Here is a 57,671-nt window from a genome sequence, read left to right on the forward strand (position 1 = left end):
GAACTTCAATGGTAAAGTACGGGAGGCAGAACTATGGCTTAAAATGAAATATACCGCCAAAAGTGCAAAGGCCGTTCTCGAAGATTTTGACCACAGTTATATCAACGCAGATTTATTGGCAGACGACGGGGCGGGAATATTTAAGATAAAGCTGGACTTTCTACGGGGCTCGGTTCATGTGCTAAGCTCGTCCTTTCTGGATAAGAGCGGGAATGTCCTAGTAACCGACACGGACGCCTTCTATCAGTATGTCGATGTACAGAGTTTTTATCGCCCTGTATTTACTTATGTGGAGAATCATTTGGCAGGGACTAACAGCTACTCCATATATAAAGACAAGAAAGCTAGACCGTGCGTTAATGCCAAAAACGTTGACGGCAATAAGGAATATACCGTTGTTAATCTTTGGCGGGCACATTATCTGAATAATGACGAAAGCAAAGCCGTAGTCCCTGTTTCGGTGTACACCTATGACGCCAACATGGAAAATGTGAGAACGTATTGCACGGATTGGTGCTATGACTTCAAAAACAATACTTATAATATTACAGCCGTAATACAAAGGAATAGCAATGATGAATGGGCTTATTACGATTTGGCAGATAACGGAGAAGTGTCCAAACCAACAGCCATTGTCCCGGATACGATAGGTGAGGCGATAAAGAAACAGCTAATGAGCTTTGCCACGGGCCATAAGAAATTATTGCACCGATTGGACGGTGACGGATTAACGGTTGAGAGGTGATTTGTTGTGAGGAAAGTTATTCATATGGGGCTTATTCTAGGGATTATACTGTCTGGATTGGCTTTTATGAATGGTATTATCGAGGCGGGAGGAACCCGATGGCACGTTATTCTGACGAGAGGGCAGGATACGGTAGCCGTTGATACGGAAACCATTGAATACGACAAGGGCGCTAATACTTTATCGTACTGGACGCAAACAAGGAGTCTGACAAGAGCAGGCACGTATATGGAAACACGGGATTTCTATGTATTGAACTTTAAGGATAGGACAACTACGCTAAAAAGGGTACTTACCTATATAGGGGATAAAGTAGAGGATACCGATGGTAAAGGGCAGGACGTAGTAAGCCCTGTATTACCGGACTCGATTGAAAATTTCGTTGTTGAGTATGCCCATAGAATCATGAATACCCCAAAAGTATTCCCAACGCCTGTCGGTCAGTGGAACTGGGTGTTATCTACGGATAAGTACACGTGTACGATAAGCCCTGACGCTTTTGTAGATGACTCTGGCTACTACAATGTGTATATTCGAAAATCCTATTTAAGCGGCTTACAGAATTATGCCTTATACCGCTTTGATTTTTCAAACGACAGGATTATAGAAAAAGATTTCCTTGGTAACGTAAGCTATAAGGATATTATTCCAGAGTCCATTGACGAAAAGATTTATAAAGCAGCGTATGAACTTTATGTGAAAAAGCAATAAAAAGAGGGTAACGCCGTTATTGAAGTTGGCTTCTTTTGATATGGGAAAGACTCCCAGAGCGTCGGTCTTGAGCCGAATTTCTGATGTCTTTTTTGTTCGCCCGCCTTAACTTAACGGCATTCAGTCAAGGGCGGTGTGCGATTTTGGTCGCTTAGTTCTTAACTTAATGACAGTGGGCTGTAAGGCTGCCTTTTTTATTGTCCGTTATTACCTAAAAAATAACGTTTTATTACTTCTAAAACGCCGTTATGGTCATTGTCGCTTACGACCACATCGCAGATTTCTTTGATGGAGTCAGCAGCATTTCCCATAGCGGCAGCCAGCCCGGCTGTTTGCAGGATTTCCAAATCATTCGGCGCATCGCCAACGGCAACGGTCGCGGCAAGGGGGATATTCAGCAGTTGACATAGTTCTTTCAGCCCGCTGGCTTTGGTGATGCCTTCGGGGGAAGCTTCCAGTCCCGTTCGTTCTGCCAGTACAAGGTTCATACCAAGACCGGCAAGGCGTTTGCGGCTGCGTTCACGCGAGGCCGTAGTGCGATGATAAAGGTTAATTTTGAGAATTTCACCAGCGTGTTCCTGTATGTAATGTGCTAAATCTTTCGGCCTGTCGCAGATACGTTCGTACATATCCTGATAGACGGCCATGGAAAAATCGTCCATGTGCAAAATATCTTGTTCGCGGGCTGCGGAAGCATTTATGGTAAGTATGTGTACCATAGCATCTTCTTCGCAGGCTGTTGCGAGTAACTTTTGACACTGTTCTACGGATAGCGCATGCGTGGTCAAGGGCTGTTCTTTGTAAAAATCATAAATCAAGCCGCCGCTTACCAATAGTCCATAGTGCATACCCTTAAAGGCATCACGGTAGTCGGCAAGTTCCGCCAGACCGCGGCCTGTACCAACGACAACCTCAATCCCTTGTTCCATCAGCTGCTGAATAGCCGCAGTTGTTTCAGGGGGAATCTGTTTGGCCGAAGTAAGCAGAGTTCCGTCCATATCGAGGGACAGCAGGCGGTAGTTATTTTCTTTAGACATAATCGTTCATCTCCGTAAAGTCACATAATGGCTAAATTATAATCCATTTATGTACGTTTTACCATAGGTGAAAAATTCTCATTAAGCGCCAAGTGCGCTTTTTTTTATACATGTTTGGACACTTACGGCAGTCCTGTCTAAGCAAAGTCATTTCGTCTATGCTATCATGTGAGGCATAGAGAAGTGAACGAGCGAAAGGGGATTGGCGTTATGCAAAATGTTCAGCCTGAAATCCGTATCCATGTATTCCATACCGGCTGTGTATGTGTGTCGCCCGGCCTGCCGTTTAAGGATGCAGAAAAAAATCCCAATCCGGTGCAGCTTACGTTATTGTCGTCTTATGGGCGTAAACAGCGCTTATGGCTGCCGGTTTCCGCCTATTTGATTGAACATCCACAAGGGAAAATCCTCGTGGATACGGGCTGGCATCGGGAAATCAGTCCTAAAGGGGAATACAGCCGCTGGGCGCAGATTCGTCATTTGGGGCTGGCGCATTATCTGCTGAATCAGGGTGTTTTGCCCTTGGGCGAATCGCTGGTCGAACAGTTAGCACGCAGAAATATCCAGCCCAAGGATATTGACTATGTACTGCTTACGCATTTGCATTCCGACCATGCCAGCGGCTTGCGGCAGTTGAAAGAGGCCAAACACATTCTCGTGAGTGAGGAGGAATGGCAGGATACGAAAGCACATGCGGAACGCTATGTGACCAGCATGTGGAAAGGCGTCAACATGGAAACGTTTGCATTTAAAGAAACAGGCCAGGGGCCAGTGGGCCGCAGTTTTGACCTGTTTGGCGATGGCAGTGTGGAAATGATTCAGATTCCCGGCCATACCAGCGGTTTGGCGGCGGTGAAAATCTCGCATGGCGGCAAATTTGTCCTGCTATTTGCCGATGGCGGCTATGCAGAAAAATCCTGGAAGGAAATGATTCCGCGGGGAACCGCTCTTGATGCCCCGCAGGCTTATCGTTCGCTGCAATGGATTCATGATATGAGTCAAAAAGAGGAATGTCTGGAATCTTTGGCGAATCATAATATGGATGTAATTCCTCACGAAATTGTTTTGTAAGGGACGGTAAAGGCCTGGCGAGTCCCAATGAAGCGCTGATTTTGGAAATGGTCGCCGCCGAAGCCATTGCAGGATATACGTTTTGGCTGTCACATCCTTACGAAACCAATGAGGACGAACCGTTAAGTAGTCGAAAATATCGATAAATATGTATATAAGTGGACAAATATCTTATATAATATGCTTAACGGGCTGTTTCAAGCTCTAGTGACCGTGTTCGGCGAAAGCTGTTTGCGGGATGAACTAAGTTATCGGGATAAGTTAAAGACTCACCTGCGGATGTAAACCATCAGTCCGCTGCTCTGAGAGTGCCAACCAAGAAACACCGCTAATGTCCTGCGGGGATAACAGGGAAACACATGAGCTTCCTGACGACATGGGCAAGAAGGAAAATTCTCCTGTAAAGGAAGGTGGCAGAGATGCCCATAATTAAGAAATATGCGTTCGTTCTGGACGCAGAAGGGAAACGACTTGACCCCACTATCGAGCAGAATGCCTGGCGGCTTGTCCGTCAGCATAAAGCTCGGCTGGTATCGAAGTTCCCGATGGTAATTCAACTAAATAAAGTCGTGGACAACCCAAATAACGATGAAATACGCTGTGGCATTGACGATGGTGCGAATCATGTTGGGCTTGCGTTGGTTCAAAAGTGTTTGACCAAAAACAAGGTTGTATTCAAGGGAACTATCGAGCAACGCAAGGTCGTCAAGCATTTGCTGACCGTTCGCCGTGGCTACCGCAGGTATCATAGATACCATAAGCAGTACCGCCCTGCAAGGTTCTTCAATCGTGCGTCTTCACGAAGAAGCGGCAGATTGATGCCGTCGATAATTCAGCGAAAACAAGCGACGCTTCGCGTAATCGACAGGCTCCGGCAATGGATTCGCATTGACGGCTACTGGTTGGAAGAGGTGAAAATTGACATTCGGGCTTTGACGGACGGATACAAGCCTTACCGTTGGCAGTATCAGAGGTCAAACCGTCTGGACAACAATCTGCGTCTTGCAGCCATCTATCGTGACGGCTGCAAGTGCATGGAATGCGGCAAAGTCAAAACTCGTTTTGAGGTACATCACATTACTCCGCGAGAGGCTGGCGGTGCAGATACCATTAGCAATCTGATAACACTTTGCCCCAACTGTCATGCTAGAACATTTAGCAGGGAATCACAGTTTGCAGATAGGTACTACGCTTTGATTGGATCCGCAGGTCATGTCGAAGGGCTTGATGATGCCCAGCGTGTTATGCAGGGCAAGCATTGGTTCAAGAAACAGTTGCAGTTACGAGGTTCGTTGGTTTTGACAACTGGTGGTGATACCGCCAATAAACGTGAAGATTGGAATATTTCCAAGACGCATACCAATGACGCGGTTTGTATAACCGATTTGAAGCCTGAAAATATAGGCGTTGGGGAATGGAGCATTAAGCCTATGCGTCGAAAAAGCAAAGCTGGCGTTGATGAGGTTTGCGGTTTCCGTCATCGGGATTATGTGACCTACACTTATCGCAATGGCGAAACTCATACGGGTTATGTTACAGCGATGTATCCTGACAAAAATCAGTTAAACTTCCAATCACCCACAAAGCATTGCAAACGGGTTAATGCTCTGAAAACAAGGCTTTTGTGGAGATTTAATAAGATTTACTGGCTCAAATGTGCTTAGAGATGCATATTTGAGTATATTTGACCATATTTGACCGTATTTTTAAAAGGGAGGCAAAGGCATGAAATTTTGTATCTTTGGTGCCGGGGGCACCGGCGGCGTGCTGGCAGCGTATTTGGCTATGGCCGGAAATGAGGTAACGGTGATTGCCCGCGGAGCGCATTTGGCAGCTATACAGGAAAAGGGGCTTACCCTGCGAACCAATCATCGGGGTACGGAGCAGATAAAGAAGGTAAAGGCCTGCACAGCGGAAGAGTATGCGGATATGCCCGATGTATTGCTGGTCTGTGTAAAATACTATAATATTGACGATGCCATTGCCTTTGCTCAGGAAAAGATGAATGCAGAGGTACTCATCGTACCGGTGCTTAACGTGTTCGGCACGGGCGGCGTGATGCAGGAGAAACTGCCGGAACTCACCTGTCTGGATGGCTGTATCTATGTGATGGGCGAAATTGCCTCGCCGGGTGTTATCTATCAGTCGGATAAGATGCTGCGGGTAATTTTTGGCTATCGTCCGCAGCAGGAGGTTCGCTTGCGGGAGAAAGCGCAGGAACTGGAAACGGTCATGCAAAAGGCGGAAATCCGCGCGCATTTCAGTGATAACATCATCCGTGATGCCCTGCAAAAATTTGCCTTTGTTTCGCCTGCGGCAGCGGCGGGAGCATATTTTAACGCCACGAGCGAAAAGTTTCAGGTGGACGGCCAGGAGCGTGAACTGTTCATTGGTTTGATTAAGGAAGTGGAAGCCTTGGGCCAAGCCATGGGCATTACGTTTACCGTAAATCTGGTGGAAACGGGGCTGAACATCATGGACGCGCTCAAGGCTGGCTCTACGATGTCCATGCAGCGGGATATTCAGCGGGGCGGCAATTCGGAATTTGCCGGACTGGTGAATCGTGTAGTGGAGTTGGGAACGGAATATCATGTAGCTGTGCCTTTGTATCAGCAGGTTGCGGACTGGGGTGCGAAAAATTTGTAAAAGGGTCAAAATTCGTCACGAAAAAGCGTGGCGAATTTTTTTAGGGATTATATTGACATTGCGTCATTTTATAGCTATAATGCAATTAACATAAGTTACACGATGTCATTTTTGAAAAATAAATTGCAGGAGGCTGTTTATGCCAAAGGTTTCAGAAGAAGTGCTGCTCGCGCGGCGGGAAGAGATTATTGATGCTTGTGCCAAGCTCTATGAGACGATGAATTTTAAGGATATCACGCTCAAAGAGATTGGCAAGGTGACGACCTTTAACCGCACGGCCATTTACAACTATTTCAATACGAAGGAAGAAATTTTTCTCGCCCTGATGCAGCGGGAGTATGATTTGTGGGTAGCTGATCTGGAAGAGCTGCTGTCTGCACATGAGTCGTTAAGCCATGATGAATTGGCAGATGCCCTGTCCCGTTCCTTGGAAAAGCGGTCAAGGCTGTTGAAGCTTCTCTCCATGAATCATTTTGATATGGAAGGGAACAGCCGCTATGAGAATCTGGTGGAGTTCAAGCGTTCGTATGGCAAGTCCATGCAGGCGGTGCGTCATTGTCTGGACAAGTTTTGCCCGGAAATGAATGAAGTGGCCAAGCAGAGCTTTATCTATGCGTATTTCCCGTTTATCTATGGGATTTATCCCTATGCCGTGGTGACGGAGGAGCAGAAAAAAGCGATGGCCGAAGCGGGTGTTGATTATAAGTATCTGTCCATCTATGAGATTTCCTATAATTGTCTGCGGAAGCTGTTAGGCGTGAATTAAGGAGGGATACCTTGAAACGGCGTGATTTTCTCAAAGCAGGTATTGGCGGGGCGTTTGCCCTTTGGGGGCTGGGGGCTATGCAGGAAAAGACGGCAATGGCAGCCGGCAGGGAAGCGCTCCCTGCCGGGCGCAAGATTGATGTGCATGCCCATGCAATTCTGCCGAGCTTTGTGCAGGGGCTTACAAAGCTCGGCATTGATGCGGCGGCTGAGGAGGGTTATCCTTTGCCCGCCTGGTCGGAAGAAGCGCATTTGGCGTTTATGCAGCAGGCCCGGATTGATTATACGGTGCTGTCGCCGGCAACACCGCATATCTATAACGGAGATGAAAAGCTGTCCTGTGAGGTAGCGCGGGAAATCAATGAGGAAACAGCCGCCCTTTGCCGCAAGTATCCGGATAAATTTGGCTTTGTGGCAGCCCTTCCCTTTCCGAGCAGCGAGGGCAGTATTGCAGAGATAAGGTATGCGATGGATAAGCTGGGGGCTTTGGGCGTGAAAGTTCCGAGCAATGCCGGAGGTATTTATCTGGGCGATGCACGCTGGGAAGCGGTCTTTGCAGAACTAAACCGCCGTCAGGCGCTGATTATCCTGCACCCCAGTCCGGCAAGGGAACTTCCGCATAAAGGGACGGTGACGGGGCAGGTCATGGCGTTGTTTGAATATCCTGCCGATACCACGCGAGCCGTTGTCAACCTGCTCGCCAGTGGCATGCTGGAGCGTTATCCTAAGGTTCGTCTGGTCGTGCCGCACTGCGGTTCCTTCCTGCCTTATATGAAACAGCGGGCCAAGGCGATGTTTGCCATGCTGGCAGGCATGCAGATGATGAAGCCGGTGGATATGGAAGCGGGCATGAAGCAGCTTTATTATGATTTGGCTGGTGACCCCATGCCGGAGGCGATGGATATGCTGCTGAAGATTACCGATGAAGGTCATTTGCTCTATGGCAGTGACTTCCCCTATGTTCCGGCGAAAGCCTTGCTGGGCAAGAAGGCCGCTTTGGATAATGAATTGGCAAACAGGCAATGGCTGGCGAAAATATATTGCCAAAATTCGCAAGAGTTAATCTTTTCGTGATAATGCGTATGTGTAAGGAGAGAAGACGATGAAGGTTTTAGTTATTCATGGCAGCATGAGAAAAAATGGCAACACGGGAATCCTGGCGGACGAATTTATCCGCGGCGCGCAGGAAGCCGGGCATGAGACGGAGAAAGTAGAACTGCGGGATAAAACCTTTGGTGACTGCTATGGCTGCCGTGCCTGCCATAATAATGGCGGCACTTGTGTGCAGAAGGACGATATGGCTGAAGTGCTCGAAAAGCTAAAGGCTGCGGATGTTATCGTATTGGCATCCCCGCTCTATTACTTTACCTGGACGGGGCTCATGAAGCGGTTTCTGGACCGTACCTATCCCTTGCTGCCAATTCTGAAAGACAAGGATTTTTATCTGCTTACCTTGGGCGGCGTGCCGGATAAGAAATTTATGGCCAATATTCTTTCGGATTTTAATATGTATGTGGGCTGTTTCAAGGAATTCAATCAGGTGGGCGTACGCAATGCAGGTGCCATTATCGGTACTTCGGCTTTGGCACCCGGTGCCATTCGTGAATCGGCAGCGATGCAGGAAGCCTATGAGACGGGCAAGAATTTGTAAGGGGGAAGAAAAATGTTCATCATCAATCAGGTGTTAAAGGCAGACAAGATTCCGGCAGGTAAGGGCGAGGAGCTCTTTAAGCAACATATTGCCTGGTTTACCAAACATTTTGAGCAGGGCGATTTCCTGCTGGTGGGGCCGTATACCGACAAAGAGATGGCCGGGATTATGATTAGCGGCGCCGAAACGCGTGAAGCCGTGGACGAAATCCTGCGGGAAGATGTGTATTACGCAGGCGGCATGGCCGATTATGAAGTGCGTTCCTTTAAGGCCGCGATGATTTCGCCGTCCCTGGCTGACTGTGCAGGCAAATAAGCAGCGGCATTGAGGAAAGGAAATCCTTATGAACAGACGGGAATTTATACAGCTTGCCGGCACAGGTGCTATGACCTTGTTTCTTTCCGGCTGTGGTCTGGGCGCGCTGACTGGCGAAAAGAGCAGTAAGGAAGCAAAGGAATTTGTACCGGGAAGTGTTTCGGGAGGAAAGAACATGAAGATTGTGGTGATTACCAGCAGCCCCCATCCGCAAAATGAGTCCACCTCGATTTATTTGGCAGACCGGTTCACCGAAGGGGCGAAAAGCGCCGGGCATGAAGTCTTTACCTTTGATGCGGCGCATGAGGAAACGCATCCTTGTCAGGGCTGTGACAAATGCGGCATGGATGGCCCATGCGTGTTCAAGGATGCCATCGAAAATACCCTGATGCCCAAGATGCTGGCGGCTGACCTTATCGTGCTTACCACGCCGCTGTATTACTTTGGTATGTCGGCCCAGTTAAAGATAATCGTGGATAGGTTTTATTCGCGGACGGAAAAACTGCATGGCAAGAAATCCATTATAATGGCTACGGCCTATAACAGTGCGGATTGGACGATGGAAGCACTGGCCAATCATTATGAAACGTTGGTGCGCTATATGGAATGGCAGGATGTCGGGCAGGTTTGGGCGACAGGCTGCGGCGCCCGCAGTCTGGTCGAAAAGTCATCCTTTGCCGATATGGCGTATAAAATAGGCGCCAATTTGTAAGAGAAAATACTTGACTTGAAGTTTACTACAAGTGTTAGAGTGAACATAGATGAAATTGGTGATGAAAGGGGATAACATTATGCGAAAACTATGGATTGCCTGTTTGGGCGTGTTGATGATTTTAGGTCTGGTGGGCTGTGGTACAGAGTCGGGCAAGACGGCAGAAAAGGCCGCACCGGCACCTGTGCAGACTACGGCACAGGCAGACAGCAAGGCACCTGCGGCTAAAGGCAAGATTCTCGTGGCGTATTTCTCGGCCACGGGCAATACCCGCACGCTTGCAGAGAATGCGGCTAAGGCTTTGAATGCGGACCTCTACGAAATTCGTCCGGAAGTTCCTTATAGCAAAGAGGACTTGAACTATAATGACGAAAGCACTCGCGCTACAGTGGAACAGAAGAACGACAGCGCCCGCCCGAAACTGGCGGATAAGAATGCACCGATTGCGGACTATGATACCATCGTACTGGCATATCCCATCTGGTGGGGACAGGCGCCGCGCATCATGGATACCTTCGTGGAAAGCTATGATTTCACGGGCAAGAAAATGACTGCCATCTGCACCTCCGGCGGCAGCGATATCGGCACGAGTGCTGACTATCTGCAGAAGCTGACCAAGGGCAAGGCTGAATGGAAGGCCGGCAAGCTGTTCTCTCCGCAGGCCAAAGCCGAAGACATCAAAAGTTGGTTTAATGGTCTGGGCTTATGAATAAGTTCAAAATAAATTTTCGCATGACAGTGACGGCACTTTTGCCGTTGCTGTTTTTGCCCATTATGTGCTTCCATTATGTGCCCAAGGTACTGCATGAGGTGCTGGGGATTTTATGGTGGCTGTTGGTGCTCATACATATCGGTCAGAATCGGCAATGGTTCGCTTCACTTAAACGCGGGCGCTGGTCAATTTTTCGCCTTATCGGTACCGTAATTGATATTTTACTGTTGGTGGTGCTGCTGGTAATGGTGGGCGCAGGTTCCGGCATTTCCAATCATCTGTTCAAGGAAATCATGCCGCTGGATATTCAGCGCAGTATTCTGATTCATCAGCTGCATGTGTCCCTGCCTTATGCGCTGCTAATCCTGATGGGCTTGCATTGGGGGCTGCACGTTAAGGGATGGCGGGAAAGATGGCATCTGCCCTGGCCAGCGTTCCTGCCGTTAAAAGTGGTGCTGGCAGTTTTGGTGGCCGCGGGCGGGATTTATGGTTCCTTTTTGGACCGCGTGGGGGACCGCCTGCTGATGAAACATATTTTCGCCACGCCGGCCACAGGTGAACCGGCAGTCGTATATGTCGGCTTGCTGTTAGCGATAATGGGATTGTATATCATAATCGGTGCTTTGCTGGCTAAATTTTTACATTTCCGGATTGACAGATTGTGACAATTATGCGATATTGTTGTATAAAATAAAAATAAGAGCAGAAATGAGGAAAATAGATGTCAACAAAGATTTATTTAAGTGAAGTGATGATGCCCAGCCAGACGAATCCCAACGGGAATGTTCATGGCGGCGAATTGATGAAGATGATGGATTCCACAGCCTATGCAGCAGCCCGCAAATACAGCCGCTCCAATGTGGTAACGGCGCGCGTGGATGAATTGGAATTTCATACGCCGATACTGATTGGCGATTTGGTCACTTGTACGGCAGAGGTCATTTATGTTGGCCACACGTCCATGGAAGTGGCGGTAAATGTCGAGGTAGAAGTATTAGAAGCAGAGCAGGGCCCGCAGCATGCTCTGTCCGCCTATTTCACGATGGTTGCCTTAGACCGCAACGGCCGTCCGATGGCTGTGCCGCCGTTGAAACTGGAGACAGAGGAAGCTAAAGCTGCCTTTGAAGCTGCAAGAAAGCGTCATGAGCTTTATCATGAACGCAAAAAACAGCGGGAACTGGCTAAACAAAAATTGACCGAGACGAAAAATGAATAATAGCAAAAAGAGCAGAATATAAAAAACGGCGGTTGCACAGGTGCGAAAACCTGATGTAACTGCCGTTTTTTATTGGTTTGTGTTCAGAAGGCTTAGGCGCCTTTCACATCAGCCAAAGCTTCGCTCAATGCTTTGGACAGTTGGTCGGCACAGGAAGTACCGCGTCCGCGGCAATCGTTGCCCTTCAACATAGCGGCGATATTTGCCGCATCTGCGCCTTCGACCAGTTTGCTGATGGCTGCCAGATTGCCCGGGCAGCCGCCGGTGAATTGAACGTCATGCAGCTTGCCGGCCTCATCAATACTGAAGTCGATTTGCTTGCTGCATACACCCTGGGGCTGATAGGAATAATTTTTCATCATTTGCTCTCCTTAAACATTAAACATCGACAAACCTAAGAGTATTATACAAGATATAAAAAAGTTAGCAAGTATGCAAAAAGTTATCTATTTGGTGCGTATAGAACAGGGATTTTTAAGCAAAATGTCGAATAGTTCTAATAGGGTTAGTGTATACAGGTGCCTGCATACGGGATAGGCTGCAAAGGTATCTGCAGTTAAGGCTCTGAACAGGAAAAAGGGAAAATGTCAGAGGCGGGGGCTTTTTGAGGAGGATTAGGGAATAGATGGAATTCATTATGCAAATCAACGAAGTGGCTAATCACTTTGTTTGGGGTCCTCCGGGCATGACTTTGCTTGTGGGGACAGGTATTTATTTGACTTTATTGCTGGGCTTCCCTCAACTTCGCTATTTTTTCCCGGCAATAGCCGAAGTTTTCAGCTTCCGGGAAAAGAACGAAGAGGATAAGTCCATTTCTTCGTTTGCGGCAATGGTTACGGCGATGGCCGCGACGGTGGGAACCGGCAATGTGGCGGGTGTAGCAACAGCCTTGCACCTGGGTGGACCTGGGGCGTTGGTCTGGATGCTCATATCGGCGTTCTTTGGTATGTGTACCAAGTTTGCTGAGATTACACTGGCTGTTCATTACCGGAAAAAGGATGCGCATGGTGACTGGCGCGGCGGTTCTATGTATGTTTTGGAACATGGCCTGGGTGAATGGGGAGGCATCTGGAAAACGATAGGGAAGGCATTGGCGGTTTTGTTCGCGCTGTTTGCACTGTTTGCATCTCTGGGGATGGGGGGCGCCGTGCAGGCAAATTCTGCTGCGGAAGTGCTGTTTATGGGCTGGAACGTGGACCATCTGAACAGCGGTGTTATAATGGCTGTGGCTGTAGGAGTGGTCATTGTCGGCGGCCTTACCAGTCTTTCGCGTGTGACCTTGTTTGTTGTTCCGTTCATGGTGGTTTTTTATATGGTGAGCACGGGATTCCTGGTGCTAACCTACTGGGCGCAAATTCCTGCGGCGATTACCAATGCGATTCATATGGCGTTTTTCGCTGACCCTGCGGTTGTTACCGGTGGGGTGGCCGGTTGGTGTGTGATGGAAGCCATTCAGCGGGGAGTCGCCCGTGGCGTATTCTCCAATGAGGCGGGGATGGGCTCTGCCCCTATGGCATATGCCACGGCGGATAATGCGCATCCGGTTCAGATGGGGTTCTATGGTATCTTTGAGGTGTTTGTGGATACATTTGTCATCTGTGTTCTTACGGGGCTGGCCATTCTCGTTACCGGCACGATGACGTACTACCCGGAACTGACGGGGGCACAGCTAGCTCTGCAGTCCTTTGAGGTGGCGTTGGGAACGCCAGGCAAATATATCCTGGCGACGGGGCTGCTGCTCTTTGCAACTACAACGATACTGGGATGGTACTGGTATGCGGAGACGGCGGTGACGTATCTGTTTGGTGTGCGTTTCAAGCCGGTTATGAAGCTGCTGCTGATTGCTATGATTATCGTTGGTGCCTCTGGTGCGCAGTTGCTTGGCGCGGCAGGTAATGACTATCTGGACAATCTATGGGATATTTCGGATACCCTTAATGGTCTTATGGCATTTCCCAACCTGATTGGCCTGTTGCTGCTTTCGCTGACGCTTAGGCGTCTGGTGAAGGATTACGATGCGCACAAAGATGTGCAGAAGGTGTGTGACGTGCCGGATAAAAAGCCCATGTCCAAGGAATGGCGGGCTTTTCTGATTGTGTCTGTTTGTGCTGTATTGCTGCCGCTGGGGATAATCTATTTTTGCCGTGATTCACAGGAGTCTGTCCGTTCTCAGGATGTTTCCCTGCAAATGGTCGTAGATAACGGACATTTTGTAATTGGCGTTGATGATAATTTCCCACCCATGAGCTTTACCGATGAACATGGGGACCTGGTCGGCTTTGATGTTGACCTGGCGCGTGAGGTCGGCTCCCGTTTGGGGGTCACGTGTGAGGTACGGCCCATCGCTTGGAAAGACAAGGAAGACGAACTGAATGGCAGAACAATTGATTGTATCGGCAGTATGTCGGTAACGCCTCAAGCCGCGGAGAATATGCTCCTGTCGGAAGCGTATATAAAAGACAATTTGGTTTTCGTTGTTCGCGGAGACAGCAGCATTATGTGGATACATGACCTCAAAGGAAAAACGCTGGGGATACAGATTGGTTCCACAACCTTTGATAGCTTTATGGAATCGGGCCTTTCCAAGGAGGTTAAGGTTGTTCCGCTTATGGACAATGTGGAGGTTCTTCATCAGGTAAAAGATGGAAAAGTGGATGCGGGATTTGTGGATTCGCTGGCCGCATTTTATTTCATCCATTCGAGCAGTGATCGATATTTTATCCTTCCCGACAGCCTGAGTGAGGAAGATTTGGCTTGGGGATTTAGAAAGGAGGACAAAGAACTGCAAAACAGAGTGCAAAAAATTCTCAGCGAAATGAAGGTAGATGGCACTTTGGGGAGAATCTCCCAAAAGTGGTTTAAGAGTGATATTATCATTGTTCGGTAACTCTGTCAGGAGGACAAAAATGGATGCAAAAAAAGGAAGAAAATCTGAGTCTGTCCTGAAAAGAGTGGATATGACGACGATAATCATTCTGTTTTTTCTGGCTGTAGTCATGACCTATTACACCATGCTGCAGTCCGAGATGAAGCAGAAGATCATCGTGACGCGGGAACTTGTTGCCACAAAGTCAGCGAATCAGATAAACGAGTACCTCTCTACAGGTGTGGATATCATAAGAGGGGTGTCCTATACGCTGGATGATATGATTCGCAAGGGGAAGTCCCCTGAGGAAATGGAGGCTTTCCTGGAGAATCAGTACGCGGCATCTGAGCATATCACTGCAGGTAATTCGACAGGATTATATGCTGTTGTGTCGGATGTGTTCATCGATGGAACCGGCTGGGTTCCCCCTGAGGATTATGTCCCGCAGGAACGCCCCTGGTATGGAGGGGCGATGGCCAACATTGGTCAGGTCGCTGTCGTGGACCCGTATCTCGATGCGAAAACCCATACCATGATGATTACGTTATCCAAGTCGCTCTGTGATGTAAAAAGCGTCGCCTCAATGGATTTCTCATTGAGTCATTTGCAAAAAATGACAGAAGAATTAGCAGCCAAAGGCGATTCGGACATTGAAATCGTTATAGACCGGAATTATCAAGTTATAGCGCATTCGGACCGGGCAGAAGTAGGGAAAAATTACCTTACTGAAGAAGGAACGTTTGGCAAAATGCTTGTGGATGAGCTGCGTTCTACCAACGAAAAGTATTTTTCGTTCCGGTTTGGTGATGAGGAGTACATCGTGTACAAGGTGCCGGTAGCAAACAGTTGGCTCTGCCTGTCGGTGTTTGATGCGACGTCTACCCTTACACAGCTTAGAAGGACGTTGCTGCTGACTATAGTTGTCCTGCTGTCGGTCATTTCCATAATCATGGCTATCATGACACGTTACGAAAATAAGGCGCGTCTGGCGCAGGAATTGAACCAGAAAGCGGAAACAGCGGCTGCAGCTAATGAAGCGAAATCTACATTTTTGTCGAATATGTCTCATGAGATACGAACCCCCATCAATGCGGTGCTGGGGATGAATGAGATGATTCTGCGTGAAAGCCGTGAGCCAAACGTAATTGAGTATGCCGAAAATATTCATACAGCGGGTAATACTCTGTTAGGGCTGATTAACGATATTCTCGATTTCTCAAAAATCGAGGCGGGCAAGATGGAAATCATCCCTGTGGATTACGACCTTTCCTCCGTTTTTAATGATTTGGTGAATATGATTCACACGCGGGCAGATGCCAAGGGGTTGGAGCTTTTGCTGGATTTTGACCAGGAGACGCCGAAACTGCTCTATGGTGATGAAATCCGTATCAAGCAGGTCATTACGAATATCCTGACGAATGCGGTGAAATATACGGAAAAAGGTAGTGTGACCTTTTCCGTAAAATTCGAGCGTGTCCCGGATGACCCGGACAGTGTGCTGCTCTGTGTGGCGGTCAAGGATACCGGTATCGGGATAAAGCCGGAGGATATGGAGAAGCTGTTTTCCAAGTTTGAGCGCATTGAGGAAAAGCGTAACCGCAACGTGGAAGGCACTGGCCTGGGTATGACCATCACGTTGAACCTGCTGGAAAAGATGGGCTCATCCCTGCAGGTGGAAAGCACTTACGGTGTTGGTTCAACGTTCTCGTTCAAGCTGCGGCAGCGTGTGGTCAAGTGGGAGCCGTTGGGCGATTACAAGGCGTCCTATCAGGAATTGTTAAAAGGACATAAAAAATATCGCGAGAAATTTACGGCACCTGAGGCGCTGGTTCTGATGGTGGATGACAATCCGATGAATCTGACGGTGTTCAAGAGCTTGATTAAGCAGACGAAGGTTCAGGTGGATACGGCAAACGATGGTGATGAAGGGCTTTTGCTGGCCCAGGAAAAGAAATACGATATCATTTTCCTCGACCATATGATGCCCGGCAAAGATGGAATTGAGACGCTGCATGAGTTGAAGAAACAGGAAAGTGGACCGAATAGGAATACGCCGGTAATCTGTTTGACCGCCAACGCCATTTCCGGTGCGCGGGAGCAGTATATCGAAGCTGGTTTTAATGACTATCTGACCAAGCCAATTGATACCGACAAGCTGGAGGAAATGCTTTTAACCTATCTGCCGCAGGAAAAAATGCAGGAGGCAGGCGAAGAAGTCATGGTGCAGGAAAATGAGGAAATTCCGGAAAGTCTTGCGCCGCTGCAGGGCGCAGAGTGGCTGGACATGCGGATAGGGATAAAAAATAGTGGTTCAGTCGAGGCCTATCTGCCCCTGTTGAAGATTTTCTATGAATCCATAGATGAAACAGAGCAGGCAATTGAAGGTTTTTATGCAGAGCGCAATATAAAAGACTATACCATCAAAGTGCATGCGCTCAAAAGTTCGGCCAGGATAATCGGTGCCCAAGAATTCGGTGAAGAAGCGCAGCTGCTGGAAAATGCCGGCAAGGCGGAGAATAGGGAATATATTCGGGCACATCATGAAGGCTTCATCGAGACTTATCGCGGATTTAAGGTGCAGCTTGCGGCGGTCTTTGCAAATGAACAGACAGCGGCGGAAGATGAGAAGCCGGAGGCGGACGCTGTACTGATGGAAAGCGTCTATGAAGAAATGCGGGAGGCTGCAGAAGAAATGGATTGTGACCGTTTGGAGGAGATTTTCACCGAGATGGAAGATTATCGAATTCCGGATGGGGAGGTCGAGCTTTACAAAAAGCTCAAACAGGCGGTGGACCATTTTGACTACGAAGGCATTTTGACCTTGCTGGACAAGTGAAGGGATTCGTACGAGAATGAAACGGATAACGGATAGAAGATAGGAGAAAACTATGGGCATTTGGATTGTTGTTGTTGATGATGACCCCCTGGCGCTGACTCATACAAAGCGCATCCTGCGGGAACAGGACATGCGTGTCAGCTGCCTGCGTTCCGGGCGTGACCTGTTGAAATTTATGGGTAAAAACGCCCCCGATTTGATTCTGCTGGATATACAGATGCCGGAAATGGACGGGTTTACAACCCAGCAGGAATTACGGCGTATGGAAGAGGAGGCGGGACGGGAACCCACACCCATCATATTCCTGAGTGGTCTAGAGACCAGCGAGGCAGAGAGCCGCAGCTTTGAACAAGGTGCCGCGGATTTTATTCGTAAACCTGTGCATAAGGATATTCTGACAAAACGCATCTTAAATACGGTCAAACATACGAAGGAAATCGTGAGCCTGAAAGAGGAAGCGGCTGTGGATAAGCTGACCGGTCTGTTGAATAAAGCAGCAGGAACCGTCAGAGTGACAAAGCTCTGTGCGGAGCGGGCTGGTATGCTGATGATTTTAGATTTAGACAATTTTAAGCTGGTCAACGATATTTATGGTCATAGCATGGGCGATAAGGTTTTGCGGACTTTTGCGGATGTTGTGCGGCGCAATATCCGGTCACAGGATGTTATGGTCAGAATTGGCGGAGACGAGTTCATGGGGTTTTTTACCAATATGGAGAGTGAAACGGCCCTGGAAAGCCTGCACCGCAGGTTGAACAGCGAGCTTATCAAAGAGACGGTCAAATTGGCTGGCGAGAGCTTTAATATCCCCTTGAGCATTTCGATTGGCGCAGTTTTGGTGCCGGAATACGGACAGGACTATGATATGCTGTTTCCGCTCGCTGACAGTGCCCTTTACAAGGTTAAGCAAAGCGGTAAAAACGGGGTGAGGATATATGGGCAGGATGGTGAAAATAATTTATTCGATGAGAATGATATCCAAAAGGAGTTTACCCGCATTACGCAAATCGTTGAAAGCTGGCATAGGCGCGATGGGGTGATTTCTATGGACCTCAAGCAGTTTTCCCTGCTCTATCATTTTCTTCGCCAGTTCTATAAGCGCTATGGTGGAACGGTGGTCAAATTGCTGTTTATCCTGTCCGAAGAGAAAACGGCTGAGGTGTGCCCAGACAGCTTGAAGGAGGCTGCAGAAAAATTTGAGCTTTGCTTGCAGGATACCTTGCGGAAAAGTGATATGATTCTGCGATATAAGCCAAATCAGTTCTATGTGCTGCTGCAGAATCTTTCGGAGGAAGACTTCCAAACTGTTTTTCAGCGCATTATGGATACCTGGAAGGCGGGAGAAAATCGTACCGGTATTCATATCGAATATCTCATGGAGTATGTCACCTATGAGAAGGAAAATTATAATCGGTGAAGTTTTACCAAAAAATAGGGGCTGCTGCATGTGAGAAATTTACATGCAGCAGCCCTTTTTGGCTGGGGGCTCACGATTTGAGATGGGGACATTTTTTGACCATAAGTTCCTCGTAATGGGCAATCTTGTAATCCAATCGTTCCATGGTGGCTTTTAGCTGTTCATACTGTTCCTGAAGGCGGGCACGCTGCTCTACGAGGATTTCCTTGCGGGCTTCTTCGGTGCCTTCTTTGAAGAACAGGTCAACATATTCAATCAGGGCTTCTACCTGTACGCCGGCGCTGCGCATACATTTGGAGAACTCTACCCAGCCGCAGGCGGCTTCATCGAAATCGCGTATGCCATTTTCCTTGCGGGGGACATGGGGGATAAGGCCGATGCGTTCGTAGTAGCGGATGGTATCGGCAGATATGTCGTATTTTTCGCTGACTTCCTTGATGGTCATAAAATCACCTCATTGTCATAACTTCATCTTATATGGTAAGTTTAGCACTTGGAGTGTACTCGAAGTCAAGGAAAAAATTTTTCCTAAATACAGTAAAAAAGCTCTTGACTTGAAGTTTGCTCAAAGGTATAGACTGAGCCATATCTGTTGAACTTAAATCATTTGTATGATAGCGAAAGGAAGTAACACATGTATTTAGAAAAAATTAATGGCCCGCAGGATATAAAAGGTTTTTCCGCAGAGCAGCGCAAGGTATTGGCGCAGGAAATGCGGGATGCCATGTTGAAAAGAGCAAGTATCCACGGCGGGCACTTTGGCCCGGATTTCGGTATCGTGGAGGCGGTGATTGCCCTGCATACGGTGTTTGATTCGCCGCAGGATAAATTTGTCTTTGATATTTCCCATCAGGCTTATCCGCATAAGATGCTCACAGGGCGCAGGGCTGCATACCTTTATGAAGAGCATTATGATGATGTGTCCGGCTACACCAACCCGGAGGAAAGCGAGCACGATATGTTCAATGTCGGGCATACTTCCACATCCATCAGCCTGGCAACGGGTTTGGCCAAGGCGCGTGACCTCAAGGGCGATAAGGAGAACATCATTGCCGTTATTGGTGATGGTTCCATGAGCGGCGGTGAAGCTTTGGAAGGGCTGGATACTGCCGGTGAAATGGATTCCAATCTGATTATTGTCTTCAACGATAATGACCAGAGCATTGCCGAAGTGCATGGCGGTATGTATAAGGGCTTCCGGGAACTCAGGGAAACCAAGGGAAAGTCAGAGCGCAATCTGTTCAAGGCCATGGGGCTGGAATATCGTTTTGTAGAAGATGGTAACGATGCCGAAGCCCTGATTGCGGCGTTTCGTGAGGTCAAGGATATCGACCATCCGGTGGTTATCCATATCGTCACGCAAAAGGGCAAGGGTTACAGGCTGGCCGAGGAAAATAAGGAAGATTGGCACTGGCATATGCCATTTGATATCGAAACCGGCGAAACTAGGCAGGAAATGGTAGACCCCTATGCTGAGCAGACTGCAGCAACCTTTTTGCGGCTGGCTAAGGAAGATGAGAAATTCATCGCCATTTCCGCAGCCACGCCGTCCAGCATGGGACTCACGCAGGAACGCCGTAAGGCTTTAGGCAGACAGTATATTGATGTGGGTATTGCCGAAGAACAAGCTGTGGCGATGGCTTCCGGTCTGGCCCGCAATGGTGCCCATCCCGTCTTTGGCGATTTTTCTTCCTTCTTCCAGCGTACCTATGACCAGCTTTCCCAGGATGTATGTGTCAATAATAACCCGGCAACCTTTTTGGTGTTCTGGGCTTCCATGTATGGCATGAATGATGTGACCCATTTAGGTTTCTACGATATCCCCATGATGAGCAATATCCCGAATCTCGTTTATTTGGCGCCGACTTCCTCGGAAGAATATCAGGCCATGCTGGATTGGTCGGTCAAGCAGGAAAAATATCCGGTCGCTATTCGTGTGCCGCATATGATGGTGGGCAGTTCCAATCGCCCCGTGCGCCAGTCTTATGATGAGCTCAATAAATATGAAGTGGTGCAGGAAGGCAGCCATGTGGCCATTATCGGTTTGGGCAATTTCTACAATCTGGCCGAAGAAACTGCGGCAAAACTCAAAGAACAGGGCATTGAGGCTACGCTTATCAATCCGCTCTTTATCACCGGACAGGATAAAGAACTGCTGGAAAAACTGAAAGCAAATCATGAACTGGTGGTGACTTTGGAAGATGGTGTTTTGGATGGCGGTTTTGGCGAAAAGATTGCCCGCTTCTATGGCGCAGATAAGATGAAGGTATTGAATTTTGGTTTGGCAAAGAAATTCTATGACCGCTATGATTATGCGACGCTGGCCAAAGAAAATCACCTGACGGCTGTGCAGGTCGCAGAGGATATTCTGGCTAATCTGTAAATAAAACATCATTTAACCGGTTGACTTGGAGTAAACTTCAAGTGGTAAAGTAAAAGCAGGATAATGTTTGTCATCGTGAACAGCAGCAGAGTTTAGCAGGGAGGTTGGCGTGATGAAGAAAAATATGACGCGCAGGAATTTCGTGAAGCTCGCGGGCATGGCTATGGCTATGACGGCTTTGCCGGGCTGTGCAGGTCTTGCGGCGGACACGGCAGAAAAAAAGCCGGAGGCAAAGGAAAAAGTTGCCGGTACCGGCGGGGAACATTATGTTCCGTATAGTGAACGGCAAGGGGCGGAGTCGGTGGTTTACTTTACCCGCGACTTGTCGGCGGCAGGGCTTTTGAAAATCTATGATCGTGTCAAAAAAGATTTGGGTGGCAAGGTGGCCATCAAGTTGCATACCGGTGAGCCGCATGGCCCGAACATCATTCCCCGTCCCTGGGTGAAAGAACTGTTGCAGAAACGTCTGCCGGAGGGCACCATCATTGAGACCAATACCTATTATGGCGGTGGCCGCGACACGACGGAAAGACATCGCCAAACCTTGCAGATCAATGGCTGGGCGGATTTCACCACAGTGGATATCACAGATGCCGAGGGAACCGCAATGCTGCCGGTACCCAATGGCAAGTGGTTTACGGAGATGTCCGTGGGCAAGAATATGCTGCAGTATGATTCCCTGCTGACGCTTACGCATTTCAAAGGCCATGCGATGGGCGGTTTTGGCGGCTCCAATAAAAATCTGGGCATTGGCTGCGCCGATGGCAAAATCGGCAAGAAGATGATTCATGCTGGTGAAGGTGGTTCCCAATGGGGGATAAACAACGAGGAATTCATGGAGCGCATGACTGAATCCACGCAGGCAACGGTCAGCCATTTTAAGGATAAAATTGCCTTTATCAATGTGATGCGCAATATGAGCGTGGACTGCGACTGCGCCGGTACGTCGGCAAAACCTGTGGTTACACCGGATATTGGCATTGTGGCTTCCTTGGATATTCTGGCCGCTGACCAGGCATGTGTCGATTGCGTTTATGCTCTGCCCGAGGAAAGTAAACATGATTTGGTTGAGCGTATGGAATCCCGCCATAGTATGCGTCAGCTGACCTATATGAAGGAAATGGGCATGGGCAATGACCGTTATCAGCTGATTGATATGGATAACGATGATAAGGTAATCACGGCTGCTGAGGCCGTCAAGGGCATCAAAGGCACCTGGGTGCCGGAGGTGGTATGACCTTTTTAGGGAACGGAAGAGCAGCACTTTGACTTGAGGGGAATAATTGCTGTCCATGTGCGGCGCCGGCTTAAAATCAGACCATGCATAATGATGAGGTGTGAAGGATATGACAGAAACGAAGACCATAAGATTATACGATGAACAGGTTATGCTGCGCAGCTGCAAGACCATCGTTACGGCCTGTGTGGAACGCAAAAAAGGGTTTGGTGTGGAGCTTGCAGAAACCGTATTTTATCCTGAGGGCGGCGGCCAGTTAAGCGATACGGGAAAACTGATTTTGGCGGATAAGACCATTAAGGTTACCCAGGTGCGGGAAAAGGACGGGCATATCTATCATGAAACGGCAGAACCCATAGCCGTGGGAACGGAAGTTACCGCCGAAATCGACTGGCAGATGCGCTTGGATCATATGCAGCAGCACTGCGGGGAACATCTCTTATCCTATGGTTTCTGGAAACTTTGCCAGGCCGATAATGTGGGCTTTCATATGACGGAAGAAATGGTGACCATTGACCTGAACCGTGAGGTCAGCGCTGCTGAGGTTCAGCAGGTGGAAACGTTGGCGAATGCACAGATTCAGGAAAACCTGCCGATAAAAACGACCTGGATGGATGCCGAGCAGGCTGCGGTCTGTGCAACCCGTAAATTCAATGACAAGCTGACCGGCCCTGTGCGGGTGGTCAGCATCGAAGGCAGTGATGCCTGCACCTGCTGCGGCACGCACCCGCCGATGACCGGCATGGTGGGACTGGTTAAAATCTTCAAGGCGGAAAAGCATAAGGAAGGCACGCGGATTTATTTCCTTTGTGGTCGTTTGGCTATGGCGAAGATTCAAAAATGCTGGCAGGAATTAACTGGCGCTGTGCAGCTGCTTTCCCTTAAAGATGAAGAAATTAGGCAGGGGGTAGAACGTCTGCAGACGGAGAACAAAGAACTGCGGGATAAGCTGGCTTTAGCTGAAGAACGATGGGTAAACGAAATAGCCCCGCAGCTTTTGGCCAAGGCGGAGCTTAAAGATGATATTAAGATTGTTGAAGCCCATTTCGAGGATATTTCGGCTGATGCAGCCAAAAAGCTGACGCAGAAGCTGGTCGAAGAACCACAGGCACAGGTGACGGTATTCTATAAACAGAAAAACAGGCTTAACTATATACTGGCAAAGGGGGCGGCTGTATCGGTTAGCTGCCGGGAGCGCATAGCCGTGCTCAATAAGGAATTAAACGGTCATGGCGGCGGTAATGATAACATGGCGCAGGGCAGCAGCGCAGTAAGTGATTGATGGCTTATTTGGCTAATCTGTAAAATATTGAACGGTTTGTGGAGGGCTGCAAAGCCCTCCTTATTGTATGGCAAATTTTTCCTGCAAGGTCTGCAGAAACAGCTGAGAGGCTTTGGAAAAGACCTGATTCTTTTTCCAGGCTAAAGAAGGTTCGGTGTAGATGGGCGGTTCCAACGGACGGGTGCAGAGGTTGGTGCCCGTGGTATTTATGAGCTTATCAAAGGAGATGGCATAGCCTAAGCCTTCTTTGACCATCAGGGTGGCATTATAAAGCAGGGTGTAGGAACCGGCTATATGAAGTTCGTTTACTGGTTTTTGTAGCCAGTTGAGCAGTTCGTCCCCATGAGTACTGGGCGAGAGTGTTTGGCGGGAAAAGAGCAGGGGGCGGTTCCAGAGGTCAGCGGCTGTTATGGTTTCCTGCTTAACCAGTTCGTCATCTTTGCGCAGGAACAGCACCCATTGGTCACGGACAGGCAGGGGAAGTTCCTGATATTTGGCCGGGTCAAGCCGGCCATAGACAAAGGCAAAGTCGATAAGGCCGCGCTCCAAACGGGTGAGGGTGGTGCTGCCGTCGCCGGTGGCGATATGAAAGCGGATGCGGGGATGCTGCTTTTGCAGTTGGCGGGCGGCTGCCATAATCAGGCCAAAGTGCACGGATTCGCCTGCACCAATGCGGATATCGCCGCTGATATCTTCGTTGCTGCTCAAAAGTTCGCCTTCAGTCTTTTCCACCAGCGACAGGATTTCTTCTGCGCGGCGGCGTAAAAGCTCCCCGTCATCGGTCAGGAGAATGCGGCGCGGTTCACGAATCAGCAGCTGTTTGCCGAATTCTTCTTCCAAATCCTTTAACTGCCGGGAAAGGGTCGGCTGGGAGAGGTGCAGTTTTTCTGCCGCCCGCGAAAAACTTTCCTCGCGGGCAACGGTTAGAAAGTAGTTGAGAACACGCAATTCCATCACAATCAGCTCCTTGTTTTTCCTTTATTATAGATTGTAAATCTATTACTGTAAAGCATAGATAGGCATTTTCTATAAGTATTGGTATTTACATGAAGATAAATTTATAATGGAAGAAAAGGAAGGTGTGGAAATGGAACAGAATGGAAATAAAAGCGTAATGCTGCTTATCCTGACCACGGGTGTATTTGGCATTCTCAATACCGAAATGGGCTTTATCGGGATTTTACCCTATATTGCGGAATACTATCAGGTCAGCGTGGTGAAGGCCGGTTGGCTTATCAGCTTGTTTGCCTTGGGGGTAGCGGTGGCAGGGCCGACCATGCCGCTCTTTATGTCCCGCTTTAATCGCAAGTGGGTGATGGTCTTTATCTTGGGGCTGTTTACCATTTGCAGCACGATTGCTGTTTTTGCCGAAAATTTCTATGTGCTTTTGGCGGTGCGGGTGCTGCCAGCGTTTTTCCATCCGGTCTATTGCGCGATGGCCTTTACCGTGGCGGCAGGATTAGCGCGGACAGGCGAGGAACCGAAGATGGTGGCGAAAATCAATATGGGCGTGGCCGCCGGTATGGTTGCAGGCGTGCCCATCAGCAACTTTTTGGCCGAGCAGTTCAGCCTTTCTGCATCTATGGCGTTCTTTGCCTTAGCTACTTTGCTGGTTATGCTGGCGACATTATGGTTTATTCCCTCAATGCCGGTAAAGGCACGACTGAGCTACGGCAAACAGCTTTCTGTACTCAAAAAGCCGATGGTCTGGGCATCTATCGTGGCGGTGATTTTCCTCAATGGTTCGATTTTCGGCGTATTTAATTATTTGGCAGAGTATCTGGGTGTTGTTTCCGGCGTAGCACCAGCCTTAGTCAGTATCTTGCTGTTTGTGTATGGTCTTTGTAATATTGGGGGCAGTATGCTGGCGGGAAATCTGCTGACCGTGCGTCCATTGACTGTGGTCAAAATCTTTCCGCTGGCGGTCGCCGTAATCTATATTGCCCTGTTGGGCGGCGGCAGCGTTTGGCCGTTGATGGGGCTTATTGTGGTCATTTGGGGCATCTTGGGCGGTATCAATGCCAATATCAATCAGTACTGGATGGCAAGTGCCGCTCCGGAAGCACCGGACTTTGCCAATGGCCTGTTCCTGACGGCGGCCAATATGGGCTGTGTACTCGGAACTACGGTCAGCGGTCATTTTATTGATGTTTGGGGCACGCAATATGTCGTGCTGGGTGGCCTGCTGTTCTGCCTGCTGGCGGCGCTGATGTTTTGGGTACAATGTTATCGCATGCAGGTGCATACGCCCTTGATGATTCAATCTGAACATTGAAGATGTTGATTTTTATGCTTAGTAAGCATAAAAATATATTTTTTATAAGTATTGGTAATTACAAAACAGAATCGCTATAATGAGATCAAGCAAGAGGATAAACGGTGTAAGTGAAGTGAGGAGAATAGAAATGTTGAAGAAAATAATCAAAAACAAAAAGATGGTTTTGGCCGCTTTAGTGGCAGGCGTGATGTCTTTTGGTCTTATGGGAAATGGTGTACAGGCAGCAGATAAAGGAGTGGCAGGGATGAAGTCTGCAGAAGTTAAAAGCGACAGAATGATTAAGGCTGAAAAATTGCAGCTGACGCAGGAGTGGGACAAGGTGTTCCAAAAGAGTGACAAGGTTGACCATCGCAAGGTGACTTTTGTCAACCGCTATGGCATCACCTTGGCTGCAGATATGTATGTGCCGAAAAATGCTCAGGGAAAACTCCCGGCCATTGCGGTAAGCGGTCCCTTTGGCGCCGTCAAGGAGCAGTCCTCCGGCCTCTATGCGCAGGAAATGGCTGAACGCGGTTTCTTGACTATTGCCTTTGACCCGTCCTTTACCGGGGAAAGCGGTGGTCAGCCTCGTTATGTGGCTTCGCCGGATATCAACACGGAAGATTTTTCAGCAGCCGTGGATTTCCTGTCCACGCAGGATAATGTAGACGCGAATCGGATTGGCATTATTGGCATTTGCGGTTGGGGCGGCATGGCACTCAATGCAGCGGCCAGCGATACGCGTATCAAAGCCACGGTGGCTTCCACGATGTACGATATGACCAGAGTTATGGCCAACGGCTATTTTGATTACGAAAAAGACAAGGAAACATTGAAAAAAGAGCGCTATGCCAACCGCGAAGCCATAAATGCTCAGCGCACGGTGGACTATAAAGCCGGTTATTACAAGAACTCCGGCGGTGTGGTTGACCCGCTGCCAGCTGATGCGCCGCAGTTCGTGAAGGATTATTATGCTTACTATAAGACGGAGCGCGGCTATCATTCCCGTTCACTGAATTCTAACGGCGGCTGGAATCAGACTTCGGCCCTTTCATTTATGAATATGCCGATTCTGTCCTATGCCGATGAAATCAAGAATGCCGTTATGGTTTTGCATGGTGAGAAAGCCCATTCCCGTTACTTTGGCGAAGATGCCTTCAAAAAGCTCAAGGGCGATAACAAGGAACTGGTGATTGTTCCCGGTGCGTCTCATGTTGACCTCTACGATAACAAAGCCAAGATTCCTTTTGCGAGAATTGAGGCATTCTTTCAGCAGAACTTAAAATAAAATGCTTGAGTTGGAGTCTGTTTCAAGTGATAAGGTAAAGTCACGATAACATGACATAGAGATGTAAGTGAAGTAAAGGAGAATAGAAATGTTGAAGAAAATTGGCAAAAACAAGAAGATGGTTTTGGCTGCTTTGGTGGCAGGCGTGATGTCCTTTGGCATTATGGGGAGTGATGTGACGATGGCAGCAACGCCGGCTAAAACTTTAGCAACAGCTTCGCAGATGCAGCGTTCATCCATCAGCGAGCTTGACAATGACACCCGTGTATTCAAGATTGACAACTCCATTGAAGCCAAGAATGTGAAATTTGAAAACCGTTTTGGCTTTGAAGTGGCCGGTCATCTGTATCTGCCGAAAGACTTTGATGCCAGCAAGCAGTACAAGGCCGTAGTGATTACCGGGCCTTTTGGTGCGGTGAAGGAGCAGTCCTCCGGCCTGTATGCGCAGGAGTTTGCCAAGCATGGTTATGTGGCCGTAGCCTTTGATCCCTCCACCACCGGTGAGAGCAGTGGCAGCCGCCGCAATATGGGCTCCCCGGAAATCTTCACGGAAGACTACCATGCCGCTGTGGATTTCGTTTCCAATCTGAAATTCGTGAACCCGGATCAGGTCGGTGCCATGGGCATCTGTGGCTTGTCCGGCATGGCCATCACTGCCGCTGGCAGCGACAGCCGCATCAAGGCCGTAGCAACCTCAGCTATGTATGATATGAGTGAAAGCATCAGCGACCATTATAATGGTGCTTACTACACGCCGGAACAGCGGGAGATCGTGAAACAGCATCTGGCTAAGATGCGTAATGAAGAGGCCAGAACGGGCAAGGCCATCCGTGGTGCACATGAATTGGGCGTAGATTCTAAGGGCAATGTGGAAACCTTTGATACCATGTTCCCGGATAAACTGCCTGCTGATGCTAATCCCGTTATTCAGGATTTCTTTGGCTACTATGTAGGCCGTGCCTTTCATCCGCGGGCAATCAACTCCAACAAGCTGGCTTGGGATTCGGTGACGCCGTATGGCTTCTTCGATTTCAAACTCATGAGCAACATTGATGAACTGGGCAATACACCGGTCATGCTGATTACCGGCGATAAGGCACATTCCAAATATTTCTCCGATAATGTCTATGCCGCCATCAAAGGGGAGAAAGAAGAAATCGTTGTTCCTGGTGCTACCCATGTAGACCTCTATGACCAGATGGACAAGATTCCCTTTGATAAACTGTTTGCCTTCTTTGATAAAAATCTGAAGTAATACGAAGATGCAGCCCTGCGAATGGTAAGACCTTTGCAGGGCTGCATCTTAGTACTTGACTTGGAGTACACTTCAAGTGTTAGAGTAAAGGAAGAACATGTGTATGGAGGAGAGAATGATGAGCAAAAACGTAATAATCATATCCACAAGTCTCAGAAAGAACAGCAATTCCGAGGCTTTGGCCACGGCTTTTGCCGCAGGGGCCAGGGAGGCCGGACATGTGGTGGAGCAGATTACCCTGCGGGATAAGACTATAAATTTCTGCAAAGGCTGTCTGGCCTGCCAAAAGACCATGCAGTGTGTGATAAACGACGATGCCAATGCAATCACGGCTAAAATCGGTCAGGCGGATGTGGTCGTTCTGGCAACGCCGGTCTATTATTATGGTATGTGTGGCCAGTTAAAGACCTTGCTGGACCGGGCAAATCCGTTGTTCCCCTCGGATTATCGTTTCCGTGAAGTTTATCTGCTGGCTACGGCGGCAGAGGATGAAGCAGATACCGTAGCCGGAACCCGCGTCGGCGTGCAGGGCTGGGTAGACTGCTTTGACAAGGCAGAACTAAAAGAGACGCTTTTTTGTGGCGGTGTGACGGACACAGGTGATATTGCTGGCAATGCCGCACTGGAAAAAGCCCGACAGGCTGGCAAGAATATTTGAAGTTTGCAAAATAATGCCTTGCAGCTGTATGGGCATAAGGAGAGATGGCAATGCCAAACCGAAAAATCATAAGTGTGGTCATGCTGTCGGTGATGCTGCTGCTATCCGGCTGTACAGGTGCGCAGGAGACTACTGCGGATACCGACAGTAAGGTGCAGAAGGCTGTCCCACAGGAAAATAAATCCGTGGCAGAACCCAAGAAGGAGCAAGCGATGAAACTCATTATTGATGATAAAGTTGTTCCCGTTACCTGGGAACAGAATGCTTCCACGGCGGCGTTGCAGAAACTTTTGCCGTTGACCATCAAAATGTCACCTTATGGCGGCTTTGAGCAGGTGGGCGCTATCGGTCAAAATATTACCAGCGCGGATAAGCAGATAACTACTCAATATGGTGATATTGTCCTCTATGCGGGGAATAAGCTGGTTATTTTCTATGGTTCCAATTCGTGGGCTTATACGCGGCTGGGACATATTGACATGTCAAAACAGGAATTGACTGCTTTATTAAACCGCGATGGCGTAACGGTGCAGCTCGCGCCCCAGTGAAAAAGGATAGGATTTTTAACAGAAAGGTAAGGAAAATGGAGGAATATAGAGAACAAACATTTGATGAAGAACGGGCACTGTATGGCAAGACCGGGGTGAAGCTCATTGATTGCCGTTTTGACGGCCCTGCAGATGGGGAAAGTGCGCTCAAGGAAAGCCGCGATATTGAGGTGCAGGATTGTTTTTTCAATCTGCGCTATCCCTTCTGGCATGATGAGTCTGTGCAGATAAAAAAATCCGAACTCACGGAGCTTTGTCGCGCGGCTTTATGGTATTCAACGGACATTCACATTGCCGATACGAAGCTGCATGGCATTAAGGCCCTGCGGGAATGCGCCGATGTGACCATAGAAAACGCGGATGTGATTTCGCCGGAATTTGGCTGGTCGGTCAAAAATATCCGCATGAAAAATACCAGCGTGCAAAGCGAATACTTTATGCTGCGCAGTGAACAGTTGCATTTTGACCATGTCACATTGCAGGGGAAATATTCATTCCAGTATATTGAGAATGCGGATTTTACCGATTGTGAGCTGAACACTAAAGATGCCTTTTGGCATGCCAAAAATGTGACGGTTCGCAACAGCTTGATTCGGGGCGAATATCTGGCGTGGTATTCGGAGAATCTGACGCTGGAGAACTGTACGATTATCGGTACACAGCCTTTCTGTTACTGCAAAGGGCTGAAACTCGTCAACTGCCGTATGATTGATACGGATTTGGCCTTTGAAAAATCCGCGGTTGAAGCGGAAGTTACTACGGTGGTGGACAGCATCAAAAATCCGCGGACGGGTACAATCAAAGTGGCTGGCGTAAAAGAAATCATTATGGATGATGCGCAGGCCAAGGGGCAGATTATCGTGAATAACGCTGCTGACTGTGCTTAATATTGACACGCTGTCATTTTAGCGATATAATACAAGTAAAGAAAGATTACACGATGTCATTTTAGGAGGCGCAGGTTATGAAATACACGAAACTGGGGAATTCGGATTTGGAAGTATCCCGCATCTGCCTTGGATGCATGGGCTTTGGCAATGCTGCAACGGGTCAGCACAGCTGGACGGTGGATGAGGATGCTACCCGGGAAATCATTAAGCACGCTTTGGATTCGGGCATTAATTTTTTCGATACGGCGATTGCCTATCAGAATGGCACCAGTGAAGAATATCTGGGCCGGGCGCTCAAGGATTTTGCTAAACGTGAAAATGTGGTGATTGCCACAAAATTTCTGCCCCGCAGCCAGCAGGAAATTGCCGATGGCGTGACCGGTCAGGAACATATTGAAAAACAGCTTGATTTGAGCCTGCAGCATTTGGGTATGGATTATGTGGATTTGTATATCTATCATATGTGGGATTATCAGACGCCGCTTTATGATATTTTGGACGGCATGAACCGGATGGTGAAGGCGGGGAAAGTCCGTTATATCGGCATTGCCAACTGTTACGCCTATCAGCTGGCCAAGGCCAATGCACTGGCAGCAAAAGAAGGTTTTGCTCCCTTTGTGTCGGTGCAGAATCATTATAATCTCTTGTTCCGTGAGGAAGAACGGGAAATGGCGAAACTCTGTGCAGAGGATAATATTGCCATGACCCCTTATAGTGCACTGGCCAGCGGGCGGCTTTCCCGCAAGCCCGGCGAAACTTCCAAGCGTTTAGCCGAGGACAGTTATGCTAAATTAAAGTACGATGGCACAGCCGAAGCCGATGAAAAAGTCATTCTGCGTGTGGCGGAGCTGGCGGATAAATACGGCGTGACCATGACGGAAATATCCCTTGCCTGGCTGTTGAACAGAGTAACGGCGCCGGTAGCCGGAGCGACCAAACTGCATCATATTGACGGAGCCGTCAAAGCAACGGAACTCACGTTAGCGGATGAAGACATCGCTTATTTGGAAGAACTCTACATTCCGCATAATCTGGTCGGCGTGATGGCGCAGAATACCCGCGGCGGCAATAAAAAAGAGCAGGTCTGGATGAAAAACGCGCCCAAGGGAATGCAGTAAGATTTTCCTTGACTTGAAGTAAACTCTAAGTGCTAGAGTAGATTTATCAACGATAAAGGAAGCGATAATATGGATTTGGAAACCGTTAAAGAAGTGCGCTCCAAGTGTTAAAATTAAGAATAAAGATAATTGCTTGCAGGCAAAGAGCATGAATAGACGTATGTTTATTGGAGGGGTATTATGTATTTAGGAGAGCAAATCAAAAAACTGGGTTTCGGTCTGATGCGTCTGCCGAAAAAAGGCGAGGAAATTGACGTTGAGCAGGTCAAGGTGATGGTGGATAAGTTTTTGGCGGCAGGCTTTACCTATTTTGATACGGCCTGGGCTTATGCCGGCAGTGAAGATGCTATCCGGCAGGCGTTGGTGGAACGGTACCCCAGAGAAAAATTCCAGCTGGCCACGAAAAATGCTGCCTGGATTAACTGCAAGACCCGTGAGGAAGCCATTGAGCAGTTCAATCTTTCCTTAAAGCGCACGGGAGCAGGCTATTTTGATTTTTACCTGCTGCATAATCTGGGCGAGAGCCGCACGAAGTTCTTTGATGATTTCGATATGTGGTCCTTTGTGCAGGAGAAAAAGGCCGAAGGGCTGATTAAACATGTCGGTTTTTCCTTCCATTCCACACCGGAGGAATTGGAAGAAATCCTGACCAAACATCCCGAAATGGAATTTGTCCAGCTGCAGATTAACTACGGAGACTGGGAAAATCCGGCCATTCAGTCCCGTGCCTGCTATGAAGTCGCCAGAAAGCACGGCAAGCCGGTCATCATCATGGAACCGGTCAAGGGCGGCATGCTGGCAAATCCCCCGGAAAGCGTCAAACAAATCCTGCAGGCAGCCGAGCCGGAAAGCTCCTGCGCTTCCTGGGCTATCCGTTTTGCCGCTGATTTAGAGGGGCTGATTGTGGTACTCTCCGGTATGAGCAATGTGGAGCAGATGGAAGACAATCTTTCCTATATGAAGGATTTTACCGGTCTGAATGACAGTCAGAAGAATACCATTAACAAGGCAAGGGAAGCTCTGGCCAAAATCCCGGTTATTCCCTGCACCACCTGTAACTATTGCGCCAAGGTCTGCCCCAAGGAAATCGGCATTTCCGGCACCTTTACGGCGATGAATTATCTGACGCTCTACGGCGATAAAGCCGCTGCCCAGCATCAGGAAAACTGGCTGGTGGGCGGTCATGGCCGCAAAAAAGCCGCCGAATGTATCAAATGCGGCAAATGCGAACAGGTCTGCCCACAGCATATCAGCATCCGTGAGGAACTGGTCAAGGCAGGCAGGGCCTTGCAATAATGGAGATAGAGCGTCAATTTTTAGTCGAAAACCTGCCATCCCTGCCGACAGAGTATGAAACTTTACGTCAGGGCTATGTGGCCTTGGAGCCGGAAATCCGCATCCGTCAGCTTGGTGACAGTCATTTTGTGCTGACCGTCAAGCGCGGAGCAGGGCTTGTCCGTGAAGAATGGATAGGTTGGATATATTTTGATTATGGTGAATAACGCAAAGGAGGTAATAGCCACCAATGGTGCGTGCCTATGACCGGAAAATTGGTCAATGAATCGTAGGTGAAACGAAAGGTGCTGTGATGAAATGCGAAAGCATTTTATTACAGCACCTTTTTGTGCGGCTAAATACAGGGCGTGTTTCGCTATCGGTGTCAGGAGAGATTATCAAAAGTTTCTGCCTTTTCCGAGAAAAATTTTACACTAAGCACCGGCAAGGCAGGAAATCCACGTAAGTAAGGAGAATTTTTTGTAAATAAGTTAAATGTGGATAGAAATGTGAAGGGGAGAATATCGAGCGTGAAGGGGATAAAAAACTGGTTGCGACGGATGGCAGCCCACGGCCGGGGCGGCATTCGTCGGCAAGTGCTGTTTTTGGTGCTGGCTTGTGGTCTTAGCACCTTTTTGGCGACGCTTATGCTGTTTGGCTATTTTCTGTATGGCCTGCAGGACGCATTGGAAGCGGAAAGCCGAGGCATAGAGGAAGTGGTGGCAGAGTCCGTGAGTGACTTGGCCGGGAAACACACCCGGGCATGGCTGCGGTCCACGGCAGAAAATGAGGCTGCTCATATGGGCAGGGTACTGGCAGTCAATAGTGATGATGTGGAGTTTTTGGCTGGCAGTATGACCATGCTGATGCAGTCCCGGGACAAATACGGAATGCGGCAGATTGTCAATGCGAGAGACATGGAAGATATTGCCGCTGGTACGCCTTATCTCCATTACAGTCCTCAGTTGGCTGCTGAGGGAGTTGATGGAGAATTGGCGGCAGAGATTGGTCAGGCAGCTAATTTCGTGGATGTGCTGATACCCCTGAGTAAAACCTATTGGGGCTATCGCAGTGTTTTGGTTGTCGCATCCCGGAAGGGGTATTCCATTTGTGTGGACAACATTCCGGGCGAACCCGGGCAGAGCATCTATCCTTCACCGGAGGCCAGGACGGCGTTTCTGGAGCGATACGACGCCAGGCAGCGTCCGTGGTACCGGATGGCTCAAGCCAAGGGGGCGTGTACGTATACGGATGTCTTCCTGGCGGAAGAGGGCTATCTGGGAATGGGGTGTGCTGCTCCTTACTATGATGAAGATGGGTTTGCCGGGGTGGTAAGCATCAACGGCAGTATCGAGGATCTGCAGCATCAGGTCAGGCAGGTTTCCATTGGCAGGACGGGCATCAGCTTCTGCCTGGATGGCAATGGACGAGTGGTGCTGTCCTCCACTGGCGAAGGGGTGCTGGCTCCCGGGCTTCAGGGGGCAGATCTGAGGGAGAACCCTGAACCTACTCTGGCAGAGGCCGCCCGTCGCATGACTGCCGGAGAGAATGATGTGGTGAAGGTGTTGGTGGATGGGCAGGAATACTATCTGGCCTTTGCGCCCCTGCAAAATGCAGGCTGGAGCTTCGGAACGCTCATTGGTCAGGACGAGGTCCTGGCGCCGGCCCAGGAGGTGGCCTCCCTAGTTCAGGAGGAGATGAAGGAGTTCTATGAGATTTTGGGACAGACCTTTGCTGGGGGGGCGGGAAAGGCCCTGTTGCTGCTTCTTCTCTTGGCAATGATTGCCTTTTTTACCAGCGGCGTCCTGGCTGACCGTCTGGTTCGTCCCCTCCGTACGCTGACGGAAGGGGTACAGGAGATAGCGGCAGGCAATTTGGATAAGAAGTTGGAAATCCACACCGGCAATGAAGTGGAGAAACTGGCCTCTTGTTTCAATGAGATGACGGAAGAATTGAAGGAGCATGTCCAAAGGCTCTCCCAGGCGGCGGCCAAGGAGGAGCGAGTCAGGACGGAGCTGGAGGTGGCGGCCAGGATTCAGGCGGGATTGCTGCCTGCGCCTTTGACGCCAGCTGTCCAAGCTGGGAAATTCAGCCTCAGCGCCTTCATGCAGCCGGCCAAAGAAGTAGGAGGAGACCTTTATGATTTCTACTTCCTGGATAAGAATCTTTTGGTTGTCACCGTGGCTGATGTATCGGACAAGGGCGTGCCTGCGGCGCTCTTTATGGTCATGGCCAAGACGTTGTTGAAGGATCAGGTGTTGCGGCGGCGTAACGAAAAGGATTTGGCTCAGGCAGTGGCAGAGGCCAATGATGCTTTGGTACAGAGCAACACCACGTTCATGTTTGTGACGGCCTTTATCGGCATACTGAACCTGTCCACGGGGAAGTTTATTTATGTCAATGCAGGGCATAATCCTCCCCTGCTTTGCAGGCGGGACAGAACGGAGTACCTGCCCAAGGCACAAAACCCGATACTGGGGGTGCGGAGGGGAATGGCCTTTGCGGCCGAAACGCTGGTCTTGCAGCCGGGGAATTCTCTCTTCCTGTACACCGACGGGGTGACGGAGGCCAGGGATGAAGCGAAGGAATTTTTCGGTGAGCAACGGTTGCAGGAGATTCTATCGGCAACGGCCGGACAGGGAGCCGGGAGACAGATGGAGATGGTTTTGGAAAAGTTGTCCGCCTTTGTAGGGGAGGCCAACCAATCAGATGATATCACGATGCTGGCGCTGGCCTATGGCAAAAAGGAGAATTAGGAGGAAATATGTCTGATTTACCAATCCGCTACAATAGCGAAGAAATGAACGGCTGGCAGGTTTGGCAGTTGCGGGGGCGACTGGATCGTACCACTGCGGAGGAAGCGGCAGAAGAAGGTGAAAAGCAACTCGCTGCTTGCCGGAAACTGGCCCTTGATCTGTCAGGCCTGTCCTATGTTTCCAGCGCCGGCCTTAGGACTATCCTGAAGCTGGCCGGCGGGGCAGAACAGACGGGAAAATCCATTGTAGTTATATCTTCTGAGGGGATGGTGAGGGAGATTTTGGAACTGGCCAGGCTGGATCTGTTTGTCACCATCCATGATTCGGTGGATGACTTGAAAAAAGTATAAATGGGGGAATCATCATGAATTTTACAATCAGACAGGAGCGTCAGGGAGATACACTGACCATGTTTTTGACAGGGGAGTTTAACAAGCTGGCTATGGACGCCTTCGACAAGGAATTTTTGCTGGCGGCAGAGGGTGTGAAGGAACTCTTATTGGACTTTTCCGGGGTCACCTATCTTTCTTCGGCAGGGCTGCGCTCCTTGTTGCAGGCAGCTAAGATTATGGAAAGCCAGGGGGGCAGTTTTACCGTGCTCTATCCGCAGGAGGTGGTGATGGATGTCTTTGAGATGACGCATTTTGACCGCTTCATTCATATCGTCCGTGAGGGGGAGGAGCAAGCTCCAATCAATAGCGCTTACTACCCTTTGCGTCCCATCCAGCGGTGGCTGACAGACACGCATTTTCGGCGGGCCAAGTCCACCATGATGAATACAGGCGCCCTGGTACGCCTGGAAACTGCCGTGGATTTGGAGCGGCTGGCGGCAGCGGTGAATGGTCTCTTGGAGTCTTATGATATCTTCCGCTGCCGTTTGGTGTTCCGTCCCGATACCGGGGAATTTTGCCAGCGCTTTGACGGGAAGCTGGAAAAGGTCTATGTGGAAAGCCTGTCGGAGGAGGGGCTGGAGGAGCGCAAGCAGGAGCTGAAGCAGCCCTATGACCTCATTGACCGTCCGCTGTATCGGGTCAATATCATAAAGACCCCGGAGTCCAAGTATATCTATATGGACTTTTACCATGCCATCATGGACGGGGCGGCCATCGTCCTGCTTTTCTGGCGGGAACTGGAGAAACGTTATGTCCACGGCAATGAGGCCGTTGCAGCCAAGCGCCAGCCTGCCAGCTATGCGGACTATGTCAGGGAAGAGGCAGCCTTGCCTGAGGATGAGCTGGCCAAGGGCAGGGCTTACTGGGAGACCATGCTGGCAGGTTTTGCTAAAGATAAGCATCTGCCTCCTATGGACGGAGGAAATGTGGACGAGGGACCGGAGCATGAGATGGAAACACCCCTGGAGGGCATAGAGAAGGGCTTCTTCAAGGGGAAGGATTTCGGTGAAAACGCCTTCTTCATGGCGGCCGCCATGCTGGCTATCGCTAAGGCGGCCGGGCGCAGGGAGGCCATTATCAGCTGGGTTCACAATGGACGGGTCACTTCGGCTGAGCGTCGTCTCATGGGCCTGATGCTGGATCAGTTCCCCCTGCGCTGGGACTTTGAGGGGGATATGACGGTGGAGCAGTTCCTGCCTAAACTGGAGGCTCGGATAACCGAGGGCATCCAGTACCGGAAGGGTATGGACAAAATCTATGAGGAAGGCTTGGAGGCAGGTTGTGCCTGCTTCATCCTGCAGAAGGGCACCCTGGGACGCCGGGGAAGTGTGAAGCTGGGAGACACCCAGGCCGTCATTGAGGAAATGCCAGCCAACGAAATATCGGCGGCAGAAAATACGCTGGATATCGAGCTGAATGCTCATGATGATGGCACCTATTCTCTGGTATTGGACTATGACCCTCACTGCTACTCGCGTAAGGCCATGGAGGCGTTCACCGAGCAGGTGGAAAAGATGGCTGTCGCCCTGCAGGATGGTGGACGGAAGCTGGCAGAACTGTTGTGAAGAAGGGATGGGAACATGAATAAAGAAACATGGTGTGTCCGGTATCTGTCCGAGGAAAGTCCCGAGTGCCTGCCCCTGCCTGATGGCAGGGAATCGGGCAGTTGGGGGCGGCAAGCTCTGAGGCAGACTGTAAAGGTGGATGCTGCGGAATTGTCGGCAAGCTTGCTGCTCCTGCTGGGACTTTACGGTGGTTTGCAGGAAGGCGCCTTCCTGCTGCAGCAGGGAGAATGCCTAAAGCCGGTGCGGCTCAGCTGGCAGGGAGAGGAGTCTCCTGAGGATTTCATTGCACGGGTGCAGGGCTGGCTGGAAGAAACAGGGAATTTTACCTGGCAGGAGGAGGAAATAGCGGAACTTTTGGGCTGGGAGCCGGGCCGGGGGCTGATTCTTTGCTTTGAGGCGGAGCGCGGCTGGGTACCGGGGGACAGATATGCCCTGGGATTCTGCACTGGCGGAGGCGAGGCCTCCATCTGCTATGATGAGGGCAGGTACAGTCCGGCCTTCATCAGGGAACTGCTGCTGGCCTGGGGGCAAATCCTCCAAAGCCTGCGTACAGCTCCATCGCTGGGCAAGGTGCGGGTGACTTCGGCAGAAACCGAGCAGCGGCTGAATTCCTTCAACGACAATGCCCATGACTACGACCGCCAGACTACGGTGGTGGAGCTTTTCCGCCAGCGGGCGGCAGAGTTTCCGGAGAATACGGCGGTCATTTACGAGGAGCGGGCCTATACCTATGCCCAGGTGGAGGATATGTCTGATAGGCTGGCCGTTTTCCTTGCCCGGCAGGGGCTGGGCAGGGGGGACCGGGTGGCAGTGTTCATCCCCCGCTCCGAGTACATGGTTATCGCTTCCCTGGGCGTGTTGAAGGCAGGTTGTGCCTATGAGCCGTTAGACCCTAACTATCCGGATGAGCGCCTGTCCTTCATGGTCAAGGATGCAGAGGTGAAGGTCATCATCGTGGCTGATGAACTGAAGCCAAGGCTGGCGAATTTCCCTGACTACAAGGGACTGGTGCTGACTATTTCCGATGTGGCAGGCCTGCCCTCGGCCACATCGGAAGAAATCAAGGGGCTGGAGGGGCCTGAGCCTGAGGATCTCTTCATCCTCATCTACACTTCTGGCACCACCGGAGTGCCTAAAGGGGTGCGCCTCCTGCACAGTAATCTCATGTGCTATACTGCCTGGTACCGCAGGTACTTTGCGCCTACGCCGGAGACTAAGGTCAGTTGCTACAACAGCTATGGCTTTGATGGCTCTTTGGGAGATATGTATCCCATTCTGACGGTGGGGGGGACCGTGGTGGTGGTTCCCGAGGAAAAGAAGCTGGATTTGCCTGCCTTGGCAGAACTTATCCGGCGTCATGGCATTTCTATCTCCGATATGCCCAGCCAGGTGGGGCGGCAGTTTGCCTTGACCATGGACTGCCCCAGTCTCCGCTATATCGTGGGGGGCGGGGAGAAGCTGGTGTCCTTTGAGCCGGTCTATCCCTATATCATGGCCAATGAATACGGCCCCACGGAGGCCACTGTGTCCGTCACCTGCTATGATGTGACGAAATATGAAGCCGATATACCCATCGGCACACCAAATGACAATACGGACATCTACATCGTGGATGCCTATGGCCGCCGGGTGCCGCCAGGGGCTTTGGGCGAGCTTTGGATTGCCGGGCCTCAGGTGGCGGGCGGCTACCTGAACCGCCCGGAAAAGACCAAAGAGGTCTTTGTCGCAAATCCGTTTTCCACTGACCCTGATTATGCCACCGCCTATCGCACTGGAGACATCGTGCGCTACCTGCTCGATGGCAATATCCAGTTTGTGGGGCGTCGGGATGGCCTGGTGAAGATAAGGGGCTTTCGGGTGGAACTATCGGAGGTGGAAGGGGTCATCCATGACTTTCCGCAGGTGGAAAATGCCGCTGTGGCAGCCTGGGATAATCCTGCCGGTGGCAAGTTCATCGCCGCTTATGTGGTGTCCAAGGAGCCCATCAATCAGGAGGCTTTGGCCAACTTCATTCGGGAGCGCAAGCCCCCCTATATGGTACCGGCAGCCATCGTGCAGCTGGAAGCCATCCCTAGGAATCAGAACGGCAAGCTGAACAAAAAAGCCCTGCCGGTGCCGGAGCTGCGGGGGAGCTTAGAGGAGTATGTGGCGCCTAAGAATGACATCGAGAAAGAGCTTTGCAGAGGCTTTGCCGCTGCGTTGGGAATGGAGCGGGCCAGTGCAGAGGAAGATTTCTTCCAGGCCGGTGGAGACAGCCTGAGCATCGTGCGTCTGCTGTCTGAGTGCCGTGACCTGAAGCTGAATTTTAACCTGATTTACGAGGGCAAGACCCCCGCAGGTATTGCCGCTCTGCTGGCAGAGCGCAGCCAGCAGGCAGCGGGGGAGAAGAAGGAAAGCCATTTCTTCGGTCCCTTGCAGGAACTGCACTACAACTGGGGAAACTCTTTGGAGGAAGGCTACGGCCTTCACTGCGATGCCTATATCACGTTGGACGCTGCTACTGATTTGGAACGGCTGGCAGTGGCGATTGAAACGGTGCTTTTGGCACATCCGGCGATGGATGCCAGGCTTACGATGGTGGAAGGAGAACTGCGCTGGAAGCAGGGGGATTTGCAGGGGCTGCGCCCTCATGTGGAGAAAATGACCCGGGAAGAATATGAGGCATTGAAGCCAAAACTGCGGCAGAGCCTGAACAAGCCTGACACCCGCATGTTTGTCATGCGTCTCTTTGCCATTCGGGAGCAAGAGGGAAGCCTTAGCAAAGTGTTCTATTTTGATATTCTCCACCCCATTATCGACGGGGATTCTATTGACATTTTCCTGCAGGATTTGGATGCTGCCTATCGGGGCGAGGAAGTTCAGCCTGAGGAGTACAGCATCTTTGACTATTACGACGAGATAGAGGCGAAGCTGGGTACTGAGGCCTATCGGCAGGAACAGCAGTGGAATCGGGATTTTGTTCGTTCCTTTACCAACCTCCTCAGTGAGATGCCCGGAGATCTTGATTCCAAGGGGGAAAATGATACCAAGGATATCTTTGTGCCCATCCATGTGGATTTGGCGGCGGTGGATGCTTTCACCAAGGCACAGGGCATCACGGACGGCACTTTGACTGCAGCTGCCTTTGGCCTCTTGCAGGGCCGCAACAACGGGGAACAGGCTGGAGTGGTGCTCACCATCTACAATGGCCGTGATGACATCCGCTTTGAGCGCACCATGGGAGCCATTTACCGTCACTATCCGCTTTGTGTGAGCTGGGATGAAAACATGGGTGCAGGGGACTTTGTCCGGCAGACGCAGGAAAATGTCCTGCTTTGCCGCCGTCACGCGCTCTATGAAGGGGACCCGGTGCCGCTTATCGTGGCATTTTCCTATCAGGGGGAAGATATGGACATGGGCTTTGACTTCTGCGGGGGACGAGCGGAATATGAGGAAATCGAGGACTTTGAGGAGGAGAATTTCGACTTCTTCGTCCATCGCCGCAGCGACGATTTCTATGTGAACCTGACTTACAATACCAAGGAGTACAGCGAGAAATTTGTAGAGACCTTCCTGCAGAATTATGCCCGGGTCATTCAGGCTTTGGTGGCAGGGATGAAGCCGGCAGATATCATAAGGGAACTGGCTGACAAGGAGGTTGTCCCTTGAGTTTGCAAGAAAAAGTAGATCATGCTTATTTTACCCGCAAGATGTTTATGGGGGCAGTACTGCCTGCCCCTTTGGCAGGGATTGGCCTGGCTTTGGCGGAAATGGGACACACGATTCTGGTGGGGCATGCGATCGGCACGGAGGGGCTGGCTGCCGTGGGCTTTGTCTCGCCAATCTTCCTGCTGGCGGCTTTCTTTGTTTTTGGCCTCTCTATGGGGGGAGCAGTGATTTATGCCAACCTCATGAATGAGGGGAAAAAGGAGGAGGCGCTCGCCATCTTCCGCTTCTTCCTGCGCCTGTCTGCCGTTATCGGCTTTGGCATGGCAATCGGGGGGCTGCTGCTGGAGGATGGGGTGCTGACGCTATTGGGTACATCCCCGGAGGATGGTGAAGTCTACCAGCTGACCAAAAGCTATATCACGTTTATCCTGCTCGGGATTCCATTTGAGATTCTTATGGAACTGGTGACCGCCTACTTGCGGAATGACAATGCCGATACGTTGGCCATCACCCTGCAGACTATCAGCGGTTTGGCCAATCTGGTGGTCAGTGCCATGCTGCTCTTATTCTTTGACTGGGGCATTACCGGTTGCAGTTTTGGCTTCTTCATATCTAATGCGGGAACCTTTGCCATTGCCATGGGCTACCTTTGTCTGGGCAGAGGGCAGTTGCGGGTGTTGGGCAGGGCAGCTTCCTTCCGGGAGGCCTTCAAGGCCCTTCGCTTGGGCTTTGCTACATCATCGGAGTACATCTTTGATGCCATCTTTACCTTGGCAGCTATCCACCTCATGATGGATTTGGCGGGCACTGAAGGGGTGGCGGTGTTCAATATCATTGAAAACCTTTCTCTGCTGTTCATCTTCATCTATGAGTTTATCGGCAAAACGGCCCAGCCGCTTTTTTCCACATTCTTTGCCGAGTGCAATTTCACTGAACTGCACCGTGTTTTCCGCTACTGTCTGTTATATTCTTTGCTTTTAGGACTCCTGGCTACGGCAGGGGTTATGGTCTGGCCTCAGGTACTGGATTTGCTCTTTGGCATGGAGGATATCGGTGAAGTAGGCAAGGCCTACTATGCGGCCAGGGTATTTTGCATCGGCACCATCTTCATGGGGGTGTGCCTGCTGCTGCAGAATTATCTACAGTCTGAGGAAGATGAAAAAGGGGCTTTCCTGGTGGTCTTTATGCGGCGCGTTGGCGCCGGCCTGCCGTTGCTGTTCCTGCTGGCAGAGGGGGGCTTTTACGTCTTCTGGTTTGTTTATCCCTTGGGGGAACTGGTGACTTTGGCGGTAATCTGGTTTTACCAGCGGCGCCGGGGAGAGCGCAAATCCATCCCTGCCGAGCGGGTCTACAGCGTTTCCTTCCTGGGCTATGGGGAGGCACTAACCCGGCAATTGGAGGCCATAGAGGAATTCGCTGTCCGCTGGGGGGCCGATGAGAGGAAACGCTACCTCCTGCGGCTGGCTTTGGAGGAAATCTGCGAGGAGGAAAGCGTCCGCTTCAAGGGAGAGTCTGTGCTGGTGCAGCTTACCCTGATTGCCCGGGACGATGGGATTTTTGAACTTCATTTCCGGGATGATGGAGAAGAGTTTGACCCCTTCCAGCTGGCTAAAGAAGCGCTGGCTCATCAGCCGAAAGGAATGGCAGAAGCTGCCCGGAATACCCGTGGCATTGGTCTGCATATGGTCAAAAGCCATGCGGTCAATTTTTTTTATCGCAGCTATCATGGATTCAATACATTGACGCTGTCTATCTGAATAGAATAAGCGCAGGGGTGTTGACAAGGTTATGTTTTTGCTCTATGCTAGGAAGCAGAATATAGGTTGACACCTGTTGCCACCGGGTAATGGGAAAAGCGTCATTTTCTTATCGTTAGGTCTTGGCAGATAAGAAAATGACGCTGTTTTTGTAGGAGGTAAAAATATGTTTCGGAAGATGAGGAGATTCAAGCAGCAACTGGCAGAGGAAGAATGCAAAGAAGTGCTAAGAGAAGCGAAACGGGGCGTGCTGTCCATGCTGGGCGATGACGGCTATCCCTATGGTATTCCTATGAATCATTGGTATTGCGAGGAGGACGGTATCCTTTATTTCCATAGTGCCAAGGAAGGACACCGGATGGATGCCATAAGGGCCTATGACAAAGTGAGCTATTGTGCGCATGATGAAGGCTGGCAAAAGCCCGGTGAATGGGCGCTCAATATCCGTAGTGTAGTTGTCTTTGGCCGGATGCAGCTGGTGACGGATGAGGAAAAAATTCGCCAAATCTGTAGCTCGCTGGTGCGCAAATTTACGGATGACGAAGCGTACTTGGAACAGGAATTGAAACACGCCCTGCCCCGAGTACAATGTCTGGCGCTGATTCCGGAGCATATGACCGGCAAATTAGTCAATGAATCGTAGGTGAAACGAAAATTCCCCATCCCACATGAAACATTGCAGGATGGGGGATTGTTTACTTTTGGTACTTTTCAATAGCCTTCTGTGCCATTTTCCGGAATACATCTTCATACTCGCGGTACTTTTTCTGACCAATAACAAAGGGGTGAGGCTGACCGGGAAGGCGGTGTTTGAGTTTTTCCAGACGAGCAAAGGTATCGTCTACCCAGCCATGGGCGCTCATTTCTACATCAACCTGGAAATCAGCGGTGTATTTTGCGAAGTAGTTTACTGCGCTTAGATAGAGGTAATTCATTTCCAGATTGGCTGGTGTGCCGGTGCCGCCCCAAATGGCCATATGATGTTTTTCGCCATGGTCGGTGACGGGGACAATCATGGACAAGCAGCCGGGTGTATGACCGGGGGTAAGCACGAGGAAAATGCTGGTGTCACCTAGCGTAATGGTCTGACGGTCATTGAGTTCGATGTCAATCTGTGGACGTACGCCGGAAAAAGCATTTTGAGCGGGAATCACCGAATACCAATTGCAGTCAATGATATTAATGCCGATTTTTGCATGCGGCGCATATTTATCCTTGAAGAACTGGGCACCACCATAGTGGTCGCTGTGACCGTGGGTAAGGAGAATATAGCGGGTGTCTGCAGGGGATAAGCCTAGCTTTTTCATGCTGGCAGCGGCATAGTCTGCATCCTGTTCATCCCAGCCGGAGTCAATCATGATAAGACCTTCACTGGTGCGCACAACAAATTGAGCTACGGAGATGGAGCCAATGTAGAAAAGGTTGTCAAAGACTTGCGCGGGTTCGATGGGCGTGCGGTCAAATAAATAGTGCATGGCTGTTTCACCGGTAGCTTCCTCCGGCGAATGGGGATATTCTGTGGATGCAGCGAATGCCTGTGGGTCACCCAATAACAAGCCGGCGGTTAGAGCCAGACTGCCTTTGAGAAAGTTTTTTCTGGAAATAGGTGAATAGAAATTCATCATTAAATGCCTCCTAATAATAGTATGTTAACATACTAATACAATAGTACGTTGACATACTATTGTCAAGAAAAAAATCACAGCTTAGCCGTGATTTTTTCTTCCAGTCTAGTGAGGGTTTTTGTAAAGCTGGTTAATTCCTCGTCTGTAAGCCCGGATTCGGTTTCCCGCATAAAGTCATAGTCAAGTTTTGCCAGTTCCTTGGTGAGAAAGATACCAGCGGGGGTGGCTTGCAGCTTATAGAACCGTTTATCGCTGTCATCTTTTTGACGGGTCAATAATTCTTTTTTTATCAGTCTGTCCACCAAAGCTTTGGTGCTGTTTTTGTCTTTTTCCAAGCGTGCAGCTAATTCTTGTTGAGAAAGGTTTTTCTCCCTGCTGACAATTTGCAGCACCACCCATTGTTCTGGGGTGATGTCATAATCGGCTAATACTTTTGTCATGAACTGATGAATCTTGCGAGCTGTACGGCAAATGATATAGCCTGTGGTTTCTTGTAGCATAACATTCTCCTCATTACATAACTGAAATCATTATAGCATATTTTGACCAGTCATTTTAGGTGTTTTATGATTAGGATGGCTTTTCGCTTAATAGAATTTTTCCTCTGCTGATTCACACTATTGTTATGCCCGTTTCAATTGTCATAAGGCAGACCTCCTCATATTATGCGATAATTTATGGTGTACCGTTCATATGTTCAGGAGCGTCGGCAAATTTACGCCGGACGAAGTCGATAAGACAGCGTTCGTCCGCGTAGATTTGCCGGCCTTTTTTGGTGACGATAAATCCTTTTTGAGCAAGTCCCTCAATGGGAATGGCGATAAGATTACTATCCTGCAAAATGCCATTGCCCGTCAGAATCGACAGGGCAATGCCTTGTTGGACGATGTTCCAGACGCTCGAAAGGTTGGGGGAATAATGGAGAATCTGTGGCTGGAGCTTTTGCCGGTCAAATTCAGCCAGCACGCGTTTGGTCAGGATAAATTTACGACTGAGCAGCACCAGGGGATAGGCGGCCGCTTCGGCTAAAGTGACGCTGGGCTTATCGGCCAACGGATGGCTGCGTGGGACACAAAGGCAGATGGGCCAGGACGATAATTTGCGCAAGGTGAGATTGGGCCGTCCTTCGGCATCGTGGACAAAGGCCAGGTCAACTTCTTCACGCTCTACCATATTCAGCGCTGCGCCGCCGGCAGGTTCTGTGATTTCCAGCTGGATTTCCGGGTGCAGCTGGAAAAATTCGCCCAAAAGCAGCGGCAGGATAATGGTGGCAATCTGCGAAGGCACGGCCAGCTGCAGGCGGTTATGTCGTTTGGCAATCTCTTTGACACTGGCTTCAAAGCGTTTGACCTGCTTTAGCATCTTTTCCACTTCCTGAAACAAGGCCTGCCCATCAGCGGTGAGCTGAATATTGCGCCCTACATGACGGAACAGGTTCAGGCCGGTTTCCGTTTCGAGGTTCTTCATGGACAGGCTCAGGGTGGATTGGGACATATGCAGGCTGGCGGCTGCTTTGGTAACATTTTCGTGACGGCAAACTTCGGCGAAGTATTGCATTTGCTGGATATTCATGGCAGTACCTTCCTTTCTGATAGTTCCATCATAGTGAAATCAATCGGTTTTTTCAATAGATAAATCGATTATAAGTGTTTTTTATTTCGGTTTGAATACGCTATGATGAAGACAGAAAAAAACAGTGTGAAGCGGGAGGTAATGACGATGAAAAAGGCAATGAAAATTCTGGCGGAAAAGATGATGGCAAGAACGCATAAGGCTGTAAAAATTTATCAACTGGAATTGCGGAAAAAGCAGGACATGACTCCGGCGCGGTGGAATATGCTCTATGGGAAATATCTGCCAGATATGGACGAGGCTATTTGACGAAAGGAGAGCGCTATGGAAAAGAAAGCGATTCTGCTGGACGAGAAGGACAATGTGGCCACTTGCACCAGCGAAGCACAGCCGGAGGACATGGTTATTTGTCATGGTGGCGGCAGTGCCCAGGTTAAAGCTGTCGAAACGATTCCCATTTGGCACAAGATTGCCTTAAAACCTATCGCCAAGGGTGAAATGGTCTATAAGTACGGGGAAATCATCGGCGAAACTTTGCAGGATATTCCGCAGGGCGGCTGGGTATCGCATGAGAATATCCGCAGCATTCCTAGGGATTATGCCAGTGAGTATGTAATGGGCAAGGAGGGCAAATAACATGGAATTTTACGGTTACAGACGCAAAGAAGGCCGCCCTGGCATCCGCAATCATATTTTGATTCTGCCCGCTTGTGCCTGCGGCAGTGAATCCTGCCGAATTGTGGCAAGTCAGGTGCGGGGCGCGGTGAATATCGTCTTTAACACCGGCTGCAGTGATGTGGCGGCCAATACGGAAATGAGTCAGAAGGTGCTTACGGGCTTTGCCCTGAATCCTAATGTCTACGGCGTAGTTATCATCGGCCTGGGCTGTGAAACCGTACCCCATGCCAAGCTGCGGGAAAAGATACAGGCAAGATGTTCCAAGCCGGTAGTTTCCTTTGGCATACAGGAAGAAGGCGGCACCTTAAAGACCATTGCAAAAGCTGTGCGGGCTGCCCGGGAAATGGCGGCTGAAGCCGGGCTGCAGCAAAAAGAAAAATTCCCCATCAGCGAGTTGCTGTTGGGGATAGAATGTGGCGGCAGCGATGCTACTTCCGGCATTGCCTCTAATCCTGCGGTGGGCAATCTTAGCGATAGGCTCGTAGATTTGGGTGCGTCCGCCATGATGAGTGAGTCCATTGAGTGGATTGGCGGCGAACATGTGCTGGCCCGTCGGGGCGCCACACCGGAAATCCACGACCAGATTATCCGGGTGTGCGAGGACTATGAAAAACATTTGCTGGCTGCAGGGCAGGATTGCCGGGCCGGTCAGCCGACACCGGGCAACAAAGCGGGCGGCTTGTCCACGATTGACGAAAAAAGCCTGGGCTGTATCCGCAAAGGCGGCACCCGTCCCATCGTGGAGGTGCTGGAACAGGCGCAGCCGCCTACGAAGCACGGGGCCATCGTCATGGATACGGCAGGATATGATATTTCGTCTGTAACATCCATGGCGGCCGCCGGCTGTCAGGTCATTATCTTCACCACGGGCAGAGGTACTCCCACGGGCAACGCCATTGTGCCGGTGCTGAAAGTGACCGCCAATGAACATACGTATAGTTGGATGGAAGATAATATGGACGTGGATTTATCAGGCATTATCCGAGGTGAGCAGACCATTGAGGAAAGCGGCGGTATGCTGCTGGAAAAGCTTCACGAGATTGCAAATGGCAAGCTCACCAAGGCAGAAGCTTATGGTTTTTCGGATATTGCGGTTGACCATGTGTGCAGATTCGTGTAATTGGCGTAAGGGCGATGGCGCTTCGGCAGAAAGGCTTTGGCTATTCTGTTGAAGCGCCATTTTGCAATACGAATAGGCAATCATGGCCCGGCGTCTGATAGCACATATTACAGGAAACGCATTTTGCAGGTGCGCAATCTCCGTTTTGCCAGCGTTTGGGCAAAGAAGGTTCGCGCACGAATGGCCGGGAGAGGGACAGAAAGGCAATGTGGCCTGCGTTCAGTACCTGCTCCATTCCCTCGATGCTTCTATGACCACCGACCAGAATGACCGGGACGGACACCATGTCGGCCAAAGCAAGTGCAAATTCCTTAAAGTATGCTTCATCGCACTCTGTGCCTCCCATTATAAATTTCCCGTACGGGAAAACCGGTTGATGTTAACGCTGTCCGCATGTTCAATGGCATAGGCGAGAGTCTTTAGCATCTTTTCCTTATCGTTCTGTAAAATGCCATCAATACGCACAGAATCCAGCGGATGCAATGACCAAAAATAAGTGTCCGGTAAATCCAGGGCGGCGATGAAGTCTCGTTCTTCCTCCAGGTGTTCCTTCTCCGTGGCAGGAATGAATTTCCCATCCTTGATGTCATGGTCAAGTTCAATACTCTTTACATTGGATGACCTGATGAATTAATACATTACCGACTGTCCGTCGTTGGGCATATCATAATTTGTCACGCCGCGTTCGGCCAGTTTGCCTTTCAGCGTATGACGAGTGAGAGCGGCGTGAGCCACATTGTCCAAATGGGTCAGATACAGTCTGGCATTCGGTGCAGTCTTGGCAACGCAGTGGACATCTTCGGCATCCATGATCAGCCGGCCATTTTCTACAGTCTCGGCGGCACAGCAGTTGAGTGCCACGACTTCCGGCTGGCAGCGTTTCAACATGTCTGCTACTGCCGGATACCATATCGTATCACCTGCCAGATAAAAGGTTTTTTCCTTTTCGTTTTCAAACATAACACCCATCGCATCACCACAAGGGTTTACCGTGCCATGGAGGGCTGGTACCTTGGTCAGTTTTGCCTGACCAAACAGCATGCCGGTTTCGCACAGTACGGTCGCATTCTGGAAACCGGATTTTTTGAAGACAGCGGCATCTTCCGCATTTTGGCAGATTACAGGCACAGTTTTGTCCAAAGGTGTGCCTACAGTACCATCCATGGACATATCAATGTGGTCGGGATGGATATGCGTTACCAGATAATAATCGACGCCGGCGAGAATTTCTTCCAGCGGCATGGGCAGGTCATAGAAGGGCATGGGCAAATGTTCCTTCATTTCATCCGGCACATGATAGGGCCTGCCGGGAACATCAACGAAGGAAAACTGATGCTTGGGCATCAGCCACGGGTCAATCAGGAAAATTTTACCGGCATAATCAAGACGATTCGTGGCATTGCGTATTTGTGTCAGTTTCATGGTGATATCTCCTTTTCGTAACTTTCAAATTGCGTTAGCTAGGTTATGCTTTTAGTATAATGCTTATACCAAGGCATAACAAGCAAAGAGAGTTTCTTTTGACGCAACTTAAAGGTTGCTGTAAAATAAAATGAAAAGGGGAGATGAAACTTGAATCAGAAACAAATGGAATATTTCCTCGAAGTATATAGGCAGGGCAATATTCAGAACGCTGCGGACAGGCTCTTTGTGTCACGGCAGGGAATCAGCAAGATGCTCAGGACTTTGGAGGAGGAACTGGGGCAGTTGCTCTTTATCCGCAATCCGCATGGCCTTGTTCCGACTGATTACGCCAATGCACTTTTACCGCATGTGCAGCGGCTGCTGGCAGAATATCAGAGCATTGCGAATATGAGCACATTGGCCTCACAATCCAAAAGTGTGGTGACTATCTACGCACTTGACCATATTATGGCTTACTTTGGTGCGGATTTTCTTTGGGATTTTCACCGTGCATGCCCGGATATTATCCTCAGCACTGTGGATACGACAGATGATGCAGCCTTGAAAGGTGTGTTGGAGAAGCAATGCAACTTTGCTATCGTCACAGGAGAGGTTGACCAAAATCGTTTTGCGGCTGAACCATTATTTTTTTCCCGGTACTGTGTGCGGCTGCATCGTGAGCATTTGCTGGCCAGCAAAGAAAAGATTGCCTATGCTGATCTGGAGGGGGCGCGTATCGTCAGCAAGGGGCGGGCTTATCGATGTTTTCGGCATAATATTGATAGGTATATCTTATTGCCGGGGATTCAGGTAGACCTTGTAGCCGAAACAGCCGATGAAATGCTTATCACCGATATGATACTCCGGCATCAGGCAATAAATCTGGGCTATGACTACGCTGCTGTGTTGAATCTTCATCCGGATATTGTGGTAAAAGTTTTAGACAAAGCTGATGAGCTTGGCCAGACTGTATACCTTGTCTGGGACAAGACCACAGTCCTCACCCAAGCCAGCCAAAAGTTTCGTGCCTTTCTGCTCGAATGGCTGTCGCAAAATGGTAAAGACAAGGTCGTCTTAGATTGCAGCAAAAAGCAATAATGGAGGGTTGAGAAATGGACAATAAGGAACGTCCTAAAAATATTATAGTCAGGGGCGCTCGCGTGCATAATCTGAAAAATATTGATGTGGATATCCCCTTGGGCAAGTTGGTAGCCATTGCCGGGGTATCCGGCTCGGGAAAATCGTCTTTGGCGTTGGGCACCTTGTACGCGGAGGGCTCACGTCGTTATCTGGAGGCGCTGTCTACCTATACACGCCGCCGTATTACGCAGGCCGGCAAAGCCGATGTGGAAGAAATCCGTCATGTACCGGCGGCCTTGGCGCTTCATCAGCGTCCGGGGATTCCCGGTGTGCGCAGTACCTTTGGTACGGCGTCGGAACTGTTGAACAGCCTGCGTCTGCTGTTTTCCCGCCTGGGCAGTCATACCTGTCCCAATGGGCATCTTTGTCCGCCCAATATGGATGTGGCGCTGATGCTGCCGACCAAATGCCCCATCTGCGGCGAGGAGTTTTACGGCCCCGGCGCTGAGGCTATGGCCTTTAATTCGGAAGGAGCCTGCCCGCATTGTTCAGGGACAGGGATTGTGCGTACAGTTGATGAGAGCAGCCTCGTGCCGGACGAAAGTCTGTCCATTGCAGAGGGGGCAGTGGCTCCGTGGCAGACGCTTATGTGGTCATTGATGAAGGATATTGCCAAGGAAATGGGCGTGCGGATTGATGTGCCTTTCCGTGATTTGACACCGGCGGAAAAGGATATTGTCTTTCATGGCCCAGCAGAGAAAAAGCATATCCTCTATGTCAATGAAAAGACCAATGTAGCTGCAGAAATGGATTTTACCTATTATAACGCGATTTATACGGTGGAAAATGCGTTGGCGAAAGTCAAAGATGAAAAGGGCATGAAGCGGGTCGAAAAATTCCTGCATGAAGCTGCCTGTCCGGAATGCGGGGGCACACGGCTGTCGGAGAAAGTGCGCTCGACAAAGCTGGCCGGAAAAAACCTGGCTGAGGCTACAGCCATGACTTTAGATGAACTGATTCCCTGGGTTAAGGCTGTGCCGGATACTCTGCCGCAGGAAATGCGTCCCATGGCGGAAAGTATCAGCGAATCGTTTTTGGATAATGCTCGCAGGTTGAAGGAACTCGGTCTGGGATACCTGTCCCTTGACCGTGCCAGCAGCACACTGTCTACCGGTGAGCGTCAGCGCGTGCAGCTGGCCAGAGCTGTGCGCAATGAAACCACAGGGGTGCTTTATGTACTCGATGAGCCGAGTATTGGCCTGCATCCGGCCAATATCGAGGGACTTTTGGATGTGATTGACAGCTTGCTGCGCGACGGCAATTCCGTGGTTCTGGTCGATCATGATGTGCATGTATTGCAGCATGCTGATTATCTGATTGAACTGGGGCCGCTGGCTGGCAGTGAAGGGGGCAATTTGCTGTTCGCCGGAGACATGCAGGCGGCAGTAAACAGCAAAGTCTCCAAGATTGCTCCTTTTATGCGCGGCGGGGCAAATTGCAATTTGCGGCAGCGTACGCCTGGGGAAGAGATGTTTGCGTTGGGCACAATCCATTTGGAAACGAATCCGCTGCATACGGTAAAGCCCTTGCGGGTAGATATTCCCAAGGGAAGATTGACCGTGGTTACCGGCGTATCCGGTTCGGGCAAGACCACCATGGTGCTCGAATGTCTGCTGCCTGCATTAACGGCCAATGCGGAAGGCCGCAAGCTGCCGCCGCAGGTCAAGGCCATAACCGCCGCGGGCATACGCCGGGCTAATCTGATTGATGCCTCGCCCATCGGCATCAACATCCGTTCCACGGTAGCGACATATAGTGGCGTACTCGATGAATTGCGCAAGCTCTATGCCGGTACTGCCATGGCTAAAGAGAAAAAATGGAAGGCAGGAGCTTTTTCCTATAATACGGGCAAGCTGCGCTGTCCGACCTGTGATGGCACGGGCCAGATTTCCCTCGATGTGCAGTTCCTGCCCGATGTAACGATTACCTGCCCGGACTGCAATGGTCAGCGTTATAGCGAGGCAGTCAAAGAGGTACTCTGGCAGGCGGAGGGGGCAGAGCGTGGCTATACTTTGCCGGAAATACTATCCTTGACCGTAAAAGAGGCGCTGCCGCTTTTTGCACATCAAAAAAAGATTAAGGGGAAACTTTCGACTTTGTATGACCTAGGTCTGGGCTATTTGACTTTGGGCGAAGATACACCTGCCCTCTCCGGTGGAGAAGCTCAACGCTTGAAACTGGCCAGTGAGATGGGACGTTCGCAGGCAGATTCTGTCTTTATCTTTGATGAGCCGACTATCGGCTTGCATCCGTTGGATGTGCAGGTACTTCTGCAGGTTTTTGACCGTCTGGTGGCTGCCGGTGCGACTGTGATTGTCATTGAGCATGATTTGGATGTAATCATCAATGCGGATTACCTGATTGATATGGGGCCGGAAGGCGGCGAAAAAGGCGGGCGTATTGTAGCCTGCGGCATGCCGGAAATGGCAGCAGAGAGCAAAGAGAGTATTACGGGAAAATATATCGCCAGAGAGATAGGGCAGCAAAAAGTTTTATGACTGTAAACGTTGACGGTTGTTATTTTTTATATGGTCAGACTTTGAAATCCGGCTGGTCACGGTAGAAGTGCTGTAAAAGTTCAATAAAGGCATGCAGGGATTTGCGCTTGTCGTTTTTATGCGTGTAAACGCCACAGGGAATGACGACATTGCTGTCAAAGTCAAGCCAGGCAAATTCGCCGTTATGGTCATTTAAGAAACCAGGTGCCAGACATACTCCTTTATGGGCAGCCACATTGGTGAGCGTGTTGTCATGGTCAGGGCTGTTGAAATAATCTACATGAATTTCGCTGATTATGCGTTGCTGCAGGGCACGCAGCATGGGCGGGGAGCCGCCGCCTACCATAAGTGTACGACCTTTTAAGTCGCTGGGCGTAACCAGCGGCTTTTTTGTCAGGGCATCATTTTTCTCGGTAATCAGGTAGATGTGACTGTCAAACAGATGGTGACAGGTCACATCCGGTACGCGCTTCATCGTGTATTCCATGGCAAAGGTCACGTCCTGTTCGCCCTGCAGAAAGGATTCCTGTCCGTGCTGCCAGTCAAAACTGGGAATGACATTGACTGTAGGAAAACTGCGGCTGAATTGCGCAATGACCTGTGGCAGAAAGTAGATGGCGGAACGAATCGGCAGCGTTATGCGAATGCTTTCGGCATATTTGGCGCTGAAATTCTGCCCCTGCTCAATGGCCTCCTTCAACTGTCCGTAAAGTGTGCGCAAGGTGCCGACAAATTGTGCGCCTGCCGGTGTGAGCATAGCCCCTTTGCCGGAGCGTTCAAAGAGGGCAAAACCAATCTCGTTTTCCACAATCTTTATCTGATAGGTCAATGTGGGCTGCGAGATAAAGAGATTTTCAGCAGCGCGGTTGAAATTCAGCACCTGCGCCAGTTCCAGTATATATTCCATTTGCTTGGTATTCATCGGTGAGGCCTCCTTTGTTTCTATTTGCAGTATAGCGGCTGGCTATCGAAAATGCAACGATTTTAATAGAAAAATTAAATTGATAATCTAAACTTACAATTGGATATTCTGATATAACATCGCTATAATGAAATCAACAAAAGGAAATGCAGATACGCTGAAAGGGGAATGTCAAATGTCACTGGAGATTTTAGAAGCAAAAGAAGCGATTCGCGAGGTTATTGATGGTTTTGCCAATCTGGAGTGCAATGTGCCGGCGCAGATGGTTTATTTTACCGAAGATGTTCATGTCATGGTCTATATGGGCGATAAGCTCACGATGAATATTTATGGACGGGACACGTTGGAAAAACAGTTCAGCGCCTTTACCGGCGGAATCAAAGCATCGCACCATCAAAACGGTCAGCAGGTCATTACGGTAGATGGCGATACGGCTGTGGACGTGCATTACTGTCGTGCGGCCCTCGTGATGGAGGAAAACGGCCATGATGTGGTGTCGGACAACTACATCCGCTATACGGATAAGCTGGTGAAGCAGGACGGCAAGTGGCTTATCAAGGAACGTGAGCAGCATTTTGTCATCACAAAGAAACAGGACTTATAAGAGGCTGATGAAAATGAAACGCAGAGATTTTATTCGTTTGACCGGCATGGGAACCTTGGGACTGTTGTTTTCAGGCTGTGGTATTTTCAGCGATAAAGCCGCCTCACCGGCAGTAGCGGCGGAAAATGTAGGGGCTGTTGCTGAAGGAGCAAAAGGAAAGAAAATTCTCGTGGCGTTCTTCTCACGCAAGGGTGATAACTATGAAGTGGGCTATATCGAAAAAGGGAATACGCATATTTTAGCAGATATGATTGCTGAAGAACTTCCTGGAGCAGACGTCTTTGAAATCAAAACGGTGAAGGAATACGCTGCGGATTATCGGGCATGTACCGAAGAAGCCAAAGCTGAGAAAGAACAGGATGCGCGGCCGCAGTTAGCTACAAAAATACCGAATTTTCAAGATTATGACATCGTATTTCTCGGTTATCCCATTTGGTGGAGTGATTTACCCATGCCGGTCTATACCTTTATGGAAAGCTACGATTGGCAGGGCAAGACAGTCATCCCCTTCTGTACTTCGGCAGGCGATGTAATGACAGGTTTGGAGGACAGAGTTATTCCGCGTTACGCCAAGGGTGCGCAGGTAAAATTGCCGGGGCTGGGTTTGTCCGGTAAACGTGTCCAGCAGGAAACAGAGAGTGTTCGCCCGCAGGTAAAGACATGGCTGAATGAACTTAGAAATATGGGCGTATTATAACAGGTTGGAGGGAGCGAAAATGCACTTGAAACAAAAGATATATCACAGCATTCTTACGGCAAGTGTGCTGTTGTCACTTAATATTGGTTTTGTATCTGCTACGCCAATTACCATCGAGGAGCAAGGTTCATTTACGGTGGGCGGCAGTTATAAACAGCATGCAGGAAAATTCACGCAGGAGAATTTTGTTGCAGAAGATGGGCAGAGAGCTTATGGCGATTTTGCTTATGTGGAGTATCAAAAGCCCGTCAAAGCAAAAAAACTGCCGTTGATTTTTCAGCATGGTGGTGCTCAGTCAAAACGTACATGGGAATCCGACCCGGATGGACGGGAAGGGTTCAATACGATGTTTTTGCGAGCCGGTTATTCCGTATATCTGGTAGACCAGCCCCGTAGTGGCGAAGCCAATCTTTCCACGGAGGCAGTAACGCCGGACACACCTTGGGCAAGTAATCCCATGTATGGAGATAAAACACTATATGTGCTTTCGCGTATTGGCCATTATGATGAGAAAGGCAACCCGGTTCCTAATGCCCAGTTCCCGGAAGGCGAAGAAAATTATCAGGCTTTCCAGCAGAGCTGGACGATTGGTTCTGGCCCCTTGGACAACGACCTCAATGCTGATGTACTGGCTAAACTTTTTAATCGCCAGAAGGATGGGGCGGTGTTGGTTTCTCATTCTATGGGCGGAACAATTGGCTGGCGTACAGCTATTCGTACAGATAAAGTGAAGGCTATTATTGCCTATGAGCCGGGAGGAACGCCCTTTGTGTTCCCGGAATCTGAAATGCCCACATTAACTGCCGCACGTTTTAAAGCGCTCTCTGCTTCGGCAATGGGGGTTCCCATGGAGGATTTTCTGAAACTCACCAGAATTCCCATCGTGCTGTATTATGGAGATTATATAAAAATCGGTTCGGAAAATGTTGGCGAGGATAAGTGGGGAACTGAGTATGCGATGGCACAACAGTTTGTCGCGGCTATAAATCGTCACGGTGGTGATGCGACTTTGGTACATCTGCCGGATATCGGTATCAAGGGAAATTCGCATTTTCTTATGCAGGAAAAGAATAATCGTGAGATTATGGAACTGGCTTTAAAATGGTTAAAGGAAAAGGGCCTTGATAAATAAGGGAGTTATGTGTAAAAGAGGTGTTTTGAAAGGAGTAATGACAAATGCAGTATGTAAAATTTGGTAATACGGGGATGGATGTTTCGCGGATTTGTCTGGGGATGATGAGCTTTGGCAAGCCGGGCAAGGAGAATGGCGTTTTCCCTTGGGCTAAGGACTATGAAGAAGGCAAGTCAATTTTTAAGAAAGCCATTGACCTTGGTATCAACTACTTTGATACAGCAAATGTTTACCAAATGGGTTCCAGTGAGGAGATTACGGGACGTTACATCAAAGATTTCGGTCTGAACCGTGATGAAATTGTCGTGGCAACGAAGGTGAATTTTGAAATGCGTCCCGGTCGTCCAAATGGCGGCGGTACCTCCCGTAAAAATATCATGGCAGAAATCGACCACAGCCTTGAGCGTTTAGGACTGGAATATATCGACTTGTATCAAATTCATCGGTTAGATACGAACACACCAATGGAAGAAACCATGGAGGCGCTCCATGATGTGGTAAAGAGTGGTAAAGTTCGTTATATTGGAGCATCGACTATCTTTGCCTGGCAGTTGGAACGAATGCAGAATATCGCAGAGAAACATGGCTGGACGAAATTTGTTTCCCTGCAGCCACAATATAATTTGATTTATCGTGAAGAAGAACGGGAAATCATGCCGCTTTGTCAGGATAGAAAAATGGCGGTAGTTCCTTGGAGTCCTTTGGCTGGTGGCCGTTGTGCCCATCCGTGGGGAATGGTGACGGAACGCAATAAGATTGACGATGTTTCGCCTATGGTCTGGAATGCGACCAATGATGTAGATAAAGTGGTCATTGATAATTTGGAAAAGATTGCCAAGGAGCATGGTCGCAGCATGGCGCAAGAATCTCTGGCATGGATGCTCTCTAAGCCTTATATCACTGCGCCAATTGTGGGAACAACGGATGTAAAGCATATTGAAGAAGCCGTAGCTGCACTGGACATTAAACTTGATGAAGAAGAAATAAAGGCACTTGAAGCACCTTACGTGCCGCACATTAAGACGGGGGCTTTTTAATGGGGAGGAGGTATAACAAATGGAATTTTTCACACTGAACGATGGCAATAAAATACCAGCAGTTGGCTTTGGAACCTTTCAAATTCCAGCCGATGGCAGTACCTACAAGGCGGTAAAGAAAGCGTTAGAATTGGGGATCCGTCATATTGATACGGCAGCAGCATATTTCAATGAGGCTGAAGTGGGGCAGGCAGTAAAGGATAGCGGTATAAAAAGGGATGATGTATGGATAA

At 49.7% G+C, this 57,671-nt stretch carries 54 protein-coding genes (2 of these 54 running past the window's edge); 44 read left to right on the plus strand and 10 right to left on the minus strand.

Annotation, left to right across the window (positions count from 1 at the left end):
• A protein-coding gene (locus G598_RS0101360) for a hypothetical protein (protein WP_026765419.1) crosses the window boundary here: on the plus strand, window positions 1–745 show its 3' portion. 149 nt of this gene lie to the left of the window's left edge; 745 of the gene's 894 nt are visible here — the last part of the coding sequence; its start codon lies beyond the left edge, outside the window; the stop codon is at window positions 743–745.
• Between the two features lie 66 nt (window positions 746–811).
• Entirely contained in the window at window positions 812–1,456 is a 645-nt protein-coding gene (locus G598_RS0101365; RefSeq protein WP_211221450.1) for a hypothetical protein, read from the plus strand.
• A 194-nt stretch (window positions 1,457–1,650) separates the two neighbouring features.
• Here G598_RS0101365 and G598_RS0101370 read toward each other — a convergent pair whose 3' ends face one another.
• Entirely contained in the window at window positions 1,651–2,493 is an 843-nt protein-coding gene (locus tag G598_RS0101370; RefSeq protein ID WP_026765421.1) for an HAD family hydrolase, read from the minus strand.
• A 183-nt stretch (window positions 2,494–2,676) separates the two neighbouring features.
• Between G598_RS0101370 and G598_RS0101375 the strand changes: the two genes are divergently transcribed.
• The 11 genes from G598_RS0101375 to G598_RS16680 all read left to right on the plus strand — a co-directional run bounded on the left by G598_RS0101375 (window position 2,677) and on the right by G598_RS16680 (window position 11,581).
• Complete coding sequence (locus G598_RS0101375; protein ID WP_211221452.1) at window positions 2,677–3,564, plus strand: N-acyl homoserine lactonase family protein; 888 nt, start codon at window positions 2,677–2,679, stop codon at window positions 3,562–3,564.
• A 419-nt stretch (window positions 3,565–3,983) separates the two neighbouring features.
• Window positions 3,984–5,228, plus strand: a complete 1,245-nt coding sequence (iscB, locus tag G598_RS16665) for an RNA-guided endonuclease IscB (RefSeq protein ID WP_037362799.1) — start codon at window positions 3,984–3,986, stop codon at window positions 5,226–5,228.
• A gap of 61 nt (window positions 5,229–5,289) precedes the next feature.
• Complete coding sequence (locus G598_RS0101385; RefSeq protein WP_026765423.1) at window positions 5,290–6,210, plus strand: ketopantoate reductase family protein; 921 nt, start codon at window positions 5,290–5,292, stop codon at window positions 6,208–6,210.
• Window positions 6,211–6,349: 139 nt separating this feature from the next.
• Window positions 6,350–6,976, plus strand: coding sequence for a TetR/AcrR family transcriptional regulator (locus G598_RS0101390; protein WP_026765424.1), 627 nt, complete (start codon window positions 6,350–6,352; stop codon window positions 6,974–6,976).
• An 11-nt stretch (window positions 6,977–6,987) separates the two neighbouring features.
• A complete protein-coding gene (locus tag G598_RS16670) occupies window positions 6,988–8,049 on the plus strand; it encodes an amidohydrolase family protein (RefSeq protein ID WP_051179772.1) in 1,062 nt (353 codons plus the stop codon).
• Between the two features lie 28 nt (window positions 8,050–8,077).
• Window positions 8,078–8,626, plus strand: coding sequence for a flavodoxin family protein (locus G598_RS0101400; RefSeq protein WP_026765425.1), 549 nt, complete (start codon window positions 8,078–8,080; stop codon window positions 8,624–8,626).
• Window positions 8,627–8,638: 12 nt separating this feature from the next.
• A complete protein-coding gene (locus G598_RS0101405; protein WP_026765426.1) occupies window positions 8,639–8,941 on the plus strand; it encodes a YciI family protein in 303 nt (100 codons plus the stop codon).
• 28 nt (window positions 8,942–8,969) lie between these two features.
• The gene (locus G598_RS0101410) at window positions 8,970–9,653 is read left to right on the plus strand and encodes a flavodoxin family protein (protein WP_080656902.1); all 684 of its coding nucleotides are present in this window, start codon (window positions 8,970–8,972) and stop codon (window positions 9,651–9,653) included.
• A 79-nt stretch (window positions 9,654–9,732) separates the two neighbouring features.
• Entirely contained in the window at window positions 9,733–10,362 is a 630-nt protein-coding gene (locus G598_RS16675; RefSeq protein ID WP_037362866.1) for a flavodoxin, read from the plus strand.
• The gene (locus G598_RS0101420; RefSeq protein ID WP_026765428.1) at window positions 10,359–11,030 is read left to right on the plus strand and encodes a hypothetical protein; all 672 of its coding nucleotides are present in this window, start codon (window positions 10,359–10,361) and stop codon (window positions 11,028–11,030) included. The genes G598_RS16675 and G598_RS0101420 overlap by 4 nt, the downstream gene beginning before the upstream one ends.
• 56 nt (window positions 11,031–11,086) lie before the next feature.
• The gene (locus G598_RS16680; protein WP_037362802.1) at window positions 11,087–11,581 is read left to right on the plus strand and encodes an acyl-CoA thioesterase; all 495 of its coding nucleotides are present in this window, start codon (window positions 11,087–11,089) and stop codon (window positions 11,579–11,581) included.
• A gap of 92 nt (window positions 11,582–11,673) precedes the next feature.
• Here G598_RS16680 and G598_RS0101430 read toward each other — a convergent pair whose 3' ends face one another.
• Complete coding sequence (locus G598_RS0101430; protein WP_419185348.1) at window positions 11,674–11,943, minus strand: TIGR03905 family TSCPD domain-containing protein; 270 nt, start codon at window positions 11,941–11,943, stop codon at window positions 11,674–11,676.
• 263 nt (window positions 11,944–12,206) lie between these two features.
• On the opposite strand from G598_RS0101430, the gene G598_RS19620 reads away from it, so the two are divergent.
• Genes G598_RS19620 through G598_RS0101445 form a run of 3 tightly spaced genes read left to right on the plus strand, consistent with a single transcriptional unit; the run spans window position 12,207 to window position 18,700 of the window.
• Entirely contained in the window at window positions 12,207–14,468 is a 2,262-nt protein-coding gene (locus G598_RS19620) for an amino acid carrier protein (protein WP_071837930.1), read from the plus strand.
• Window positions 14,469–14,487: 19 nt separating this feature from the next.
• Window positions 14,488–17,283, plus strand: a complete 2,796-nt coding sequence (locus G598_RS16690) for a response regulator (RefSeq protein ID WP_051179774.1) — start codon at window positions 14,488–14,490, stop codon at window positions 17,281–17,283.
• Window positions 17,284–17,335: 52 nt separating this feature from the next.
• Window positions 17,336–18,700, plus strand: coding sequence for a GGDEF domain-containing response regulator (locus tag G598_RS0101445; RefSeq protein WP_026765430.1), 1,365 nt, complete (start codon window positions 17,336–17,338; stop codon window positions 18,698–18,700).
• A 70-nt stretch (window positions 18,701–18,770) separates the two neighbouring features.
• On the opposite strand, the gene G598_RS0101450 is transcribed toward G598_RS0101445, so the two are convergent.
• Window positions 18,771–19,145 carry a MerR family transcriptional regulator gene (locus tag G598_RS0101450; protein WP_026765431.1) on the minus strand — a complete coding sequence of 125 codons (375 nt, stop codon included), beginning with the start codon at window positions 19,143–19,145 and terminating at the stop codon, window positions 18,771–18,773.
• Window positions 19,146–19,334: 189 nt separating this feature from the next.
• On the opposite strand from G598_RS0101450, the gene G598_RS0101455 reads away from it, so the two are divergent.
• From G598_RS0101455 to G598_RS18395, 3 genes are all read left to right on the plus strand, one after another.
• Complete coding sequence (locus G598_RS0101455) at window positions 19,335–21,083, plus strand: 1-deoxy-D-xylulose-5-phosphate synthase (RefSeq protein WP_026765432.1); 1,749 nt, start codon at window positions 19,335–19,337, stop codon at window positions 21,081–21,083.
• A gap of 112 nt (window positions 21,084–21,195) precedes the next feature.
• A complete protein-coding gene (locus G598_RS0101460; protein WP_026765433.1) occupies window positions 21,196–22,320 on the plus strand; it encodes a DUF362 domain-containing protein in 1,125 nt (374 codons plus the stop codon).
• Window positions 22,321–22,429: 109 nt separating this feature from the next.
• On the plus strand, window positions 22,430–23,602 hold the full coding sequence (locus G598_RS18395; protein ID WP_051179775.1) for an alanyl-tRNA editing protein: 1,173 nt from the start codon (window positions 22,430–22,432) through the stop codon (window positions 23,600–23,602).
• Between the two features lie 60 nt (window positions 23,603–23,662).
• Here the strand turns inward: G598_RS18395 and G598_RS0101470 are convergent, their stop codons facing one another.
• Complete coding sequence (locus G598_RS0101470; RefSeq protein WP_026765434.1) at window positions 23,663–24,556, minus strand: LysR family transcriptional regulator; 894 nt, start codon at window positions 24,554–24,556, stop codon at window positions 23,663–23,665.
• A gap of 109 nt (window positions 24,557–24,665) precedes the next feature.
• Here G598_RS0101470 and G598_RS16700 point away from each other — a divergent pair, with 109 nt between their 5' ends.
• The 15 genes from G598_RS16700 (at window position 24,666) to G598_RS0101545 (ending at window position 43,652) form a co-directional block, all read left to right on the plus strand.
• Entirely contained in the window at window positions 24,666–25,877 is a 1,212-nt protein-coding gene (locus G598_RS16700) for an MFS transporter (RefSeq protein ID WP_051179779.1), read from the plus strand.
• A 130-nt stretch (window positions 25,878–26,007) separates the two neighbouring features.
• Window positions 26,008–27,147 (plus strand): alpha/beta hydrolase, encoded by a 1,140-nt coding sequence (locus G598_RS0101480; RefSeq protein WP_080656904.1) that lies wholly within the window; start codon window positions 26,008–26,010, stop codon window positions 27,145–27,147.
• 88 nt (window positions 27,148–27,235) lie between these two features.
• The gene (locus tag G598_RS0101485; RefSeq protein ID WP_211221455.1) at window positions 27,236–28,402 is read left to right on the plus strand and encodes an alpha/beta hydrolase; all 1,167 of its coding nucleotides are present in this window, start codon (window positions 27,236–27,238) and stop codon (window positions 28,400–28,402) included.
• A gap of 103 nt (window positions 28,403–28,505) precedes the next feature.
• Window positions 28,506–29,060, plus strand: a complete 555-nt coding sequence (locus G598_RS0101490) for a flavodoxin family protein (protein ID WP_231465810.1) — start codon at window positions 28,506–28,508, stop codon at window positions 29,058–29,060.
• A gap of 50 nt (window positions 29,061–29,110) precedes the next feature.
• The gene (locus G598_RS0101495) at window positions 29,111–29,608 is read left to right on the plus strand and encodes a cyclophilin-like fold protein (RefSeq protein ID WP_051179782.1); all 498 of its coding nucleotides are present in this window, start codon (window positions 29,111–29,113) and stop codon (window positions 29,606–29,608) included.
• A 35-nt stretch (window positions 29,609–29,643) separates the two neighbouring features.
• Window positions 29,644–30,495, plus strand: a complete 852-nt coding sequence (locus G598_RS0101500; protein ID WP_026765439.1) for a DUF3737 family protein — start codon at window positions 29,644–29,646, stop codon at window positions 30,493–30,495.
• A gap of 77 nt (window positions 30,496–30,572) precedes the next feature.
• Entirely contained in the window at window positions 30,573–31,616 is a 1,044-nt protein-coding gene (locus G598_RS0101505; RefSeq protein ID WP_026765440.1) for an aldo/keto reductase, read from the plus strand.
• Window positions 31,617–31,796: 180 nt separating this feature from the next.
• Entirely contained in the window at window positions 31,797–32,912 is a 1,116-nt protein-coding gene (locus G598_RS0101510; RefSeq protein ID WP_026765441.1) for an aldo/keto reductase, read from the plus strand.
• Window positions 32,912–33,118, plus strand: a complete 207-nt coding sequence (locus tag G598_RS0101515) for a CYTH domain-containing protein (RefSeq protein WP_026765442.1) — start codon at window positions 32,912–32,914, stop codon at window positions 33,116–33,118. Before G598_RS0101510 ends, G598_RS0101515 begins: the two co-directional genes overlap by 1 nt.
• Window positions 33,119–33,451: 333 nt before the next feature.
• Window positions 33,452–35,647, plus strand: coding sequence for a SpoIIE family protein phosphatase (locus G598_RS0101520; protein ID WP_026765443.1), 2,196 nt, complete (start codon window positions 33,452–33,454; stop codon window positions 35,645–35,647).
• An 8-nt stretch (window positions 35,648–35,655) separates the two neighbouring features.
• Window positions 35,656–35,997, plus strand: coding sequence for an STAS domain-containing protein (locus tag G598_RS0101525; protein ID WP_026765444.1), 342 nt, complete (start codon window positions 35,656–35,658; stop codon window positions 35,995–35,997).
• A 14-nt stretch (window positions 35,998–36,011) separates the two neighbouring features.
• Window positions 36,012–37,604 (plus strand): anti-sigma factor antagonist, encoded by a 1,593-nt coding sequence (locus G598_RS0101530; protein ID WP_026765445.1) that lies wholly within the window; start codon window positions 36,012–36,014, stop codon window positions 37,602–37,604.
• Window positions 37,605–37,619: 15 nt separating this feature from the next.
• Window positions 37,620–41,252 (plus strand): amino acid adenylation domain-containing protein, encoded by a 3,633-nt coding sequence (locus tag G598_RS0101535; protein ID WP_026765446.1) that lies wholly within the window; start codon window positions 37,620–37,622, stop codon window positions 41,250–41,252.
• A complete protein-coding gene (locus G598_RS0101540) occupies window positions 41,249–43,009 on the plus strand; it encodes an MATE family efflux transporter (protein ID WP_026765447.1) in 1,761 nt (586 codons plus the stop codon). Before G598_RS0101535 ends, G598_RS0101540 begins: the two co-directional genes overlap by 4 nt.
• 166 nt (window positions 43,010–43,175) lie before the next feature.
• On the plus strand, window positions 43,176–43,652 hold the full coding sequence (locus G598_RS0101545) for a pyridoxamine 5'-phosphate oxidase family protein (RefSeq protein WP_026765448.1): 477 nt from the start codon (window positions 43,176–43,178) through the stop codon (window positions 43,650–43,652).
• Between the two features lie 52 nt (window positions 43,653–43,704).
• Here G598_RS0101545 and G598_RS16705 read toward each other — a convergent pair whose 3' ends face one another.
• The 3 genes from G598_RS16705 to G598_RS0101560 form a co-directional block, all read right to left on the minus strand.
• Window positions 43,705–44,634, minus strand: coding sequence for an MBL fold metallo-hydrolase (locus G598_RS16705; RefSeq protein ID WP_051179784.1), 930 nt, complete (start codon window positions 44,632–44,634; stop codon window positions 43,705–43,707).
• 74 nt (window positions 44,635–44,708) lie between these two features.
• Window positions 44,709–45,134 carry a MarR family winged helix-turn-helix transcriptional regulator gene (locus G598_RS0101555; protein WP_026765449.1) on the minus strand — a complete coding sequence of 142 codons (426 nt, stop codon included), beginning with the start codon at window positions 45,132–45,134 and terminating at the stop codon, window positions 44,709–44,711.
• 175 nt (window positions 45,135–45,309) lie between these two features.
• Window positions 45,310–46,206, minus strand: a complete 897-nt coding sequence (locus G598_RS0101560) for a LysR family transcriptional regulator (RefSeq protein ID WP_051179786.1) — start codon at window positions 46,204–46,206, stop codon at window positions 45,310–45,312.
• 147 nt (window positions 46,207–46,353) lie between these two features.
• Here G598_RS0101560 and G598_RS19275 point away from each other — a divergent pair, with 147 nt between their 5' ends.
• The 3 genes from G598_RS19275 to G598_RS0101575 are packed head-to-tail and all read left to right on the plus strand — an operon-like array spanning window position 46,354 to window position 48,004.
• The gene (locus tag G598_RS19275) at window positions 46,354–46,515 is read left to right on the plus strand and encodes a hypothetical protein (protein WP_178139515.1); all 162 of its coding nucleotides are present in this window, start codon (window positions 46,354–46,356) and stop codon (window positions 46,513–46,515) included.
• A gap of 15 nt (window positions 46,516–46,530) precedes the next feature.
• Window positions 46,531–46,842 carry a UxaA family hydrolase gene (locus G598_RS0101570; RefSeq protein WP_026765451.1) on the plus strand — a complete coding sequence of 104 codons (312 nt, stop codon included), beginning with the start codon at window positions 46,531–46,533 and terminating at the stop codon, window positions 46,840–46,842.
• 1 nt (window position 46,843) lies between these two features.
• A complete protein-coding gene (locus G598_RS0101575) occupies window positions 46,844–48,004 on the plus strand; it encodes a UxaA family hydrolase (RefSeq protein WP_026765452.1) in 1,161 nt (386 codons plus the stop codon).
• A gap of 40 nt (window positions 48,005–48,044) precedes the next feature.
• Here the strand turns inward: G598_RS0101575 and G598_RS0101580 are convergent, their stop codons facing one another.
• Together G598_RS0101580 and G598_RS0101590 are read right to left on the minus strand one after the other, a co-directional pair.
• Complete coding sequence (locus tag G598_RS0101580; protein ID WP_026765453.1) at window positions 48,045–48,350, minus strand: beta/alpha barrel domain-containing protein; 306 nt, start codon at window positions 48,348–48,350, stop codon at window positions 48,045–48,047.
• Window positions 48,351–48,634: 284 nt separating this feature from the next.
• Window positions 48,635–49,426: an MBL fold metallo-hydrolase gene (locus G598_RS0101590; protein ID WP_026765454.1), complete on the minus strand. Its 792-nt coding sequence runs from the start codon at window positions 49,424–49,426 to the stop codon at window positions 48,635–48,637.
• 150 nt (window positions 49,427–49,576) lie between these two features.
• On the opposite strand from G598_RS0101590, the gene G598_RS0101595 reads away from it, so the two are divergent.
• Both G598_RS0101595 and G598_RS0101600 read left to right on the plus strand, forming a co-directional pair.
• Window positions 49,577–50,506, plus strand: a complete 930-nt coding sequence (locus G598_RS0101595; RefSeq protein WP_026765455.1) for a LysR family transcriptional regulator — start codon at window positions 49,577–49,579, stop codon at window positions 50,504–50,506.
• A 14-nt stretch (window positions 50,507–50,520) separates the two neighbouring features.
• Window positions 50,521–53,046, plus strand: a complete 2,526-nt coding sequence (locus tag G598_RS0101600) for an excinuclease ABC subunit UvrA (protein WP_026765456.1) — start codon at window positions 50,521–50,523, stop codon at window positions 53,044–53,046.
• 34 nt (window positions 53,047–53,080) lie between these two features.
• Here the strand turns inward: G598_RS0101600 and G598_RS0101605 are convergent, their stop codons facing one another.
• A complete protein-coding gene (locus tag G598_RS0101605) occupies window positions 53,081–53,968 on the minus strand; it encodes a LysR family transcriptional regulator (RefSeq protein ID WP_026765457.1) in 888 nt (295 codons plus the stop codon).
• A gap of 175 nt (window positions 53,969–54,143) precedes the next feature.
• On the opposite strand from G598_RS0101605, the gene G598_RS0101610 reads away from it, so the two are divergent.
• The 5 genes in view from G598_RS0101610 to G598_RS0101630 are tightly spaced (at most 44 nt apart) and all read left to right on the plus strand, a layout consistent with a single transcriptional unit that may run on beyond the window.
• Window positions 54,144–54,572 carry a nuclear transport factor 2 family protein gene (locus G598_RS0101610; RefSeq protein ID WP_026765458.1) on the plus strand — a complete coding sequence of 143 codons (429 nt, stop codon included), beginning with the start codon at window positions 54,144–54,146 and terminating at the stop codon, window positions 54,570–54,572.
• A 13-nt stretch (window positions 54,573–54,585) separates the two neighbouring features.
• On the plus strand, window positions 54,586–55,269 hold the full coding sequence (locus G598_RS16710) for a flavodoxin (RefSeq protein WP_051179788.1): 684 nt from the start codon (window positions 54,586–54,588) through the stop codon (window positions 55,267–55,269).
• Between the two features lie 19 nt (window positions 55,270–55,288).
• Entirely contained in the window at window positions 55,289–56,401 is a 1,113-nt protein-coding gene (locus G598_RS0101620) for an alpha/beta hydrolase (protein ID WP_026765459.1), read from the plus strand.
• Window positions 56,402–56,445: 44 nt separating this feature from the next.
• Window positions 56,446–57,438, plus strand: coding sequence for an aldo/keto reductase (locus tag G598_RS0101625; protein ID WP_026765460.1), 993 nt, complete (start codon window positions 56,446–56,448; stop codon window positions 57,436–57,438).
• Between the two features lie 19 nt (window positions 57,439–57,457).
• A protein-coding gene (locus tag G598_RS0101630; protein ID WP_026765461.1) for an aldo/keto reductase crosses the window boundary here: on the plus strand, window positions 57,458–57,671 show its 5' end (the start). Its footprint extends 644 nt past the window's final position; 214 of the gene's 858 nt are visible here — the first part of the coding sequence; it begins with the start codon at window positions 57,458–57,460; the stop codon falls past the right edge of the window.

The sequence above is a fragment of the Selenomonas ruminantium subsp. ruminantium ATCC 12561 genome (genome assembly GCF_000424065.1).
GTDB lineage: Bacteria > Bacillota > Negativicutes > Selenomonadales > Selenomonadaceae > Selenomonas_A > Selenomonas_A ruminantium.

Coding starts and splice junctions, on each gene's coding strand:
- G598_RS0101445 (WP_026765430.1), top strand. CDS start 17,336: ATGGGCATTTGGATTGTTGTTGTTGATGATGACCCCCTGGCGCTGACT.
- G598_RS0101400 (WP_026765425.1), top strand. CDS start 8,078: ATGAAGGTTTTAGTTATTCATGGCAGCATGAGAAAAAATGGCAACACG.
- G598_RS0101405 (WP_026765426.1), top strand. CDS start 8,639: ATGTTCATCATCAATCAGGTGTTAAAGGCAGACAAGATTCCGGCAGGT.
- G598_RS0101620 (WP_026765459.1), top strand. CDS start 55,289: ATGCACTTGAAACAAAAGATATATCACAGCATTCTTACGGCAAGTGTG.
- G598_RS0101450 (WP_026765431.1), bottom strand. CDS start 19,145: ATGACCATCAAGGAAGTCAGCGAAAAATACGACATATCTGCCGATACC.
- G598_RS0101460 (WP_026765433.1), top strand. CDS start 21,196: ATGAAGAAAAATATGACGCGCAGGAATTTCGTGAAGCTCGCGGGCATG.
- G598_RS0101575 (WP_026765452.1), top strand. CDS start 46,844: ATGGAATTTTACGGTTACAGACGCAAAGAAGGCCGCCCTGGCATCCGC.
- G598_RS0101525 (WP_026765444.1), top strand. CDS start 35,656: ATGTCTGATTTACCAATCCGCTACAATAGCGAAGAAATGAACGGCTGG.
- G598_RS16680 (WP_037362802.1), top strand. CDS start 11,087: ATGTCAACAAAGATTTATTTAAGTGAAGTGATGATGCCCAGCCAGACG.
- G598_RS0101430 (WP_419185348.1), bottom strand. CDS start 11,943: ATGATGAAAAATTATTCCTATCAGCCCCAGGGTGTATGCAGCAAGCAA.
- G598_RS16675 (WP_037362866.1), top strand. CDS start 9,733: ATGCGAAAACTATGGATTGCCTGTTTGGGCGTGTTGATGATTTTAGGT.
- G598_RS0101580 (WP_026765453.1), bottom strand. CDS start 48,350: ATGGGAGGCACAGAGTGCGATGAAGCATACTTTAAGGAATTTGCACTT.
- G598_RS16710 (WP_051179788.1), top strand. CDS start 54,586: ATGAAACGCAGAGATTTTATTCGTTTGACCGGCATGGGAACCTTGGGA.
- G598_RS0101555 (WP_026765449.1), bottom strand. CDS start 45,134: ATGCTACAAGAAACCACAGGCTATATCATTTGCCGTACAGCTCGCAAG.
- G598_RS0101495 (WP_051179782.1), top strand. CDS start 29,111: ATGCCAAACCGAAAAATCATAAGTGTGGTCATGCTGTCGGTGATGCTG.
- G598_RS0101370 (WP_026765421.1), bottom strand. CDS start 2,493: ATGTCTAAAGAAAATAACTACCGCCTGCTGTCCCTCGATATGGACGGA.
- G598_RS0101625 (WP_026765460.1), top strand. CDS start 56,446: ATGCAGTATGTAAAATTTGGTAATACGGGGATGGATGTTTCGCGGATT.
- G598_RS18395 (WP_051179775.1), top strand. CDS start 22,430: ATGACAGAAACGAAGACCATAAGATTATACGATGAACAGGTTATGCTG.
- G598_RS0101390 (WP_026765424.1), top strand. CDS start 6,350: ATGCCAAAGGTTTCAGAAGAAGTGCTGCTCGCGCGGCGGGAAGAGATT.
- G598_RS16705 (WP_051179784.1), bottom strand. CDS start 44,634: ATGATGAATTTCTATTCACCTATTTCCAGAAAAAACTTTCTCAAAGGC.
- G598_RS0101505 (WP_026765440.1), top strand. CDS start 30,573: ATGAAATACACGAAACTGGGGAATTCGGATTTGGAAGTATCCCGCATC.
- G598_RS0101590 (WP_026765454.1), bottom strand. CDS start 49,426: ATGAAACTGACACAAATACGCAATGCCACGAATCGTCTTGATTATGCC.
- G598_RS0101365 (WP_211221450.1), top strand. CDS start 812: ATGAATGGTATTATCGAGGCGGGAGGAACCCGATGGCACGTTATTCTG.
- iscB (WP_037362799.1), top strand. CDS start 3,984: ATGCCCATAATTAAGAAATATGCGTTCGTTCTGGACGCAGAAGGGAAA.
- G598_RS0101600 (WP_026765456.1), top strand. CDS start 50,521: ATGGACAATAAGGAACGTCCTAAAAATATTATAGTCAGGGGCGCTCGC.
- G598_RS0101570 (WP_026765451.1), top strand. CDS start 46,531: ATGGAAAAGAAAGCGATTCTGCTGGACGAGAAGGACAATGTGGCCACT.
- G598_RS0101470 (WP_026765434.1), bottom strand. CDS start 24,556: ATGGAATTGCGTGTTCTCAACTACTTTCTAACCGTTGCCCGCGAGGAA.
- G598_RS0101500 (WP_026765439.1), top strand. CDS start 29,644: ATGGAGGAATATAGAGAACAAACATTTGATGAAGAACGGGCACTGTAT.
- G598_RS16700 (WP_051179779.1), top strand. CDS start 24,666: ATGGAAGAAAAGGAAGGTGTGGAAATGGAACAGAATGGAAATAAAAGC.
- G598_RS0101605 (WP_026765457.1), bottom strand. CDS start 53,968: ATGAATACCAAGCAAATGGAATATATACTGGAACTGGCGCAGGTGCTG.
- G598_RS0101510 (WP_026765441.1), top strand. CDS start 31,797: ATGTATTTAGGAGAGCAAATCAAAAAACTGGGTTTCGGTCTGATGCGT.
- G598_RS19275 (WP_178139515.1), top strand. CDS start 46,354: ATGAAAAAGGCAATGAAAATTCTGGCGGAAAAGATGATGGCAAGAACG.
- G598_RS0101535 (WP_026765446.1), top strand. CDS start 37,620: ATGAATAAAGAAACATGGTGTGTCCGGTATCTGTCCGAGGAAAGTCCC.
- G598_RS0101545 (WP_026765448.1), top strand. CDS start 43,176: ATGTTTCGGAAGATGAGGAGATTCAAGCAGCAACTGGCAGAGGAAGAA.
- G598_RS0101560 (WP_051179786.1), bottom strand. CDS start 46,206: ATGAATATCCAGCAAATGCAATACTTCGCCGAAGTTTGCCGTCACGAA.
- G598_RS0101410 (WP_080656902.1), top strand. CDS start 8,970: ATGAACAGACGGGAATTTATACAGCTTGCCGGCACAGGTGCTATGACC.
- G598_RS0101490 (WP_231465810.1), top strand. CDS start 28,506: ATGGAGGAGAGAATGATGAGCAAAAACGTAATAATCATATCCACAAGT.
- G598_RS19620 (WP_071837930.1), top strand. CDS start 12,207: ATGGAATTCATTATGCAAATCAACGAAGTGGCTAATCACTTTGTTTGG.
- G598_RS0101420 (WP_026765428.1), top strand. CDS start 10,359: ATGAATAAGTTCAAAATAAATTTTCGCATGACAGTGACGGCACTTTTG.
- G598_RS0101385 (WP_026765423.1), top strand. CDS start 5,290: ATGAAATTTTGTATCTTTGGTGCCGGGGGCACCGGCGGCGTGCTGGCA.
- G598_RS16690 (WP_051179774.1), top strand. CDS start 14,488: ATGGATGCAAAAAAAGGAAGAAAATCTGAGTCTGTCCTGAAAAGAGTG.
- G598_RS0101530 (WP_026765445.1), top strand. CDS start 36,012: ATGAATTTTACAATCAGACAGGAGCGTCAGGGAGATACACTGACCATG.
- G598_RS0101485 (WP_211221455.1), top strand. CDS start 27,236: ATGTTGAAGAAAATTGGCAAAAACAAGAAGATGGTTTTGGCTGCTTTG.
- G598_RS0101455 (WP_026765432.1), top strand. CDS start 19,335: ATGTATTTAGAAAAAATTAATGGCCCGCAGGATATAAAAGGTTTTTCC.
- G598_RS0101515 (WP_026765442.1), top strand. CDS start 32,912: ATGGAGATAGAGCGTCAATTTTTAGTCGAAAACCTGCCATCCCTGCCG.
- G598_RS0101520 (WP_026765443.1), top strand. CDS start 33,452: ATGGCAGCCCACGGCCGGGGCGGCATTCGTCGGCAAGTGCTGTTTTTG.
- G598_RS0101480 (WP_080656904.1), top strand. CDS start 26,008: ATGTTGAAGAAAATAATCAAAAACAAAAAGATGGTTTTGGCCGCTTTA.
- G598_RS0101610 (WP_026765458.1), top strand. CDS start 54,144: ATGTCACTGGAGATTTTAGAAGCAAAAGAAGCGATTCGCGAGGTTATT.